Origin of the sequence: Novosphingobium sp. KA1 (genome assembly GCF_017309955.1) — a bacterium.
In the GTDB taxonomy this organism is placed as follows: Bacteria; Pseudomonadota; Alphaproteobacteria; order Sphingomonadales; family Sphingomonadaceae; genus Novosphingobium.
The window spans coordinates 807501-863925 of the sequence record NZ_CP021247.1 but is presented as its reverse complement, the minus strand read 5'-3'; the positions used below and the strand labels follow the sequence as shown (position 1 = coordinate 863925).

At 66.5% G+C, this 56425-nt stretch carries 54 protein-coding genes (2 of these 54 only partly in view); 29 read left to right on the top strand and 25 right to left on the bottom strand.

Annotated elements, in window-relative coordinates; genetic code table 11:
- Positions 1–180 carry the 5' portion of a hypothetical protein gene (locus CA833_RS04290; RefSeq protein WP_207079338.1) on the bottom strand. 534 nt of this gene lie to the left of the window's left edge, so the window shows 180 of its 714 coding nt (coding positions 1–180); it begins with the start codon at positions 178–180; its stop codon lies off the left edge, out of view.
- Between the two features lie 199 nt (positions 181–379).
- Positions 380–1153, bottom strand: coding sequence for a DUF4019 domain-containing protein (locus CA833_RS04285; RefSeq protein WP_207079943.1), 774 nt, complete (start codon positions 1151–1153; stop codon positions 380–382).
- A 136-nt stretch (positions 1154–1289) separates the two neighbouring features.
- Between CA833_RS04285 and CA833_RS04280 the strand changes: the two genes are divergently transcribed.
- Positions 1290–1793 (top strand): GNAT family N-acetyltransferase, encoded by a 504-nt coding sequence (locus tag CA833_RS04280; RefSeq protein WP_142632116.1) that lies wholly within the window; start codon positions 1290–1292, stop codon positions 1791–1793.
- A 126-nt stretch (positions 1794–1919) separates the two neighbouring features.
- On the opposite strand, the gene infC is transcribed toward CA833_RS04280, so the two are convergent.
- Both infC and pdeM read right to left on the bottom strand, forming a co-directional pair.
- The gene (gene infC, locus CA833_RS04275) at positions 1920–2441 is read right to left on the bottom strand and encodes a translation initiation factor IF-3 (protein WP_142632117.1); all 522 of its coding nucleotides are present in this window, start codon (positions 2439–2441) and stop codon (positions 1920–1922) included.
- 164 nt (positions 2442–2605) lie between these two features.
- Positions 2606–3310 carry a ligase-associated DNA damage response endonuclease PdeM gene (gene pdeM, locus CA833_RS04270; RefSeq protein WP_142632118.1) on the bottom strand — a complete coding sequence of 235 codons (705 nt, stop codon included), beginning with the start codon at positions 3308–3310 and terminating at the stop codon, positions 2606–2608.
- A 58-nt stretch (positions 3311–3368) separates the two neighbouring features.
- On the opposite strand from pdeM, the gene hemF reads away from it, so the two are divergent.
- A complete protein-coding gene (hemF, locus tag CA833_RS04265) occupies positions 3369–4235 on the top strand; it encodes an oxygen-dependent coproporphyrinogen oxidase (RefSeq protein ID WP_207079337.1) in 867 nt (288 codons plus the stop codon).
- A 112-nt stretch (positions 4236–4347) separates the two neighbouring features.
- Complete coding sequence (gene add, locus CA833_RS04260) at positions 4348–5481, top strand: adenosine deaminase (RefSeq protein ID WP_242526265.1); 1134 nt, start codon at positions 4348–4350, stop codon at positions 5479–5481.
- Positions 5482–5501: 20 nt separating this feature from the next.
- Here the strand turns inward: add and CA833_RS04255 are convergent, their stop codons facing one another.
- Positions 5502–5888 carry a VOC family protein gene (locus tag CA833_RS04255; RefSeq protein WP_207079336.1) on the bottom strand — a complete coding sequence of 129 codons (387 nt, stop codon included), beginning with the start codon at positions 5886–5888 and terminating at the stop codon, positions 5502–5504.
- Positions 5889–5990: 102 nt separating this feature from the next.
- On the opposite strand from CA833_RS04255, the gene soxR reads away from it, so the two are divergent.
- Positions 5991–6431, top strand: coding sequence for a redox-sensitive transcriptional activator SoxR (soxR, locus tag CA833_RS04250; protein ID WP_207079335.1), 441 nt, complete (start codon positions 5991–5993; stop codon positions 6429–6431).
- 1 nt (position 6432) lies between these two features.
- Here soxR and CA833_RS04245 read toward each other — a convergent pair whose 3' ends face one another.
- The 5 genes from CA833_RS04245 to CA833_RS04225 all read right to left on the bottom strand — a co-directional run bounded on the left by CA833_RS04245 (position 6433) and on the right by CA833_RS04225 (position 12658).
- A complete protein-coding gene (locus tag CA833_RS04245) occupies positions 6433–6975 on the bottom strand; it encodes a hypothetical protein (RefSeq protein WP_207079334.1) in 543 nt (180 codons plus the stop codon).
- A gap of 7 nt (positions 6976–6982) precedes the next feature.
- Complete coding sequence (smc, locus tag CA833_RS04240) at positions 6983–10420, bottom strand: chromosome segregation protein SMC (protein ID WP_207079333.1); 3438 nt, start codon at positions 10418–10420, stop codon at positions 6983–6985.
- A gap of 32 nt (positions 10421–10452) precedes the next feature.
- Complete coding sequence (locus tag CA833_RS04235; protein WP_207079332.1) at positions 10453–11223, bottom strand: thioredoxin domain-containing protein; 771 nt, start codon at positions 11221–11223, stop codon at positions 10453–10455.
- Between the two features lie 125 nt (positions 11224–11348).
- On the bottom strand, positions 11349–12101 hold the full coding sequence (locus CA833_RS04230; RefSeq protein WP_242526264.1) for a thioredoxin domain-containing protein: 753 nt from the start codon (positions 12099–12101) through the stop codon (positions 11349–11351).
- The gene (locus CA833_RS04225; protein ID WP_207079331.1) at positions 12098–12658 is read right to left on the bottom strand and encodes a DUF721 domain-containing protein; all 561 of its coding nucleotides are present in this window, start codon (positions 12656–12658) and stop codon (positions 12098–12100) included. The genes CA833_RS04230 and CA833_RS04225 overlap by 4 nt, the downstream gene beginning before the upstream one ends.
- A gap of 29 nt (positions 12659–12687) precedes the next feature.
- Between CA833_RS04225 and mutY the strand changes: the two genes are divergently transcribed.
- From mutY to nudC, 3 genes are read left to right on the top strand one after another with little or no spacing between them, the layout of a single operon-like run.
- On the top strand, positions 12688–13734 hold the full coding sequence (mutY, locus tag CA833_RS04220) for an A/G-specific adenine glycosylase (protein ID WP_207079330.1): 1047 nt from the start codon (positions 12688–12690) through the stop codon (positions 13732–13734).
- 26 nt (positions 13735–13760) lie between these two features.
- Entirely contained in the window at positions 13761–15029 is a 1269-nt protein-coding gene (locus CA833_RS04215; protein WP_207079940.1) for a serine hydrolase, read from the top strand.
- Positions 15029–15943, top strand: a complete 915-nt coding sequence (gene nudC, locus CA833_RS04210) for an NAD(+) diphosphatase (RefSeq protein ID WP_370584572.1) — start codon at positions 15029–15031, stop codon at positions 15941–15943. Before CA833_RS04215 ends, nudC begins: the two co-directional genes overlap by 1 nt.
- A 169-nt stretch (positions 15944–16112) precedes the next feature.
- Here nudC and CA833_RS04205 read toward each other — a convergent pair whose 3' ends face one another.
- From CA833_RS04205 to CA833_RS04180, 6 genes are all read right to left on the bottom strand, one after another.
- Positions 16113–16814 carry an HAD family phosphatase gene (locus CA833_RS04205; RefSeq protein ID WP_207079328.1) on the bottom strand — a complete coding sequence of 234 codons (702 nt, stop codon included), beginning with the start codon at positions 16812–16814 and terminating at the stop codon, positions 16113–16115.
- A 70-nt stretch (positions 16815–16884) separates the two neighbouring features.
- Entirely contained in the window at positions 16885–18165 is a 1281-nt protein-coding gene (locus CA833_RS04200) for an N-succinylarginine dihydrolase (protein WP_207079327.1), read from the bottom strand.
- Positions 18166–18171: 6 nt separating this feature from the next.
- Positions 18172–19194 (bottom strand): arginine N-succinyltransferase, encoded by a 1023-nt coding sequence (locus CA833_RS04195; protein WP_207079326.1) that lies wholly within the window; start codon positions 19192–19194, stop codon positions 18172–18174.
- On the bottom strand, positions 19191–20399 hold the full coding sequence (locus CA833_RS04190; RefSeq protein WP_207079325.1) for a hydrolase: 1209 nt from the start codon (positions 20397–20399) through the stop codon (positions 19191–19193). Before CA833_RS04190 ends, CA833_RS04195 begins: the two co-directional genes overlap by 4 nt.
- Positions 20396–21826 (bottom strand): succinylglutamate-semialdehyde dehydrogenase, encoded by a 1431-nt coding sequence (gene astD / locus CA833_RS04185; RefSeq protein WP_207079324.1) that lies wholly within the window; start codon positions 21824–21826, stop codon positions 20396–20398. The genes CA833_RS04190 and astD overlap by 4 nt, the downstream gene beginning before the upstream one ends.
- Positions 21823–22854, bottom strand: a complete 1032-nt coding sequence (locus CA833_RS04180) for a 2-oxoadipate dioxygenase/decarboxylase family protein (RefSeq protein ID WP_207079323.1) — start codon at positions 22852–22854, stop codon at positions 21823–21825. The genes astD and CA833_RS04180 overlap by 4 nt, the downstream gene beginning before the upstream one ends.
- Positions 22855–23199: 345 nt before the next feature.
- Here CA833_RS04180 and CA833_RS04175 point away from each other — a divergent pair, with 345 nt between their 5' ends.
- Positions 23200–25545: a glycosyltransferase family 4 protein gene (locus tag CA833_RS04175; RefSeq protein ID WP_207079322.1), complete on the top strand. Its 2346-nt coding sequence runs from the start codon at positions 23200–23202 to the stop codon at positions 25543–25545.
- Between the two features lie 31 nt (positions 25546–25576).
- Entirely contained in the window at positions 25577–26890 is a 1314-nt protein-coding gene (locus tag CA833_RS04170) for a glycoside hydrolase family 130 protein (RefSeq protein WP_207079321.1), read from the top strand.
- 13 nt (positions 26891–26903) lie between these two features.
- On the opposite strand, the gene CA833_RS04165 is transcribed toward CA833_RS04170, so the two are convergent.
- The gene (locus CA833_RS04165) at positions 26904–27902 is read right to left on the bottom strand and encodes a cell wall metabolism sensor histidine kinase WalK (RefSeq protein ID WP_207079320.1); all 999 of its coding nucleotides are present in this window, start codon (positions 27900–27902) and stop codon (positions 26904–26906) included.
- Positions 27903–28307: 405 nt separating this feature from the next.
- Between CA833_RS04165 and zwf the strand changes: the two genes are divergently transcribed.
- The 5 genes from zwf to CA833_RS04140 all read left to right on the top strand — a co-directional run bounded on the left by zwf (position 28308) and on the right by CA833_RS04140 (position 36222).
- Positions 28308–29765: a glucose-6-phosphate dehydrogenase gene (zwf, locus tag CA833_RS04160; RefSeq protein ID WP_207079319.1), complete on the top strand. Its 1458-nt coding sequence runs from the start codon at positions 28308–28310 to the stop codon at positions 29763–29765.
- 223 nt (positions 29766–29988) lie between these two features.
- Entirely contained in the window at positions 29989–31803 is a 1815-nt protein-coding gene (edd, locus tag CA833_RS04155) for a phosphogluconate dehydratase (protein ID WP_207079318.1), read from the top strand.
- An 8-nt stretch (positions 31804–31811) separates the two neighbouring features.
- Positions 31812–32804, top strand: a complete 993-nt coding sequence (locus CA833_RS04150; RefSeq protein WP_207079317.1) for a glucokinase — start codon at positions 31812–31814, stop codon at positions 32802–32804.
- Positions 32801–33427 carry a bifunctional 4-hydroxy-2-oxoglutarate aldolase/2-dehydro-3-deoxy-phosphogluconate aldolase gene (gene eda, locus CA833_RS04145; RefSeq protein WP_142632140.1) on the top strand — a complete coding sequence of 209 codons (627 nt, stop codon included), beginning with the start codon at positions 32801–32803 and terminating at the stop codon, positions 33425–33427. The genes CA833_RS04150 and eda overlap by 4 nt, the downstream gene beginning before the upstream one ends.
- Positions 33424–36222: a phosphoenolpyruvate carboxylase gene (locus CA833_RS04140; RefSeq protein ID WP_242526263.1), complete on the top strand. Its 2799-nt coding sequence runs from the start codon at positions 33424–33426 to the stop codon at positions 36220–36222. Before eda ends, CA833_RS04140 begins: the two co-directional genes overlap by 4 nt.
- Before the next feature lie 48 nt (positions 36223–36270).
- On the opposite strand, the gene CA833_RS04135 is transcribed toward CA833_RS04140, so the two are convergent.
- Positions 36271–37764 carry an OprO/OprP family phosphate-selective porin gene (locus tag CA833_RS04135; RefSeq protein WP_242526262.1) on the bottom strand — a complete coding sequence of 498 codons (1494 nt, stop codon included), beginning with the start codon at positions 37762–37764 and terminating at the stop codon, positions 36271–36273.
- A gap of 295 nt (positions 37765–38059) precedes the next feature.
- Positions 38060–38251, bottom strand: a complete 192-nt coding sequence (locus CA833_RS26865; RefSeq protein WP_242526261.1) for a hypothetical protein — start codon at positions 38249–38251, stop codon at positions 38060–38062.
- On the opposite strand from CA833_RS26865, the gene CA833_RS04130 reads away from it, so the two are divergent.
- From CA833_RS04130 to CA833_RS04090, 9 genes are all read left to right on the top strand, one after another.
- The gene (locus CA833_RS04130) at positions 38238–39554 is read left to right on the top strand and encodes an OprO/OprP family phosphate-selective porin (RefSeq protein ID WP_242526260.1); all 1317 of its coding nucleotides are present in this window, start codon (positions 38238–38240) and stop codon (positions 39552–39554) included. The two genes, CA833_RS26865 and CA833_RS04130, sit on opposite strands and share 14 nt — an antisense overlap.
- A 236-nt stretch (positions 39555–39790) precedes the next feature.
- Positions 39791–40834, top strand: a complete 1044-nt coding sequence (locus tag CA833_RS04125) for a substrate-binding domain-containing protein (RefSeq protein WP_142632143.1) — start codon at positions 39791–39793, stop codon at positions 40832–40834.
- Positions 40835–40868: 34 nt separating this feature from the next.
- A complete protein-coding gene (pstC, locus tag CA833_RS04120; RefSeq protein WP_207079315.1) occupies positions 40869–42242 on the top strand; it encodes a phosphate ABC transporter permease subunit PstC in 1374 nt (457 codons plus the stop codon).
- Positions 42235–43152 carry a phosphate ABC transporter permease PstA gene (gene pstA / locus CA833_RS04115; RefSeq protein ID WP_207079314.1) on the top strand — a complete coding sequence of 306 codons (918 nt, stop codon included), beginning with the start codon at positions 42235–42237 and terminating at the stop codon, positions 43150–43152. The genes pstC and pstA overlap by 8 nt, the downstream gene beginning before the upstream one ends.
- Positions 43153–43171: 19 nt before the next feature.
- Positions 43172–43933, top strand: a complete 762-nt coding sequence (pstB, locus tag CA833_RS04110; RefSeq protein WP_221889460.1) for a phosphate ABC transporter ATP-binding protein PstB — start codon at positions 43172–43174, stop codon at positions 43931–43933.
- A 31-nt stretch (positions 43934–43964) separates the two neighbouring features.
- The gene (gene phoU / locus CA833_RS04105) at positions 43965–44660 is read left to right on the top strand and encodes a phosphate signaling complex protein PhoU (protein ID WP_142632147.1); all 696 of its coding nucleotides are present in this window, start codon (positions 43965–43967) and stop codon (positions 44658–44660) included.
- Positions 44657–45343 carry a phosphate regulon transcriptional regulator PhoB gene (phoB, locus tag CA833_RS04100; protein WP_142632148.1) on the top strand — a complete coding sequence of 229 codons (687 nt, stop codon included), beginning with the start codon at positions 44657–44659 and terminating at the stop codon, positions 45341–45343. The genes phoU and phoB overlap by 4 nt, the downstream gene beginning before the upstream one ends.
- A gap of 339 nt (positions 45344–45682) precedes the next feature.
- Complete coding sequence (gene infA, locus CA833_RS04095; protein ID WP_142637328.1) at positions 45683–45949, top strand: translation initiation factor IF-1; 267 nt, start codon at positions 45683–45685, stop codon at positions 45947–45949.
- A gap of 35 nt (positions 45950–45984) precedes the next feature.
- Positions 45985–46137, top strand: coding sequence for a hypothetical protein (locus tag CA833_RS04090; RefSeq protein ID WP_207079313.1), 153 nt, complete (start codon positions 45985–45987; stop codon positions 46135–46137).
- A gap of 107 nt (positions 46138–46244) precedes the next feature.
- Here CA833_RS04090 and CA833_RS04085 read toward each other — a convergent pair whose 3' ends face one another.
- Both CA833_RS04085 and CA833_RS04080 read right to left on the bottom strand, forming a co-directional pair.
- Entirely contained in the window at positions 46245–46796 is a 552-nt protein-coding gene (locus CA833_RS04085) for a DUF177 domain-containing protein (RefSeq protein WP_142632149.1), read from the bottom strand.
- Positions 46793–47335: a ubiquinol-cytochrome C chaperone family protein gene (locus CA833_RS04080; RefSeq protein ID WP_207079312.1), complete on the bottom strand. Its 543-nt coding sequence runs from the start codon at positions 47333–47335 to the stop codon at positions 46793–46795. Before CA833_RS04080 ends, CA833_RS04085 begins: the two co-directional genes overlap by 4 nt.
- 223 nt (positions 47336–47558) lie before the next feature.
- Here CA833_RS04080 and CA833_RS04075 point away from each other — a divergent pair, with 223 nt between their 5' ends.
- From CA833_RS04075 to CA833_RS04050, 6 genes are all read left to right on the top strand, one after another.
- Positions 47559–48065 (top strand): outer membrane protein assembly factor BamE, encoded by a 507-nt coding sequence (locus CA833_RS04075; RefSeq protein WP_142632151.1) that lies wholly within the window; start codon positions 47559–47561, stop codon positions 48063–48065.
- Positions 48066–48191: 126 nt separating this feature from the next.
- Positions 48192–48749, top strand: a complete 558-nt coding sequence (gene hslV / locus CA833_RS04070) for an ATP-dependent protease subunit HslV (RefSeq protein ID WP_142632152.1) — start codon at positions 48192–48194, stop codon at positions 48747–48749.
- 14 nt (positions 48750–48763) lie between these two features.
- Positions 48764–50062 carry an ATP-dependent protease ATPase subunit HslU gene (gene hslU, locus CA833_RS04065; protein WP_207079311.1) on the top strand — a complete coding sequence of 433 codons (1299 nt, stop codon included), beginning with the start codon at positions 48764–48766 and terminating at the stop codon, positions 50060–50062.
- A 144-nt stretch (positions 50063–50206) separates the two neighbouring features.
- Positions 50207–50608 (top strand): GFA family protein, encoded by a 402-nt coding sequence (locus CA833_RS04060; protein ID WP_207079310.1) that lies wholly within the window; start codon positions 50207–50209, stop codon positions 50606–50608.
- On the top strand, positions 50601–51293 hold the full coding sequence (locus CA833_RS04055) for a phytanoyl-CoA dioxygenase (protein ID WP_242526259.1): 693 nt from the start codon (positions 50601–50603) through the stop codon (positions 51291–51293). The genes CA833_RS04060 and CA833_RS04055 overlap by 8 nt, the downstream gene beginning before the upstream one ends.
- A 26-nt stretch (positions 51294–51319) precedes the next feature.
- Entirely contained in the window at positions 51320–51520 is a 201-nt protein-coding gene (locus tag CA833_RS04050; RefSeq protein ID WP_021235064.1) for a DUF1737 domain-containing protein, read from the top strand.
- 4 nt (positions 51521–51524) lie between these two features.
- On the opposite strand, the gene CA833_RS04045 is transcribed toward CA833_RS04050, so the two are convergent.
- The 4 genes in view from CA833_RS04045 to CA833_RS04030 are tightly spaced (at most 55 nt apart) and all read right to left on the bottom strand, a layout consistent with a single transcriptional unit that may run on beyond the window.
- Positions 51525–53345, bottom strand: a complete 1821-nt coding sequence (locus CA833_RS04045; RefSeq protein ID WP_207079309.1) for an ABC transporter ATP-binding protein/permease — start codon at positions 53343–53345, stop codon at positions 51525–51527.
- 5 nt (positions 53346–53350) lie between these two features.
- A complete protein-coding gene (locus tag CA833_RS04040; protein ID WP_142632156.1) occupies positions 53351–54349 on the bottom strand; it encodes an aspartyl protease family protein in 999 nt (332 codons plus the stop codon).
- Positions 54350–54404: 55 nt separating this feature from the next.
- Entirely contained in the window at positions 54405–55964 is a 1560-nt protein-coding gene (locus CA833_RS04035; RefSeq protein WP_207079308.1) for an oligosaccharide flippase family protein, read from the bottom strand.
- Positions 55965–55970: 6 nt separating this feature from the next.
- Positions 55971–56425, bottom strand: the final stretch of a protein-coding gene (locus CA833_RS04030) for a glycosyltransferase (protein ID WP_207079307.1). 547 nt of this gene lie beyond the right edge of the window; 455 of the gene's 1002 nt are visible here — the last part of the coding sequence; the start codon falls outside the window, past its right edge; it ends in the stop codon at positions 55971–55973.

Here is a 56425-nt window from a genome sequence, read left to right as displayed (position 1 = left end):
CGGCGGCTTCACGGCTTCGGGCTGCGGAAGGCTGGACAGCACCGGCTCGCGCTGTTGGGGAGGCGGCGGGGCTTGCTCTTCGCGGGCTGCCCGCCTTGTAGCGAGCGGATCGGCGTGCATCAGCGATCCGGCGCAGCCGCTGGTGGCCAGTAGGGCGGCGAGCGGTGCGCTCCAGTGCAAGGATGCGAGGGGCGGGCGCAGGGAGCGGGGTAGGAAGGGTGTCATTGGAATGAGCAGCGCAGGGCCTCGGGGTGGGGTCCGGGCGGTGTGCCGGGACGTCCTTTTCTGGCGCTGTCATTCCAAGCGCATATTTCACACGGATTTCCAATCGGGCTCCCGGGCCGCCCGCTCCTTGCAACAATTGGTCTTTTTAGGGCGTCTATTCGATGATGACGCCCACCACCCGCCACTTGCCTTCTTCGCGTTCGAGCGAGACGGTCTCCACCGCGCCGGCCTTGTTGGCATAGCGGGTGCGGAACCTGACTACCTGGTAGCCGTTGGGCGGGGCGGGGAGTTCCTCCTGGCTGAGCAGCACGCGCGAGAGCACGGCGCCGAGCGGCACGCGCACTTTTTCGGAGGTTGCGGCCCAGACCTGAGCGGTGTTCAGTTTCCGGAAGGCCGAGCCGGTGTCCCGGTAGCTGTCGTCCCAGCGGCCCTGATCGACCAGCGTGAGCCACTGGCGGGCGGCGTCCACCACTTCGCTGTCGGCTGCGGTGGCCGTGGCGGTCGGCACACCTGGTGCGCTTGCATGGGTGAGGGCGGCAAGCACTGCAAGGCCGAGGGTCAATGTCATGAGCAGGACTCCGATGATGATCCAGAGCCGGCGACGCACCGGCCCGGCGCCGTCACGCGGCGCATCGTCATGATCGTTCGCGGGGCGATCCGGGTCCTCCCCCATTCGTCTGTCCCCTAACATTTCGGGGAGAGGGCCTGGCGTGTCGGTTTCCGCCGCCAGCAGCAGGCGCGCGGCTTCGCGGCTGCTCGACACCGCCATCTTGCGGCGGGCGTCGCGCAGCCGCTCGTTGATCGTGTGGATCGAGAGGTCGAGATCGCGCGCGATCGACTTGGCATCGTGGCCGCGCACGATCAGGCGAAGGGTCTGCTTCTCCTTCTCGGTCAACCCCCAGGTGGGATCGCTGGCGGGATCGGGCATCGGCATGTTCATGGTCCTGCGAATCTAGGGCTGGCGGGCGAGTCCTCGCTACCCCCAAAAATTTGTAGTCCGCCCCCTCCTGTTTGCCGCTTGGCGTGCGTACAGCGGGGGGAGTTGATGTCCGGAGAGTACTGCCATGCAAATTCGTGTCGCCACCGAGGCCGATCTTCCCGCGCTGCATCCGGTGATCGAGCGTGCCTATCGCGGCGACAGCGCAAGGGCGGGGTGGACGTTCGAGGCGGACCTGCTGAGCGATGACCGCACCGATCTCGGCGAATTGACGGCCATCGTGTGCAGTGCGTCCGATCGCCTGTTGGTGGCGATTTCCGAGGACGGTGTGCCGATCGGCTGCGTGCAGGTGACCTCCAAGGGGGCGGGACTGGCCTACCTGGGCCTGCTCTGCATCGATCCGGTGCTACAGGCGGGTGGTCTCGGCCGCCAGTTGATCGCGGCCGCCGAGGATCTTGCGCGAGACGTGTTCGGCGCGCACGCCATGGAAATGACGGTGATCGACCAGCGCGTTGAACTGATCGCCTATTACGAGCGGCGTGGTTATGGGCGGACGGGCGAGACGCGCCCCTTCCCGGTCCTGGTCGATCCGCCGCTGGCGATGGTCGTGCTGGAAAAGGCGTTGGCTTGAAAATTCGCCTTAGCGGGTTTTTGCAGCGCCGTCCCGCTGGCCCGCAAGAACCGACCGCGAACGACAAAGGGCGCGCCTTGCGGCGCGCCCTTTGCGTTAGGCCCGATTCGATGTGCCTTGCTCGCCTTACTTGGGCGAGAGCACCATCAGCATCTGGCGGCCTTCCATGCGCGGATAGGCTTCGATCTTGGCGATGTCAGCGACGTCTTCCTGCACGCGGCGCAGCAGGTTCATGCCCAGCTGCTGGTGCGAGAGTTCACGACCGCGGAAGCGCAGGGTGACCTTCACCTTGTCGCCATCACCGATGAAGCGGACCACGTTACGCATCTTGGTCTCGTAGTCATGGTCATCGATGTTCGGACGCATCTTGATCTCCTTGATCTCCTGCGTCTTCTGGGTCTTGCGCGCGGCATTGGCCTTTTTCTGGGCCTCATACCGGTACTTGCCGACATCGAGGAACTTGCACACCGGCGGATCGGCGTTCGGCGAGACTTCAACCAGGTCGAGACCGACATCGGCCGCCTGTTCGATGGCCGCACGCGTGTACATGACACCCAGGTTCTCGCCATCCTGGTCGATAACCCGGACCTTGTCCGACTGGATCATGTTATTGTAGCGCGGTCCACTCTTGACCGGTGGCGTCATCATGCGCCGGGGTGGGGGTGCTATATGCGTTCTCCTGAATCGCTTCTGTCAAATGGCTGCAAGTTCGGGCGTCATTAATGCGAATCGCCTCGACACGCAAAGGCCGATTTCAAGGAAATCTACAGGACGCCCCGACCGTATGAAACGGTCATGACGCATATAGGTGCTCAGGCGGCCGCTCGCCAGAGGGGATAGCGCAGAAGTTGGTCCTTCGCGGCGACCAGGGCGTCGATCTCGTTGGCGGGCTGGAGCGCCTCGACGATGACGGGATCGGCGGCGTCCATCCCGCCGGTAAGCGCGCCGAAAGCAGGCAAAATCAGCCGATTGCCGCCATGGACCACGCAGGGGCGAGCGATCCGGCGGCCTCGTGCATGGACGATCAGGCGGGGGTGATAGTGCCCGGAAAGTTCCGCTCCGGTGCAGCCCGGCTTCGCCTCATGGCGCAGGGTGATGCCCGAGACCGCGATTTCCTCCACCAGGGTGCCACCCGCCTCGTGGCCGAGATGGGGATCGTGATTTCCGGTGATCCACACCCAGTCGAGCACGCGGGTAAGCGCGCAGAGCATGCCCGCGGTATGCGGATCAAGCCGCTGTGTCCCGGCGCTGTCGTGAAAATTGTCTCCCAGAGCGAAGACCCGCCGTGCGCCGGTCTGCCGCACCGCGTGGGCGAGGCGCTCCAATGTCTCGCGGCTGTCGTAGGGGGGCAGCATCTGCCCGGTCTGCGCGAAGAAGCTGGCCTTTTCGAGATGCAGGTCCGCCACCAGCAGCGCCTGCTCGCGCGGCCAGTAGAGCGCGCTCCCGCGGGTCGCCGGGGCCGAGGCGGGCGGCGGCACCAGAAAGATCTCCTGTGCGCAGAACGAAAAGGGAACCATGGCTTTCCCTTGCCGTGACCGGCGCGATTTGGCAAGCGCGGCCGCAAGGGGAAAACGAATGACCGACTGGACTGCCCACACCGACCGCGCCCGTCACTGGTTCGAGACGTTGCGCAGCCGCATCTGCGCCGAGTTCGAGGCGATCGAGCGCGAGGCAGGCTCCTCCGCTTCCTTCGAGTATACCCCGTGGAAGCGGGCGGCGGTTGAAGGCGGCGAGGACGGCGAGACCGGAGGCGGCACCCGCGCGCTGATGAAGGGCGAGGTCTTCGAGAAGGTGGGCGTCAACGTTTCCACCGTTGTTGGCGCACTTTCGAAGGATTTCGCCGGCACGATCAATGGCGCCTCGGCCGAACAGAACGCCTTTTCCGCCACCGGCATCAGCCTCGTCGCACACATGCGCAACCCGCACGTGCCGGCCGTGCACATGAACACCCGTTTCCTCACCACCACCAAGGCCTGGTTCGGCGGCGGTGCCGATCTCAATCCGCCGCTGCCCTATGACGAGGATACCGCCGAGTTCCACGCTGAACTCAAGGCGACCTGCGACGCCCACGGCGAGCGCCATTACGAGCGTTACAAGGCCTGGGCGGACGAGTATTTCTACATTCCCCACCGCAAGGTTCACCGCGGTGTGGGCGGCATCTTCTACGATCACCTCGAATGCGCCGATGATGCCGCGTGGGAGGCCAATTTCGCCTTTACCCAGGCGGTGGGGGAGGCCTTCCTCGCGGTGTTCCCGCGCCTCGTGCGCCGTCGGATGGGGCTGGATTTCACGCCCGCCGACAAGGCCCGGCAGCTCGAATGGCGTGGGCGCTACGCCGAGTTCAATCTTGTCTACGACCGGGGCACGCTGTTCGGCCTCAAGACCGGCGGCAACATCGACGCCATTCTGATGAGCCTGCCGCCCGAGGCGACCTGGAGCTAAGTCGAAGGCAGTCCCCGCTTTTCTGGAATGGGGCGTGTCGTTTTCGTCGATGGACAGGCACCAGGGCATTCGCGGATAGAGGAACGGGGTTTCCTTCAGGTGCGAGTATCCGATGCTGCTTTCCCGACGGTCGTTCACGCAGGCCGCGCTTCTTGTGCCTGCGCTTCCTGCTCTTGGCGGCGTGCGCGCACTGGCGGCGCCTGCCGAGGGCACGGCGGGCGACATGGCCCGCTTCATCGCGGCAATGCCCAAGGCGGAATACCACGTCCATCTCGAAGGCACGCTGGAAGCCGAGATGAAGTTCGCGCTCGCCCAGCGTAACGGGGTAAAGCTGCCTTTTGCCGATGTCGCGGCGATGAAGCGCAGCTACGTCTACCACGACCTGCCGAGCTTCCTGGCGATCTACTACGACGGCATGAACGTGCTGCTCAAGCAGCAGGACTTCTACGACCTGGCCTATGCCTATCTGGCCAAGGCCCATGCGCAGAACGTGCTCTATGCCGAGATGTTCTTTGATCCCCAGCAGCATATCGACCGGGGCATCGCGGTCGAGGCGGTGATCGAGGGAATCACGCAGGCGCGTGCCGATGCCCAGGCGAAACTGGGTATCGAATCGCAGTTGATCCTCTGCTTCATGCGGGATCTTACCGCCGACAATGCCATGAAGGCGCTCGATGCCGCGCTGCCCTACAAGGACAGACTGGTCGGTGTCGGCCTCGATTCCGACGAGAAGGACAATCCGCCCGGCAAGTTTGTCGCCCACTTCGCCAAGGCACGCGCGGCCGGCCTGCACGTGACGGCGCACTGCGACGTCAACCAGAAGGATACGCTCGGCCATATTCGCGAGGCGCTGCTCGACATCGGGGTCGAGCGGATCGATCACGGCGGCAATATCCTGCAATCGCCGGAACTGATGGCTATCGCGCGCGAACGGGGCATCGCCTTCACCGTCTGCCCGACCTTCTCGGGGCAGATCCTCGTGAACGGCAAGCCGGTCGACGTCGTGCGCGGCATGCTCGACAATGGGCTCAAGGTCACGCTCAACTCGGACGATCCGGCCTATATGGGCAGCGAGTACATCAACGAGGTCATGGTGAAGGCGCAGATCCGCAGCAGCCTGACCAAGGCCGAACTGCTGCGGATCGAGCGTAACGCCTTCGATGCGGCCTGGATCGCGCCCGAGCGCAAGGCCGCGTTCCAGGCCCGGCTCGATGCCTTTGCCAAGGCGCAGGGCGTCACGGCCTGAGGGGGCTTTGCATTGCGGACTTACGCGTAGCTGACGAGTTCGAACTCGATGCCGTCCCAGTCGAAGAAATAGAAGCGGCGGCCCGGCTCATAGTCGGCATGGTTGAACGGCACGAGGCCTGCCGCGATCACCCGGCGTTCGGCTTCGTCGAGGTCGTCCACCACCAGGCCGACGTGGTTGAGCGGGGCGCCCTTGCCGAAGCGCCTTGTGCCGTCCTTCGCCTGCGTCTTGCGGTCGGTGTAGACCGCGATGTAGCTGAAGTCCCCGCCGACATGGATCGTCTCGCCGCCGTTGATGGCGGGCCCCCGCCAGCGTTCGTGCCAGCCGAGCAGGTCCTGCAGCAGCGCGGACGAACGGTCGATGTCGCTGACGGTGATGTTGGCATGTTCGAGGCGGCCCTGGGCCATCGGAATGTCTCCTGCATTTTCCGCCGGTCGAATCGCCGGCCTCGCCTTGATGCAATCTCAAGTTAACTTGAGGTCAAACGAAAAAGGCGGCACAAGACGCCGATGGTCGAGGATCGCTTCATCTCCATCGGGTATCTCGCCCGCCGCACCGGTGTCGCGGTTTCCGCCATCCGCTTCTACGAGGAGAAGGGGCTGCTCACTTCGCTGCGGTCGAGCGGCAACCAGCGGCGTTTCCTGCGCTCCGACATTCGCCGGGTGAGCTTTGTGCTGATCGCGCAGAAATTGGGCCTCGGCCTTGCCGAGATCGAGCGCGAACTCTCCAGTTTGCCGCAAGGGCGCACGCCGACGATGGAGGATTGGGAACGCATCAGTATCTCCATGCGCGAGGCGATCGATGCCAGGATCGCGCTGCTGGAACTGACCCGCCGCAAGCTGGATGAATGCATCGGCTGCGGCTGCCTCAGCCTTGCCAAATGCCGCCTCTACAACCGCGATGACGAGGCAGGAGCGCTAGGGCCAGGGCCGCGCTTCGTGCTGAAGTGAATCAGCCGCGTTCGGCGGTCCGGCGGATGGCGCCAAGGATACGCCGCCGGATCAGCCCGCTGACCGGACGGATGAGCAGCCAGTATGGCCGGAAACGCCGGAAGGATTCGCGATCCGGGCACGAGACGCGGGTCTGCGTCGTGAGACGGCAACCATCAGGCGTCTGCTGGACATCGAAGCCGAGCGCGAGTTTGGCGACGCCGCGCTTGTCGAAGGCCTTGAACGCGTGGCCGTCCGCCACCGGGCAAAGACCGTAATCGGCATGCCAGAACCGACCGACAAGGCCGTAGACCAACCCGTCCGGCGTGCGCTCCAGAAGGGTGAAGTTTGCCATGCCGAAGGGTTCCGGGCGCCGTTTTCCGGTGAGCCGGGCGGGCAGTTCGCGCAGGGCGATCATGCTGCGGAAGAACGGATCGTTTTCCGGGCGATAGGCAGCAACAGCCTCGAGGATGGTTCCGGTTGCGGCTTTTACCTTGGCCGAATGCGTCTCGGAAAACTGGAACTGCGGCAGGTAGCCGTCGATCAGGGGATTCGGCAGGGACATCTGACCGTCATTCCGCAGCGAGCAGTTGCTCTGCACCGACAAGGTCGACGCTGACGAGGCGCGAGACGCCCTTTTCGACCATCGTCACGCCGAACAGGCGGTGCATCCGGCTCATCGTCACCGCATTGTGGGTGACGACAAGATAGCGCGTGTCGGTTTCCTTGGTCATCGCTTCGAGGAGGTCGCAGAAGCGCTCGATATTGGCATCGTCCAGCGGCGCGTCGACTTCGTCGAGCACGCAGATCGGCGCCGGGTTGGTGAGGAATAGTCCAAAGATCAGCGCGACGGCAGTGAGCGCCTGCTCGCCGCCCGAAAGCAGCGTGAGCGACTGCAACCGCTTGCCCGGCGGCTGGGCGAAGATTTCGAGACCGGCTTCCAGCGGATCGTCCGAATCGACCAGCGCGAGGTGCGCCTGGCCGCCCTGGAACAGCCGCGTGAACAGGCGGCGGAAGTGGCCGTCGACCGCCTCGAAGGCGGCGCGCAGGCGCTCACGGCCCTCGCGGTTGAGATTGCCAATCGAGCCGCGCAGCCGCGCGACCGCTTCGGCCAGCTCTGCTTTTTCGGTGGCGCTGACGCCAAGCCGTGCCTCGGCCTCGGCCAGTTCGTCGGCGGCGAGCAGGTTGACCGGGCCGATCCGCTCGCGCTCGGCGACAAGGCGGTCCATGCCCGAACCTTCGTTGTCGGCATGGCCGACGTCGCCGGGCACGAAGCCGAAGCGTTCGGCCAGGACCGGCGGCGGGCACTGGAAACGTTCGCCCGAAACCCGGGTGGTCTCGATCCGGCGGGCATCCTCGTTCTCAGCGCGGGCAGCGGTTCCGGCGCGGTATTCGCGGGCCGAGGCGAGCATTTCCTGCGCGGCGGCAAGCGCCGCATCAGCCTTGCGCGCGGTTTCTGCGAGGGTGCCGACGGCTGCGTCGGCCTTGGCCAGCTCCTCGGCCAGACGCTCCCGGACCGCTTCGCCTTGTTCGATCTGCTCGAGCAGCGAGGCGGGCTTGGCAGCGATGACTGCACGCTCGTTCTCGATCTCCTCCAGCCGGCCGCCCATTTGCGCAAGGCGGTTGGCGGCATCCCCGGCGCGGGCCTGCCAGCCGCGAATGTCGCCGGCCTGGGAGGTCGTGCGTTCGCGGGCGACGGCCAGCCCCTGATCGTGCGCCGCAAGTGCCGCGGTCGCCGCCTGCAGTGCGGTCCGGGAGGTATCGTTCTGCTGCCTGGCTTCGTCGAGCGCGGCGCGGCCGGTTTCGGGATCGGGCAGGGCCGCGCGCTTCGCCTCGGCGGCCGCGACATCCTGCTCGGCCGCCTGGCGCTGCTCGGTGAGTTCCGCTTCGGCGCGGGCGAGCTCGGCACGGCGGGCGGTGTGACGCTGGCGGGCGTCCTCTGCCTGATCGACGCCGCGCAAGGTGGTGCGTTCCGCCGTGGCGGCATCGGCAATCGCCCGTTCGGCGGAGACCACGGCGGTGGAGAGCGCAGCCAGCTGTTGCTGGACCTCGCCCTGGCGGGCCTCGGCAACGGAAACCGCTTCGCGCAAGGGCGGCAATTGCGCGTCGAGCTGGGCAAAGCGGTTTTCCGCTTCCAGCCGCGCCGCTTCGGCAGCGCCTTCGCCGCGCGCGATGAAACCGTCCCAGCGCCGCAGCACACCACCGCGCGTGACCAGCCATTCGCCGGGGGCGAGCGGGCGTGCATCGTCCTCATCGGTAACATGGACCAGCGCCAGGCGAGCGGCGAGTTCCGGTGGGCACCGGGTGACATGGGCGGCAAGGCTGTCCGGGACGGCAGCGGGCGCCTTGGCGCCGGTCCAGAACCGGCCGTCTGCCTTGGCGACCTCCCCCAAGGGGGCGCGGGCGTCGCGGCCCAGCACGGCGGCCAGCGCGCGTTCGTAACCGGGCGAAACTTTCACCGCGTCGATGGCGACGGGCAGGCCATGCGCCGCCTTGGCGCCTTTGGCGCGGGCTTCGCGGTCCTTCAGCAGCGCGGCATGTTCGCGCTCGATGCCGGTCAGATCGGCCCGGGCGGCGGCGAGCGTGGAGGCGGCGTTGTCGCGCTCGGCCTGAAGTTCGCCCTTGCGGGCCTGCTGCGCCTCCAGCCCGGTGCGGGCGGCGGCAAGCGCGGCACTGGCCGCTGCGGCACGCGCCTGCGCTTCGGCGAAGGCCGCATCGAGATCTTCTGCCTGCGGCAGAGCCCCGACTTGCGCGGCAAGGCGCGTCATTTCGCCGGAGAGCCGGTCAAGCCGGGCGTGGGCCTGCGCCCGTTCGGCTTCGGCGATCCGCCACTCCGCCTCGACCCCGGCCTGCGCGGCGGTGGCCTGCGCCAGATCGAGCTCGGCCGCGCGCGAGGCGCGTTCGGCGCCTTCGAGGGCATTGGCCAGCCGCGGACGCGTCGCTTCGTCGAGTTCGAGCTGGCGGCGTCCTTCGGCCAGTTCCTTCTCCAGCCGGGTGAGCGCTTCGGCCGCGTCGCGGGTCAGCCTGTCGGCATCGCCGCGATCTTCCTCCAGCCTCTGTTTCTGGCGGTCAAGGTCCTTGAGACGCTGCTCGGCGGCTTCGAACTGGCTGGTCAGCGTCGCCATGCGGTGGCCTTGCGCGCTGGCATCGTCCCGCCGGTCGGCAAGTTCGTCCCGCGCGAGGATCAGCGCCTTGGCAGCTTCGGCCTGCTGCTTCTGCGCTTCGGCGGTGAGGTCCTGCGCGGCGTTGACCCGCAGTTCGGCGGCCTGCGCTTCCTTGCGCGCGACTTCGGCAGCGGCTGCGGCATCGCGCCAGCGGGCGAACACCACGCGGGCTTCGGCGAGGCGGATCTGGTCGGTCAGCGCCTTGTAGCGTTCCGCCGCCTTGGCCTGACGGCGCAGTGCGAGGACCTGCTTGTCCAGCCCCGCCATGAGGTCTTCGAGGCGGGCGAGGTTGGCTTCGGTCGCGCGCAGCTTGGTTTCGGCGTCCTTGCGGCGGACGTGGAGGCCGGCGATGCCCGCGGCCTCTTCCAGCATGGCGCGGCGTTCGGCGGGCTTGGCGGCGATGACGGCGGCGATACGGCCCTGCGAGACCAGTGCGGGGCTATGCGCGCCGGTGGCGGCGTCGGCGAAGATCAGCGCCACGTCCTTGGCGCGCACGTCGCGGCCATTGACGCGGTAGGCGCTGCCCGCGCCGCGCTCGATCCGGCGGATAACTTCAAGTTCTTCGCGCACGCCGTCGGAATTGAGCGCGGTTTCGCCGTGCAGCACGACTTCGGCAAAGGCGCGGGGAGGGCGATTGGCCGTCCCCGCAAAGATCACGTCTTCCATCCCGCCGCCGCGCATCGACTTGGCCGAGCTTTCGCCCATGACCCAGCGGATCGCTTCGAGGAGGTTGGACTTGCCGCAGCCGTTGGGGCCGACGACACCCGTCAGCCCGGGTTCGATGCGCAGTTCTGCAGGCTCAACGAAGCTCTTGAATCCACTGAGCTTGAGCCGCTTGATGCGCATCGATCGAGGTCAGGCCTGGGGCTGGCGGAGCATCAGCGCGCGCCGGCTTCCTGGAGCTTGGCTTCCAGTTCCTTGAACTCCATCGAACCGACGTTGCTGCCGTTGATCAGGAAGGTGGGCGTGCCGGTGATGTTGAGGTCCTTGGTGGCCTTTTCGGTCTGGTCGGCAAGCGCCTGCGCCTTGGCGGCATCGCCGAGGCACTGGTTTGCCTGATCGCGCGAGATCCCGCGTGAGGTGAAGAACTCGGTCATGCCGCTGACTTCGGAAAGCGCGGCCATCTGCTGGTTCTTGGGCAGGTTCTGGATGCCCTGAAGCCTGGCTTCACCGGCCGCCTGCAGCTTCTGGAACATGTTGGGCTGCCAGGCCCAGAACTGCTCGGCGAGCGGCAGTACTGCCTCGGTCGAACTGCAAGTGGCCTGCAGGGTGGCGGCGATATCGTAGATGTTGAGCATGAAGAAGCGCACTTCATAGCTCACCCGGCCGCTGTTGATGTACGTATCGCGCAGGGTGCCGAAGCCGTCGGTCGCGAACTTGGCGCAGTGCGAGCACGAAAGCGCGCCGTATTCGACCAGCTTGATCGGGGCTTCGGGGTTGCCCATGCGGTAGCCGCCATCGGCGGTCTTCGCGACGACATCCGACCAGGTCTTGCCGGCGGGTGCGGCGACCTTTGCCAGCGCCTCGCTGGAAATGGGAGCCGAAGTGCCGCCGTCAGCCGGGTCTTTCTTGCCGCAAGCGGCAAGGCCGAGCGCGAGCGGGGCCAGGGCGACGCCGAGAACGATCTTGCGGAAAACGGGACGGGTCATCGATGCGAATCCTCGATTGGAAGTGCGAAAGCTAGCCTATGGGCTTTCGCGTTCAAAGCTGGGGGGATGCCCGGAAAGCCTGCTTTCCCACAGGATTTCCGGGGCTTTCGGGAGGTCGGGCGAGGTTAGATGCTGCCCTTGCGTTGGGCGGCCTGCTTGGCGGACAGAGCCTGCGAGAGGCCAGCCCAGTCATGCGCATCGAGCAGCTTGCCGTCGAGCACGAAGCTGGGCGTGGAGTTGGCGCCAACCGCCTGCACGGTCTTCTGCTGCTGCTCCAGCTTGGCGAAGGCAGCCTTGTCGTTGATGCACTGGTCGGCCTTGGCATGGGTGACGCCCCAGGGCGCGACCATCGAATAGAAGTCGAAGTCGGCCGCGATGGTGCGCATACGGGTCTGGATGTCGCCCTGATACCACAGCTTCTGGCGGTCCTCGCCGATGGTGTTCAGCTTGGCCATCCAGATGTCCTGGGTAGCGAGGAAGGCATTGTGGCGCACGACAAACCGCTTGGGATCGCCGCAGGTCGTCAGCATGGCGATGGTGAGGTCGATCGGGTTGCGCAGCAGGTTGGTGATGGTCAGCGCGACCTGGCCTTTCGCCACCATGCCCTGGCGCAGCGGGGCGTCCGATTCCTTGGTGAAGTGGGCGCAGTGCGGGCAGGTGTAGCTGACGAATTCGGTGACCCGGGTCGCCGCCCTGGGGTTGCCCAGCAGGTGACTGCCGTCGGCAGTGATCGTCACCGTCGCGGCCCAGTTGGCGGTGGTGGGAGCGGGTTTGGCGGCGGCAGCCGGTTTGCCGGCCGGCGCGGCGCCGGTCGCGAGAAGGGCGGCTGCGGCAAGCGCGCCGAGCTTTGCAGCGCGCGACTTCGAGATGGTCATCATGTACCCCGTTCGTCCTTTAATGTCTCGTCCTTGGCGGCCAGACTGCGTGCCAGCGATTCCAGCACCGCGCGAAGTTCCGGATCACCGACGTCGCGCAGCGATTCGCCCAGTTCGAAGGGCACCGGCTTCACGCTTGGCGGCGCGGTCCGCGGCCTTGCAGCAGGTGGCGGCTTAACCTCGCCTTGCCGGATTTTTGCTTTGGCCACGGCCTTGTAGCCGAAGAAGCGGTTCACCCGCTCGATGATCTCGGGCACGACATGCTGGATCATCGGCGCATGGGCGGGGGCGACCACCAGTTGCAAGATGCCGTCGCACTTCTCGCCGGGCGGAAAGCGGATCGATTCGGGCGAGCAGACGCGCGCGTGGCGGGCGCCGACGATCTCCGGCCAGCGGGTCACCACGCTTGATTGCACGAAGCCGAAGCGGCGGAAGGCGGTTCGGCCCACTTCGGGCATGAGGTCGGCAATCGCACGCGCCTGTCCGCCGCGCGGGCGTTCGAAACGCTTCGGCGTCTTTGCGGCGTTCTTGCCGGTGTTCTTGGGGCGATCCCGTTCCATTGTCGGCGCTCCAATGCCATAGGGCTGGCATGGACGCCAGCCGCGATACGATCCCCGACCTGCTTCTCGGCTGGTACGACCGCAATGCCCGCACGCTGCCCTGGCGGGCACCGCCGGGAACGCCGGCGCCGGAGCCCTACCGGGTGTGGCTGTCCGAAGTGATGCTGCAGCAGACCACGGTGGCGGCGGTGAAGGACTACTTCGCCAGGTTCACCGCGCGCTGGCCGCACGTGACCGATCTTGCCGCGGCGGCTGACGAGGAGGTCATGGCGGCATGGGCGGGGCTTGGTTACTACGCCCGCGCCCGCAACCTGCTGGCCTGCGCCCGCGCGGTGGCGGAGCGGGGGGGCGCGTTCCCCGAAACCGAGGAGGAACTGCGCGCGCTGCCGGGGCTGGGCGCCTATACCGCCGCTGCCGTGGCGGCGATTGCCTTCGGGCGGCGCGCGGTGGTGGTGGATGCGAACGTCGAGCGGGTGGTTTCGCGGCTGTTCGCGCTGGAAGAGCCGCTGCCGGGATCACGGCCGACGATCCGCGCGCTGGCTGATACGATCACGCCGGACTCTCGCGCGGGTGACTTCGCGCAGGCCATGATGGACCTTGGCGCCACCGTCTGTACGTCACGCGCGCCGCGCTGCCTGCTTTGCCCGCTGGCCGATCCCTGCAAGGCGCGCGTCGCAGGCGAGCCGGAGCGGCTGCCGGTCAAGGCGGCGAAGAAGGCCAAGCCGACGCGGCTGGGGCGGGCGTTCTGGATCGAGCGGGATGACCATGTCTGGCTGGTCCGCCGTCCCGAAAAGGGGATGCTGGGCGGGATGCGCGCGCTGCCGGATGACGGCTGGATCGCGCGCAGCGACGGCAGCGGCAAGGGGCCGATCGACGGGCCTTGGGAAAATGCGGGCAGGGTCGGCCACGTCTTCACCCATTTCGCGTTGGAACTCTCGCTTCAGGTGCATATCGGCGCATTGGCGGGCGATCCGCCGGGCGAGGGCGAATGGTGGCCGCTTGAGCGCATTGACGAGGCCGGGCTGCCGACCCTGTTCGCCAAGGCCGCCCGCCTCGCACTGGCGGAGACCGTGTGAGTCTTCCGGCGCTGATCGACCGGCGCATGGCCTTGAGGCTGGGCGCGGCGGCAGGACTCGGGGCGGCCTTGATGCCGCGTCTGGCATGGGCGGTGGAGCAGCCTGCGGCGCTGCCCAAAGTTTCGGCCCTGGTCGAGCGCTGGGTCGGCATCGGCAAGTTTCCCGGCATGGTCGCCTCGGTCGGCACGGCGGGACGTGAGGCCCGTTTCGTCGCGCGCGGTGCGCAGGGTTTCGACGACGGCATGCCGATGGGGCCGGACAGCCTGTTCCGCATCTATTCGATGACCAAGCCGGTCACCGGCCTGATGGCGATGCAACTGGTGGAGGAAGGGCGCCTGTCGCTAGACCAGCCGCTGGCCGACATCTTGCCCGCGTGGCGCACGATGCAGGTGCAGGATCGTTACGACGGCCCGCTCGACCGCCTGCATCCCGCACCGCGCCCGATCACGATGCGCCATCTGGTCACGCATACTTCGGGCATCGGTTATTCCATCGTCCAGACCGGGCCGATCCACGACGCTTATGTGCGGCAGGGGCTGGTGCCCGGCCGGATCAGCCGGATCGAGGTGCCGGGGCTGACGTATGGGCCGACCGTTCGCGGCCTCGATCACTTTGCCGACCGGCTGGCGGCGCTGCCGCTGGTGGCCGATCCGGGGACGCGCTGGTCCTATTCGATGGGGCTGGACGTGATGGGCCGGGTGATCGAGGTCGTGACCGGCAAGAGTTTCGACGCCTATCTCGCCGAAGCGCTGTTCGGCCCGGCGGGCATGGCGAGCACCACGTTTACCGTGCCGCGCGCGCAGGCGCGGCGGCTGACGACCAATTACGGGGCGCTGGGCGGCGTGCTGGTGCCGATCGATCCGCCGGAAAGCTCGGTCTATCTCGACCCTCCGGCCTTTCCCTTTGGCGGTTCCGGCCTGGTCAGCACGCCGCGCGACTACGACCGCTTTCTGCGCCTGCTGGCGCAGGGCGGTGTGATCGACGGGCGGCGCGTTTTGTCGCAGCGCGCGGTGGCGATGGGGACTTCGAATCTGCTGCCCGATGGGGCTGACCGCTCGCACATGATCGGCGGCCCGGCCGCGTTCGGGGCGGGGGGGCGTATCGGCCTTGGCGCGGAGACGGGCATGTTCGGCTGGTCCGGCGCGGCGGGGACGGTGGGCATGGTCGACATGAACCACGCGATCCGCTCGCAACTGTTCGTCCAGTTCATGCCGAGCGATGCGATGCCGCTCCTGCCCGAGTTCCAGACTGCATTGAAGGTCGATGTCATGGCCCTGTTGGAGAAGTCCGCTTGATCCTGCCCCCCCCGCTTCTGCCCATTGCCTTTTCAGGCGCCCACCTCGACCGCGCCGATCATGTGCGTGGCGATCCCGAAGCGCTCGCCGCCTTGCAGGGGCCGAATGCGCGGCTTCTGCGGCTGGACGGGCTCGACGCGGTGCTGGCGGGGAGCGGGGCGCTGTTGTGGGACGGGCTCGACCATGCCGCGCCGGACAGCGAACTGATCTTCCTTGGCCTCGACGGGGAGGCGGGCTGCTTTGCCGAAGTCCCCGCCGTCACGCCGCCGGGCGGGCCGCACGCCACGCCGGTCAACTGGCTGACGATGGCGGTGCTGCTGCCTTACGAACTGGCGGCCTATGGCACCGCGCGCAGTCTGGTCAGCTGGCATTGCCGCCACCGGTTCTGCTCCACCTGCGGGTCGGGCACGGTGCTGGCCAAGGGCGGCTGGCAGCGGACCTGCACCAACCCGGATTGCGGTACCGAGCATTTCCCGCGCGTCGATCCGGTGACGATCATGCTGGTCGAGCACGAGGGCCGCGCGCTGCTGGGCCGACAGCCGCGTTTTCCCGAGGGGCGCTATTCGACGCTGGCCGGCTTCGTGGAGCCGGGCGAGACGGTGGAAGAAGCCGTCGCCCGCGAGATCTTCGAGGAAGCCGGCGTCAGGGTGCGTGATGTGCGCTATGTCGCCAGCCAGCCCTGGCCGTTCCCGTCGTCGCTGATGATCGGCTGTTACGCCGTGGCCGAAAGTGACGGGATCACCATCGACACCACCGAGCTTGAGGATGCCCGCTGGTTCACCCGCGCGGAGGTGGCGGATGCGCTGGAAGCTATCGGCCGGAACGAGAACGGCAAGGCCTTCGGCGCACCGCCCGCCCATGCGATCGCGCATGTGTTGATGCGGTGGTGGCTGGATCAGCAAGCGCGTGATTAGACGGGTCCTTGGAACAGCCCGTCGCAGTTCAGACCTTACACATCAAACCTCGTCGTCCCCGCGCAGGCGGGGACCCCGCTTTTCTTGGTGAGCGGCTAAAGGCAAGCGGGGCCCCCGCCTGGGCGGGGGCGACGAAGAGATTGGTTGAAAGGCCGATCTTGGACTGACGTCAACCCGCCTCGGCAGGCGCCAGCAGCAGGTCGCGCAGGGCATGGAGGCTGGGCAACACCTTGGCGCTGGCGAGCACCATTTCCTTGGTCGGCGGCAGCAGGTCCGGCACCAGCACGGTGGCGATCCCCGCCGCGGACGAGGCGGCGACGCCCGCCGGGCTGTCCTCCACCGCCACGCAATGCGCCGGATCGACGCCGAGGCGGCTGGCGGCCAGCAGGTAGGGCTCCGGGTGCGGCTTGGCATGGGTGACGTCGCTGCGGGTCACGACGACGTCGAAGTAGGAGAGCAGTCCCGCCTTCTCCAGCCGCTGCGCCGCGTAAGGCGCTTCGGTCGAGGTGGCGATGGCGAGCGGAACGCCGGCCCTGGTGAAATGGTCGAGGATCACCGCGGCGCCGGGGCGCAGCGCGATGCCCGCCTCGACCATGGCCTCGAACACCACGTCGCTTTCATCGAAGAAATGATCGAGCGGGAAATCGGCGCCCATGCGCTCCGCCACGAGGCGGCGGCTGCCGCCGCGATGCACACCGACCATCGAATGGAGCAGATCGTCCGGCAGCGGCAGTCCGAAGGCGTGGCCGGTCTCGACAAAGGCGCGGCGATGCGCGGCCTCGGTGTCGAGCAGCGTTCCGTCCATGTCGAAGATGGCTGCCCGGATCGGATCGGGCAGCACACGCGGCGGTGTCAGTATCGATGTAGCCATGACCTCAATATGAAGCCGGATCGCGTCGGAACCATTGCAAAACGGGAAACCGCATTTGCAAAAACCGCTTTCAGTAGCTTGCCTGTTCGAGTTCGGGCAGTTCCAGTTCCCGGCACAACGCCGCGCGGGCGGCAAGGCATTGCGTCCAGATCGCAGGTTCGGACAAGTCGTCGACCGACAGTTGCTCGGGCCAGAGTCGGGCGATCAGCGCCTCGATACGGTCCAGCCTGGCGGTCGTTGCGATGAAGCGCGGGTCGATCGCGGCAGGATCGGCCACGACGCGCAGGCGCAGGCAGGCAGGACCGCCGCCATTGGCCATCGATTGGCGCAGATCGTGGACAAAGCGCTGGCGGATCGGACCATTGCCGGCGACCAGTCGCTCCAGCCACGGCCAGACGCTGGGGGATTCGCGGGCCTCGGTCGGCAGGATCAGCGCCATTTCCCCCGAGGGCTGCGTGATCAGTTGGGCGTTGAACAGGTAGGACTGGATTGCATCGAACAGGCTGACCTCGCTGGCCGGGATCTCGATGATCTCGACTTCGGGAAACTTGGCCCGCAGTTCGGCGTAAAAGCCCTCGCGATTGGCGAAGGCGTTCTCATGGGCAAACAGTACCCGCTCGTTGGCGACGGCGACGACATCGTTGTGGAAGGCGCCCGAGGCAATGGCTTCTTCCGATTGGCGGACAAGGATCGTGCGTTCGGGATCAAGGCCGTGGCGGCGCGCGATTGCCGCGCTGGCCTCGCGGTGCTGACGGGCGGGGTAGGGGCCGGGATCAAGATCGCCGGCCCCGGTGTGGCCGTAGACGAAGATTTCCACGCCCGGTGCGTCGTGGCGGGTGCAGAGGCGCATGTGGTTGGCCGCGCCCTCGTCACCGAACGGGGCCGGGATCGGGGCATGGACCGCGAAGCGTTCGGTGTCGGCAAAGGCGAGGCGAAGCTGGAACAGTGTTTCGCGCCATTCATGGCTGCGATGCGGCATCGTCATGAGATTGGCGACGGTCAGGTGGCAGCGCCCGTCGGCGGTATCGGCTGCGGGCGAGACGGTGGCGGCATTGGCCGCCCACATTGCCGAAGCCGACATGGCATTGGCACGAAGGCGCGGCTCGGCCACCTCGACGGTGGTGCCCAGTTGCTGGAGCCAGCACGTGTCGGGCCGCCGATGCGGCAGGAAAAAGCCTTGAGCCACGCCGCGTTCGAGGTTGGCGCGGATCTTTGCCAGCCCCTGCAAAGCCGCCGCGCGTGGCTCCGATACCTTGCCGTAATTGCGGGTGGAGGCGAGATTACCGAGACTGAGGCCTGCGTAGTTGTGGCTGGGTCCGACGATGCCGTCGAAGTTGATCTCGGTGACCATGGGCGATCATGCACTCGCGTAAGTGATTTCGTCGCCCCCCTTCGTTACGTCTAGCAGAGCCGCCGCGGCAGCATCAAGGGTCACGCCGCCCTCGACAATGGTTACTTTCCCCAGGCATGCGCGGAATGCGGCCAGCCGTCCGGTAGAGACGATATGGCTGGGTTCGCTGCCGTCATCCTCGACAACGGCGACCACAGGGGCGGTGCGGGCTTCCTGCACGGTGCGGATCTGGTCGGTGCGCGCGAGCATGGTCGGGCCGCCGTCGAAGATGTCGACGTAGTTCTGGAACGAGAAGTTCTCGTTTTCCAGCATGCGCATCGCCGGACGTCCCGAATAGTGCGGCTGGCCCATCACCTGGCGCGCGGCTTCGGACAGGAGCGCGCAGTAGATCGGGTGCTTGGGCATGAGGTCGGCGATGAACTGGTTGCCGTGGGTGGCGTTGAACTCGTCGGCATCGCGGAAGCTCATGTCGAAGAAGCGCCCGGCCAGCCCGTCCCAGAACGGCGAGTTGCCGGCGTCGTCGATGGCGCCGCGCAGTTCGGCCAGGGTGGTGTCGCCGAAGCGCGAGCGGTGCGTCTTGATGAAGAGGTAGCGGCTGCGCGCCAGCAGCTTGCCGACACCCGCCGAACGCTCGGTGGCGTCTAGGTAGAGCCCGCCCACTTCGCTCGCCCCGTCGAGGTCGGTGCACAGCGTCAGCATCTCGGCGCGGAAGGTGCGGTCCAGTTCCTTGGAATGCTGGGTGATCCGGCCGATACGGTAGGAATAGAACGGATACTCGGTACCGACTTGCGAAAACGCCTGGCAGGTGCCGCGCACTTTGCCGGTGGCGGTGTCCTCGAGAATGAAGGCAAAGAGGTCGTTGGCGATCTCGTCGCTTTCGCGCGCGAAGCTTTTGGCGGTGCGTTCCAGCTTGGCTTTCAGCGTCGGCTTGTCGGGCGGCAGGTTGGTGAAGCCGCCGCCGGTACCCTTGGCCATGCGGTAGAGGGCTTCCAGGTCCTTTTCCTGTGCGGTGCGCAGGAGGAATGTCATGTGGGCAGAACTCCGTGGCGGTCCAGTCTATGCAGGACAAGAGCAGTAAGGCGGGCGCGGGCATCCAGCGAATCCGCCAGCAGATATTCGTCCGGTGAATGGATCGAGCCGCCCAGCACGCCCATGGTATCAAGCACCGGCACCCCGCAGGCGGCGATGTTGTTGCCGTCGCAGACGCCGCCGGTGTCCTTCCAGCTCATCGGCTGGCCAAGGTCGGCAGCGGCCTTGCTGACAAGGCCGTAGAGCGCCTCGGTCTTGGCCGTTATCGCCTTGGGCGGGCGCGAGACGTGGCCGTGGACATGCATGTGCACTTCGTGCGCGGCCGAGACCTGGGCGACGGCGGCCGTGATATAGGCCTGGGCTTCGGCGGCGTGTTCGGGGGTGGCAGGGCGCATGTTGAAGTGCAGCACGGCAAGGTCCGGCACGGTGTTGTTGGGAGCGCCGCCCTCGATCTTCGCCGGGTTCACCGAAAGGCCGGGGCGGCGCATCGCGGCAAGCCGCAGGGCAAGGTCGCTGGCGGCGAGCAAGGCGTTGCGGCCGTCCTCGGGGTTGCGCCCGGCATGGGCGGAGCGGCCATGGACAACCACCGCGTAATTGCCCGAGCCGGGCCGAGCGCGCGCCATCTGGCCGCCGGGCAGGGCGGGTTCGTACGTTAGCGCCGCCAGCTTGCCGCGGGCCAGATCGGCGATCAGCGGGGCGGAGGAGAGCGAGCCGGTTTCCTCGTCGCTGTTGACGAGCACATCGTAGCCGAGCGTCGGATCGCCGCGCTCGTAAGCCGCAAGGCCCGCCAGCATCACCGCAAGCCCCCCCTTCATGTCCGCCGTGCCGGGGCCGTGGAGAGTGTTCGTGTCCAGCCAGTCGCAGGCCTGGAAGGGGTGGTCGAGGGGGTAGACGGTGTCCATGTGCCCGGTCAGGATCACCCGTCGCTCTGCCTCGGGACGCACCGAAAGCACGAGGTGGCGTCCGTGGACAACCTCGCGGGTTCGGCCCTGGCTGTCCACTTTCTCGACCGGGGCGGGATCGACCAGCCGCACTTCTCCGGGCAGCGCCGCAAAGGCGTCGGCCAGCCGCGTGGCCATGGCCGCCAGCCCGTCGAGGTTGGCGGTGCCGCTGTTGATCGCCGCCCAGTCCAGCGTGTGGGTCAGGATCGGTGCGCGTTCGACCGGGGCGAGCAGGCCCTGTTCCTCGAAGCTCAGTCCGCTCATGCCGAGAGCTTCCCTGCGAGCGCACCGCTGTTGCCGGTGACGCTGGCCGCCTCGAAACTGGCGACCGGGTAGGCGCAGTAATCGGCGGCGTAATAAGCGCTCGGGCGGTGGTTGCCGCTGTCGCCAAGGCCGCCGAAGGGCATCGATCCGGCCGCGCCGGTGGTCGGGCGGTTGCGGTTGACCACGCCCGCGCGGCTTTCCAGCACGAAGCGATCCCACAAGGCGTCATCCGCGCTGACGAGGCCTGCCGAAAGACCAAAGCGGGTGGCATTGGCGGCGGCGATGGCGGCATCGAAATCGGGCACGCGGGTCACTTGCACGAGGGGGGCGAAAATTTCCTCGTCGGGCACGTCCACGCCGGTGACGTCGAGAATGCCGGGGGTGACAAAGGCATCGCTGCGGCCTTCAACGCCTTCGAAGGTGCGGATCACCGCGGCGCCGCGCTCGACAAGCCGGGCAAAGCGCGCCTTGGCGGCCGCAGCGGCATCAGCCGAGATCAGCGGGCCGAACCACGGCTCGGGCGTCTCGTGCCATTCGCCGATGATGACGCGGTCGGCCAGCGCGGCGACGGCATCGACCAGCGCGGTGCCGAACTGGTTGTCCGGCACGATCAGGCGGCGCGCGCAGGAGCAGCGCTGCCCGGTGGTGATGAAGCTCGACTGCACGACGAGCGAGGCGGCCTCGTCCAGGTCGCCGTCCCAGACCACCAGCGGGTTGTTGCCGCCAAGTTCCAGCGCGAGGATCACGTCGGGCCGGTCGGCGAAAATGCGCCGGAAATGCGCGCCCGCGCCCGCCGAACCGGTGAACAGCAATCCGTCGATATGGCCCGCTACCAGTGCCTCGCCGGTGGCGCGCGCGCCTTGGACGATCTGGAATACGCCTTCAGGAAGGTCTGCCTCCGCCCCAGCCTCAATCCACGCATCGGCCATGGCCTGCCCGGTCGCGGGGGTCATTTCGGAGGGTTTGAACACCACCGTGTTGCCTGCCAGCAGGGCGGGGACGATATGGCCGTTGGGCAAGTGGCCGGGGAAGTTGAACGGCCCCAGCACCGCCATCACCCCGTGCGGGCGGTGGCGCAGCACGGCGGCGCCGAAGGGCATGTCCTGCCGCTTCTCGCCCGCACGCTCGGCCTGTGCGGTGATCGAGAGGCCGACCTTGCCGATCATCGAGGCGAGTTCGGCGCGCGTTTCCCAGAGCGGCTTGCCGGTCTCGCGCGAAATCACTTCGGCGATCGTGTCCTTGCGGGCCTCCAGCACGGCCTTGTAGCGCAAGACCGCCTCGACCCGCGCGGCGATCGGAAGCGCGGCCCATGCCGGAAACGCCGCGTGGGCGCGCGCCAGCGCGGCATCGACCGCCGCGGCGTTTGCCGCCTCGCCCTCCCAGACCAGTGCGCCGCTGGCCGGGTCGAACGATTGGAGCAGGCTCATGCGCTTCTCGTCACCGCGAAGATGCCGGTGGCATTGCCCGAATCGAAAGTGAGGTCGAGCTTGCCGGTTTCCGGGTCTATGTCGCGGGTGATGAATTCGTAGAACGAGCCGGGCACGTCCAGTTCGACCGCACTGCCGTCCGCTTCGAGGAACGGGCGGGCCACCTTGTCGGCAATGATCGCGGTCTGGCGGACACGGCCGTTCTTGGACACTTCGACCGCGGCCTTCATCGGATAGCCCTCTGCCTTGAGACGGTCGGACAGGGCCATGACGTCGGCGGTGCGTGTGGTCGCGTGGTTGAAGGCATTGCCCTCGGTGGCGATCCAGGCGCCTTCCCCGGTTTCGGGCAGCAGCACTTCGTAGTCGGCCAGTGCGGGCGGCTGATGCTGGCGTTCGAAACAGGCGATCACGCCCTTCAATGCCGTCAGGGCGGTGGCGAAGTCCACCGTGCCGTCGCTGGCCAGCGTGTCGAGTGCGGCCCATTCGGCTTCGCCCAGCGGGTCGCGGGACGTGCCGAAGACGTTTGCACAGGCACCCTGCGCGGCCTCGGCCAGCTGGTCGACATGGAGTTCGGAGACAAAGAACTGCGGGATCGTTTCGGGCAGGTCGCGCTGGGCATAGGCGCGGCCGGTCATCTTCAGCTTGGGCAGCGGATAGAGGCCTACGACTTCATAACCGAGCGGGGCCAGGAAGCGGCCGAAGGCCATGTGGCCGCGGGGCAGCTCGCCGGTCTCGCCATCGATGGTGCGCAGCGCGCCGTGGTCGAACACGATGGTCTCGCCCGCGCCGCGCACGGCATCGATATAGCGCTGCGCGGTCGGCACGCGGTCCAGCAGGTCGGCAAACAGCGCGGCGTTGAGTGCCATCGCCAGTTGCGCGCGGCTGACCATGTCGCCGCTGCCTGCCAGCGCGGGGTCGATGGTCAGCGTGGTGAGGGCCAGGTTCGCCTTGCTTTCGCCGATGGCGGCGGCAAGCAGGCGCGGCAGCGTCTGGTCGGGGTTCGCGAGAGTCTGGGGGGAGGAGGGCATCGTTTTCCCGTCGTTCCTGTTGTTGCGCGTGGCGTCAGACATAGAAAAGCGTGGCAGCCAAGTCCATGGCATGGACGGGGAGGGTTCGCGTTTTTGTCTAGACTATTTTAGTCGTTCATTTTGTGGACATTTCTGCACGCTTCGAATCGTTCGAGTCGGTCTCCTGCTGCGGCGACATGCCGCTGGAGAGAAGCACGGCGCCGCGATCTGTTCGAAATGCACGGTAGGGCGTTCCTGCGGAACACTTTGGCGCGCGACCACGTTTTTTGCGCAAGCGGGCGGGAAACCCATGGCATGATCCGGGTTTGAGAGAGCGAAATCCCTCCTGTCCCCCAAGGAGCGTGCATGAACTTGTTGTCTCACGACCAGGAACCCGGTTGGCAATCGGGTTCGGAAAAGGTGCGTTCGATCTTTTCCGGTGCCAATACGCCGGAAGAACCGTCGGTGCTCAGGCCTGCACATATTGCCCTGATCGGAAATTTTGCTCCGCGAAAGTGCGGTATCGCCACGTTCACGAGCGAGATATTCGAAAAGCTGCGTGAACATCATCCTGAAATCACGGTCGACGTGCATGTTCTGGACGATCGCGCGGCGCCGCTTGGCTATGGTCCGGTCGCCGGCACCATCGCCCATGACGATCCGCAGGACTACGCCCGCGCTGCCCGGCAGATCAACGAGAGCGGCGTGGATGCGGTCTGGCTCCAGCACGAATACGGGATCTTCGGCGGCGAGGATGGGGCGATGGTCTGTTCTTTCGTCGACCGGCTGGCGCCGCCGCTGATCCTCACGCTGCACACCGTGCTGTCCGAGCCTTCGCCGCGCCAGCGGGCGATTCTCGACCATCTCGTGACGCGCGCGTCACGCATCATGGTCATGTCCCGCCATTCCCGGGACTTGCTCGAATGCGAATACGCGGTGCCCGCCGCCATCATCGAGGTGATCGAGCATGGCGCCCCCGACCGGCCATTCGGCCGCCAGCAGGAATTCAAGGCGCGGCTCGGTCTTGCCGGGCGCAAGGTGCTGATGACGTTTGGCCTGCTCGGCCCGGGCAAGGGGCTTGAGCATGCCATCGCCGCACTGCCGGCGATCGCCGCGCGCCATCCCGACGTGCTCTACCGGGTGGTCGGTGCCAGCCATCCCAACCTCGTCGCGCGCGAGGGCGAGGCCTACCGCGAGAAGCTGGAGCGGCTCGCCGCCGATCTCGGCGTGGCGGCGCATCTGGCCTGGGACAATCGTTTCCTCGAAACCGACGAATTGCTGGACCAACTCGAGGCCTGCGACATCTACCTGACGCCGTATCCCGGCCTCCAGCAATCGACGTCGGGCACGCTGAGTTATGCGGTGGCGCTGGGCAAGGCGCTTGTATCCACGCCCTACGTGCATGCCCGCGAATTGCTTGGGGATGGAGCGGGTGTCCTGATCGAGCCGGGATCGAGCGAGGCCATCGCCGCTGCCGTCAATGCCCTGCTGGACGACCCCGGCGAACGGCTGGCCATGCAGCGCCGGGCCTGGGCGCGAGGGCGCGAGACGGTCTGGCCGCGCTTTGCCGAAAGCGCGGCGCGGCTCATCGACCATGCCCGTGCGCCTGACTGGCGTTGGGGCCTGCCCGCGCCGCCCATCACCGCCACGCCAGGCCTCTCCGCGGTTTTCGCGATGAGCGATGCCACCGGCATGCTCCAGCATGCCATCGGCGTCGTGCCTGACCGGCGCCACGGCTATTGCCTCGACGACAACGCCCGCGCGCTCATGCTGATGAATCTTGCTGGCGGGCTGCCTGCCGCCGAGCGCATGAAGTGGAGCTTCGCCTACGCCGGTTTTATCCAGTACGCCTGGAATGGCGAGGCCGGACGGTTCCGCAATTTCATGAACTACGACCGCACCTGGTGCGAGGACGAGGGGTCGGAGGATTCGAACGGCCGCGCGCTGTGGGCGCTGGGGCAGACCTATGAGTCAGGCAGCGACCCGCTCCTTGCTGCCTGGGCTCTGCAACTTTTCGAGCAGGTCCTGCCCTCGCTCGCCGAGATGGGGTCGCCGCGCGCCACCGCCTTTGCCATGCTGGGTGCCTGCGCGGTGCTGCGCAGTGCGCCGGATCACGCGGCGGCCCGCGCGCAAGTGGAAGGCGGCGGCGCGTTCCTGATGCGGTTGCTCGGCCATGGCCGCAGGCCCGACTGGGGCTGGTTCGAGGCCGTGCTCGGCTATGACAACCCGCGCCTGCCGCAGGCGCTGATCGAGGCGGGCGTGGCGCTGGGGCGGGAGGACTGGATCGGTGACGGGCTCGCCACGCTGGAATGGATCTGCCACCAGCAGGTCTCGGCCCGAGGCGCGTTCCGTCCGATCGGTTCGGAAAGCTTCCACAAGCCTTACAGCTATCTGCCGTTCGACCAGCAGCCCCTGGAGGCTCAGGCGGCCATCGAGGCGGCGCGCTCAGCCTGGCGCGTCACCGGCGGGGCATTCTGGCGCGAGCATGCCCTGGCCGCTTGGCGCTGGTTCTTTGGCGGCAACGATCGCGGCGTGGTGCTGGCCGACATGGCTTCGGGACGCTGTCATGACGGGGTGACGCCGCGCGGGGTCAACGGCAATTGCGGGGCGGAATCCATTCTCGCTTTCCAGCTTTCGCATTATGCCCTGTCCGAGCTTGCCCGATCGGGGCCGCTCGTTTCGTCCGGCCCGCTCGCATCGGCGGGGGGCTGATGTTCGTTCGGGGGCGGCCAAGGAGGTTTGCGTGAACCGGCCCGAAACAGCCTGGACTGAGCCGCTGCACATTTTCGAGACCCGCCTGCACGCCGATCCGGCACGGGTGGTCCTGCGACCCTTCCACCTCGGCTGGCAGGCGAAAAACGCCCCCGGCGGCCGGGCGATGCAACTGGTGGAGGACATCGCCGCGCTCACCGAGGAGCGTGCCGATGCCGAATACGAGCGGGTGCTGCGCGACTTCAAGGAACGCCACTGGCAGACCGAGAACATCTTTGCCGAACGCTTTGCCGAAGTGGCGGCCAATCTCGATCTTGATCCGGCGCGGTTTTCCGAGGCGCGCAAACGCCTGATCGGCTCGTACTTCTGTCATGAATACACGTTTGCCGCCGCCGCGCTGATGAACCCCTCGATCGTGCCCGCGCCCGACCAGTCGGGCATGCAGGATGGATCGGTGCGTTTCATCATGAGCCTGCGCGCGGTGGGCGAGGGGCACATCAGCTCGATCGCCTTTCGCGAGGGCATTGCCGAGGAGGACGGCACGTTCAGCCTCTGGCCGCAGGCAGCGTTCGCGACGTCGGTGGAACTCGATGACGAGGAGCAGATCGATGCCGAGGACTGCAACGTCTTTGTCCATCGCCAGCCCGATTCGAGCCTGTCGAACACGGTGATCTTCCCGATTACCGAGCAGCAACGCGGCGGACTGGAGGATTTGCGCCTTGTCCGCTTCGACCACGGCGGCGGCGACTACGAATGGGTGGGGACTTATACCGCCTATTCGGGCAGCTCGATCCGCTCCGAACTGCTGCGCACCCGTGATTTCCGGGCTTTCGAACTGGAGCCGATCCGGGGCCGGGCCGGGCGCAACAAGGGCATGGCGCTGTTTCCCGAGAAGATCGGCGAGCAGTTCTGCATGGTCGGGCGACAGGATGGCAAGAACCTTTTCCTGCTGAAATCCGACGACCTGGCGGTATGGGATGATGAAGGGGTGATGCTGATGGGGCCCAAGTACCCCTGGGAGTTCATCCAGATCGGCAATTGCGGCAGCCCGATCCCGACCGAGCATGGCTGGCTGTTGTTCACCCACGGCGTCGGCGCGATGCGCAAGTACGCGCTGGGCTGCGCGTTGCTCGACCTCAAGGACCCGTCGAAAGTGCTGGCCCGCACCGTGGAGCCGGTGCTGACCGCCGAAAACGCCGACCGCTCGGGCTACGTGCCCAACGTGGTCTATACCTGCGGGGCGCTCAAGGTGGGGGAACGGCTGCTGATCCCTTACGGCATTTCCGATAGCACCGTGGGTTTCGCGACGTGCGAGATCACGGCGCTGTTGGGCCTGATGGCGTAGCGGCTGCGAGCGGTTACCCCAGGGCCTCTTCCTTGCGCAGCGGGAGCATGATCGAAGCGGTGGTGCCGCTGCCGGGGCGGCTGTCGATGTCGAAGCGGCCGCGGTGGCGCTCGACGATGTGCTTGACGATAGAGAGGCCGAGCCCGGTGCCGCCCACCGCGCGGCTGCGGCTGGTGTCGGCGCGGTAGAAGCGCTCGGTCACGCGGGGCAGGTGTTCGGGGGCGATGCCCTCGCCCTCGTCGCGTACGGTGACGAGGACCCAGCCGGTCGCCGTCGCCTCCAGCGAGACGTCCACGTTGCCGCCCTGCTTGCCGTACTTGATCGAGTTGTCGATCAGGTTGCGCAGCACTTGTGCCAGTTGCCCACGGTCGCCAGTCACCACTGCGGCATCGCAGTTGGTTTGGACCGTGACGTTGGAGCCCGGCTTCGATTCGCCTGCCATCGTTTGCGCCAGCGCCACCATCTCGACCTGATCGGAGGGCACTTCGTGCTTCACCGCCTCGATCCGCGAGAGGCTCATGAGGTCGAGGATCAGCGCCTGCATGCGCTGCGCCTCGTGGCGGATGGTGTCCAGGAAGCGGTTGCGCACGCCTTCGTCGCCGCCCGCCTTGGGGTTCATCAGCGTTTCGACATAGCCCATGACATTGGCCAGCGGGGTGCGCAGTTCGTGGCTGGCATTGGCCACGAAGTCGGCGTGCGACTTTGCCACGCTGACCCGTTCCGACAAGTCGTAGAGGCTGACCAGGCGGTCTGTCGGCGAGAGCACGCGGCAATCGACTTCCCACACGCTGCCTCCGGTCGAGAGACCGGAGACACGGGCGATGCCGCCTTCCTCGCTGAGGATCGCGGCCACCGCGCGCGGTTCGCGAATGGCGATGCGCACGTCCTGCCCGACGATATGGGCGCCCAGCAGCGCCTTGGCGGCGCCATTGGCGAAGCGCACCTGTCCGCGCGAGACCACCATCGCCGGGGTCTGGAGATGTTCGAGGAGGTGGACGCCGTCTGCGGCCATGTGGCTTTGCTTTCTAAGGTTCTAAACGTCTGACCTGTTTCCATGCATGCACTGGACGACAGGACAAAGACGCTGGGGCAAGGAACTTGCGGAAAATCGCCTCGATAATGGCGGTCCTATACGTATGCGCACATTGTATGAGTTCAAATGGTGCAAACGTGGTTGAGGTTTGCCGCGCTCTCGCCTAGCACTGCCCACGCAGTCCATGCTATGCTGCAACCGCGAAGACCAGACGTCCTGCCTGACACCGTTTCATCCTGTTCGCTTCTTCAGGATCGACGAAATCCCATGGCCGACCCTTTCTTTACCGGTGCGTATGGCTGGAATGCTGGAGGAGGAAACCCGCCGGTCCCCGGCGGACATGACGAAGAAGGTGAATAACCCCCAGAAGGTGGACAGCGCCCTGTGACCAATTCTACTAAGGCCCAATTCACGTCCGACCGCTTGTTGCTGTTCGGCGCCACGGGCGATCTTTCGCGCCGCATGCTCCTCCCATCGCTTTGCGCGCTCGATGCCGAAGGCTTGCTCGATCCCAAGATCGAGATCATCGGAACCGCGCGTTCCGAGCATGACGATGCCGAGTTCCGCAACTTCGCACGCGCCTCGCTCGAACAGTTCCTGCCCGCCGAACGGCGCGGCGGCATGGCCCGTTTCCTCAACCGCCTGTCGTACCAGACGCTCGACGCCAACCAGATGGAAGGCTTCAACGCATTGGCGGCCAAGGTGGGTGAGCCCAAGGACGGGCTGTCGATCTTCCTCTCCACCGCGCCCAGCCTGTTCGAGCCGACCATTCGCGGCCTTCAGGCGAGCGGGCTGGCCGGTGAGAACGTGCGCATCGGCCTCGAAAAGCCGCTGGGCATCGATCTTGCCTCCAGCAAGGTGATCAACGACGCCGTCGCCCGCGCTTTCCCGGAAGACCGTATCTTCCGCATCGACCACTATCTGGGCAAGGAAACCGTCCAGAACCTGCTGGCGCTGCGCTTCGCCAACCTGATGTTCGAACCGCTGTGGAACGCGGCGCATATCGACCATGTGCAGATCACCGTGGCCGAAACCGTAGGCCTCGAATCGCGCGTTGCCTATTACGACGATTCGGGCGCGCTGCGGGACATGGTGCAGAACCACATGCTCCAGCTGCTCGCGCTTGTCGCGATGGAGCCGCCGGTCAGCTACGACGCCACCAGCGTGCGCGACGAGAAGGTGAAGATCCTGCGCTCCTTGCGCAAGGTTGCCGCCAACGAGACGGTGACCGGCCAGTACCGCGCCGGCGCCATCGGCGGCCAGGCCGTTCCGGGCTACGACGACGAACTCGGCAAGGATTCGAACACCGAGACTTTCGTCGCGATCAAGGCGCATATCGACAACTGGCGCTGGCAGGGCGTGCCCTTCTACCTGCGCACCGGCAAGCGCCTGCCGCGCCGCACGACCGAGATCGTCGTGCAGTTCCGCGACGTGCCGCACTCGATCTTCCACGGCCGCGGCGCCAAGACGGTGCCCAACCGTCTCGTTATCGGCATCCAGCCGAGTGAGAACATCACGCTCTCCCTCATGGCCAAGGTGCCGGGGTTGGACCGCAACGGCTTCGGCCTGCGCTCGATCCCGCTCGCCATCACCATGCCCGACGCCTTCGCCGGACCGCAGCGCCGCATCGCCTATGAGCGCCTGCTGCTGGACCTGATCGAGGGCGAGCAGACGCTGTTCGTCCGCCGCGACGAGGTGGAAGCGCAGTGGGACTGGATCGACGCGATCCGGACCGAGTGGGAGGAACAGGCGCAAGAGCCCAAGACCTACACCGCCGGAAGCTGGGGCCCCTCCGCCGCCATCGCCCTCGCCGAGCGCGATGGCGTAACGTGGCACGAGTAAGCAGGCCAGAACGGGCATGATCGCGCAGCGCACCCTATATCGTGGGGTGCGCGCGCATCCCCGTGCCCATGCCCCCGCGAACCGGTGGAAGATAGCTATTGACACCGGTTACCTAAACGCCTTCAAGCCTCGCCCGGGAGATCCCGAGGGCGCGGCTTCGGGAGGCTGAGACAAGACAGACGCCACGACAGCAGTGGCAGACGGACAGAGCAGGAGTAACCCCATGAGCAACCTCAGCCCGGTGGTCGCCCGCGTGACCGATCGCATCATCGAGCGATCGAAGCCCACCCGCGAACGTTATCTCGCCATGGTCGAGCGTGAAGCCGGCCGCCATTCGGACCGTTCGTTCCTTTCGTGCTCCAACCTCGCACACGGCTTTGCCGCGAGCGGCGAGGACAAGCCCGCCATTGCCACCGGCAAGGCGATCAACGTCGGCATCGTCACCGCCTATAACGACATGCTTTCGGCGCATCAGCCCTATGGTCGCTATCCCGAGCAGATGAAGCTCTATGCCCGCGAAGTGGGCGCGACGGCGCAGGTCGCTGGCGGCGTGCCCGCCATGTGCGACGGCGTGACGCAGGGCTTCGACGGCATGGAACTCTCGCTGTTCAGCCGCGACACCATCGCCCTTTCCACCGCCGTCTCGCTGAGCCACGCGATGTATGACGGCATGACCCTGCTCGGCATCTGCGACAAGATCGTGCCCGGCCTCGTCATGGGCGCGCTGCGCTTCGGCCATCTGCCTGCCGTGTTCATCCCCTCGGGCCCGATGCCCAGCGGCATCTCCAACAAGGAGAAGCAGAAGGTCCGCCAGCTCTATGCCGAGGGCAAGGTCGGCCGTGAGGAACTGCTCGCCAGCGAAAGCGCCAGCTATCACTCGGCCGGCACCTGCACCTTCTATGGCACCGCCAACTCCAACCAGATGATGATGGAGATGATGGGCCTGCACATCCCCGGCGCCGCTTTCGTGCCCCCGAACACGCCGCTGCGTCAGGCCGTGACCCGCGCCGCCGTCCACCGCGTGACCGAGATGACCCGCAAGGGCGACGACTTCCGTCCGATGGCGCATGTCGTGGACGAAAAGGCGATCGTGAACGCCATCGTCGGCCTGCTGGCCACCGGCGGATCGACCAACCACGCGATCCACCTGCCCGCCATGGCCCGCTGCGCCGGTATCCTGATCGACTGGCAGGACTTCGACGAACTGTCCAGCGTGGTGCCGCTGATCACCCGCGTCTATCCCAACGGTTCGGGTGACGTGAACCACTTCCACGCCGCTGGCGGCATGGCATGGATCGTGCGCGAACTGCTGGATGCGGGCCTTGCGCATGAGGACATCCTCACCGTCTCCAAGGGCGGCATGCGCGACTATGCCACCGAGCCGACGCTCGATGAAGGCGAACTCAAGTGGAAGCCCGCCCCGGCGGTCAGCGGCGACGAGGCCATGCTGAGCACGGTGGCGAAGCCTTTCCTGCCCGACGGCGGCATGCGCCTCGTCTCCGGCAACCTGGGCCGCGCCACTTTCAAGACCAGCGCGGTCGACAAGGAACGCTGGACCATCGAGGCCCCGTGCCGCGTGTTCGAGACGCAGGAAGCGGTCATCAATGCCTTCAAGGCGGGCGAACTGGATCGCGACGTCGTTGTAGTCATGCGCCATCAGGGCCCCCGCGCCAATGGCATGCCCGAACTCCACAAGCTGACCCCGCCGCTGGGCGTGCTGCAGGATCGCGGCTTCAAGGTGGCGCTGGTCACCGACGGCCGCATGTCGGGCGCGTCGGGCAAGGTCCCCGCTGCCATCCACGTGACGCCCGAAGCGCTGGCCGGTGGCCCGCTCGCCTACCTGCAGGACGGGGACATCGTGCGTCTCTCGGCGGAAGACGGCACGCTGTCGACCACGGCGGACCTCTCCGGTCGCTCGCCCGTCCCGGCCCCCGCCCCGGCCGAAGGCATGGGCCGCGAACTCTTCGCCATGTTCCGCATGAATGCGGGCGGCGCCGAACAGGGCGGTTCCTCGATGCTGGAGGTCGCCGGTCTGTGAGCGCTTTCGTGAGTACCGAACTCGTTGCCGTCGATATCGGCGGTACCCATGCCCGCTTCGCGCTGGCCTCGGTCGGCGCTGACGGGCAGATCACGCTCGGCGAACCCGTCACCCTCCACACCAGCGACCACGGCAGCTTCCAGCTTGCCTGGCAGGCCTTCCGCGAGCGCATGGGCGGAACCTTGCCCGATGCCATCTCGATCGCCATCGCCGGCCCGGTCGGCGGCGAGGTGATCCGCTTCACCAACAACCCGTGGATCATTCGCCCGGCGATGATCCCCGAGAAGATGGGGGTGTCGCGCTACACCGTGGTCAACGACTTCGCGGCGGTCGCCTATGCCGTCGCGCTGGCGCCGGACGAGGCGTTCCTGCACCTTGCCGGGCCTGACGTGCCGCTGCCCCGGTCCGGCACACTGAGCGTGCTCGGGCCGGGCACCGGCCTTGGCGTCGCGCACTTGTGGCGCAACGGGTTGCCGCACGGGCAGGGCGGCTTCTACCACGTGCAGGCGACCGAGGGGGGGCATACCGACTATGCCCCGCTCGACCTCATCGAGGACGCGATCCTCGCCCGGCTGCGCAAGCGCCACAACCGCGTCTCCACCGAGCGTGTGGTCTCGGGCCCGGCCATCGTCGACATCTACCAGACGCTGGCCGCCATGGAGAACCGCGCGGTCCACGACATGACCGACGTCGATATCTGGACCGCGGGCACCAATCTCTCCGATCCACTGGCCGCCGCCGCCGTCGACCGTTTCTGCCTCGCGCTCGGCAGCGCGGCGGGGGATTGCGCGCTGTCCCATGGCGCCAGCGGCGTCGTGATCGCCGGCGGGCTCGGCTACCGTATCCGCGAGACCATTCTGTCCTCGGGCTTTGCCGAGCGTTTCTGCGCCAAGGGCCGCTTTGCCGGCATGATGGCGCAGATGCCGGTCAAGCTTATCACCCATCCGCAGCCCGGCCTGTTCGGCGCGGCTGCCGCCTATGTCAGGGAGCACCATCAATGAGCAGCCCGTCCGAAGCCGTCGAAAAGGTCATGCGTCTGGCCCCGGTGATCCCGGTGCTGGTGATCGAGGATATCGAACACGCCCTGCCGATCGCCGAAGCGCTGGTCGCAGGCGGCCTGCCCGCCCTCGAAGTGACGCTGCGCACCGAATGCGCGATCGAGGCGATCAAGGTGATGAAGCAGGTTCCCGGCGCCGTGGTCGGCGCGGGCACCGTGCTTTCGCCCGATGACCTGAAGCGCTCGATCGATGCAGGCGCCGAATTCATCGTCTCGCCCGGCCTCACCCCGATGCTGGCCGAAGCCGCCTACAAGACGAAGATCCCGTTCCTGCCCGGCACCGCCAATGCCAGCGACGTGATGTTTGCGCTGGAATGCGGGTTCGACCGCCTGAAGTTCTTCCCGGCCATGGCGGCGGGCGGACCTCCGGCGCTGAAGGCGATCTCGGCACCGCTCTACAAGGCGAAGTTCTGCCCGACCGGCGGCGTCACGCCGGAGAACGCGCCCGAATGGCTGGCGCTGGACGCGGTGCTCTGCGTCGGCGGCAGCTGGATGGTGCCCAAGGGCAAGCCGGACGTCGCCAGGATCGAGGCGGCGGCCCGCGCTGCGGCAGGGCTCGCACGTTGAGCCCGGCGGCGCTGACCACGGTCGACGATCTCGACCGCCGCCTTCAGGAACTCCATGTCCTGACCGCCCAGACGCCGCTCTACAATCCGGTTTTCCAGCTGGGGCTCGAACTGTCGCGCCAGCTGGAAAACGGCGAAATGGGCCTCGACCAGATCGAGGCCCTCGTCGCCGAGATGGAGTGCGAGGGGCTGCGCACCCGCGCCGCGCGGCTGGACCGCATGCTGGCGCCGATCGCGCCCGCCGAAAATGCGGCCCGTCTCGATGCGGCGGCGAGCGCCACGGGAACGGGGGATGATTTCACCGCCTTCGCCGTGCGCTGGCAGCGCCCCGCCGCCCATGTGGTGTTCACCGGGCACCCGACTTTCCTGCTCTCCACCGCCCAGACCGAAGCCGTCGCCCGCGCCGCCTCCACCGGCGACCATAGCGAAGCCGCCGTCTGCGTCGCCTCGCCCGATCGCGACACGATCACGCTCGATTACGAGCATGGCAAGGCGATGGATGCCATCGCGCGCGGCCAGAAGGCCCGCGACCGCATCAACGAGCGCCTGTTCGACATCGCCGCCGCCCGCTGGCCCAAGCGCTGGAAGGGCCTGAACCCGATGCCGGTGCGCTTCGCATCGTGGGTCGGCTACGACATGGACGGCCGCACCGACATCGGCTGGTCCACCTCGATCCGCTACCGTCTGGAGGAAAAGGCCCAGCGGCTTGCGAGCTATGCCGAAACGCTGGCCCAGGCCGCGCCGGACATCTCGGCCAGGCTGGCCCGCGCTGCCGCGCATGCCGCCGATATGGCCGCGCGCTTTGCCGCCGACCTTTCCGCGCCCGAGGCGCTCTCCGCTGCCGCCAATGCGCTGACCGCTGACCATGCCGACAAGCTGGTCAGCCTCGATGCGATCATCAGCGACCTCGAATCCGAGGCGCGCCACGCCGATCAGGACCAGGCGCGCACGCTCCTCGTGGCCGCGGCCGCCATGCGTGCGGACGGCCTTGGCATGGGCTGGATCCACTTCCGCGTGAATGCCTCGCAGCTCCAGAACGCGATCCGCCTGCGCATCGACCCCGAAGGCCGGCTGAACCTCGCCAGCCAGGCCGCGCTGGTGCGCATGCGCGAGCTGCTGGCCGAAGTCACGCCGCTGAAGTCCAACTTCGCCGCGCTGGCCATCGAGAACTCGACCGCCGTGCGCCAGTTCCTGGCAATGGCGCAGATCCTCGGCCATATCGACGCCGATGCGCCGATCCGCATGCTGGTGGCCGAGTGCGAGGAGCCGACCACGATCCTCGCGGCGCTCTATTTTGCGCGGATGTTCGGGATCGACGACAAGGTCGACGTCTCGCCGCTGTTCGAGACCGAGTCGGCGCTTGAGCATGGTGGACGCTTCCTCGATGCGGTCCTGGCCGAGCCTGCCTACCGTGACTATGCCCACAAGCGCGGCCGCGTCTCGATCCAGACCGGCTTTTCGGATGCGGGGCGTTTTGTCGGGCAGGTTCCCGCCGCACTCGCCATCGAGCGTCTGCAAGGCCGCCTCTCCGAAGCGATGGTCGCCAATGGCCTGACCGACGTTTCGGCGCTGATCTTCAACACCCACGGCGAATCGATGGGGCGCGGTGCGCATCCGTCCAGCATCGAGGATCGCTTCCAGTGGCCGATGAGCCCCTGGGCGCGCCGCCGCTTCCTGCGCGCGGGCATCCGGCTGGAGCCGGAAGTCTCGTTCCAGGGCGGTGACGGCTACCTCTGGTTCGGATCGGACGAACTGGCGCTCGCCACGCTTACCCGCATGGCCGAAATGCCGCTTTGGGGCGCCGACGCCGATGCCCCGACCGACTTGTTCTATCGCCGCACCGACCTCAGCCTCGATTTCTACCGCGCGATCCGCGGCGTGCAGCACGAGCATCTGGAATCGGCCACCTACAGCCGCGCGATCACCGCATTCGGCCTCGGCCTGCTCAACGACACCGGCAGTCGCAAGTCGCGCCGTCAGTCGGACCTTGCCTCCGACCGCTCGATGAGCCTCAGGCAGATCCGCGCGATCCCGCACAACGCGATCCTCCAGCAGCTAGGCTATCCGGTGAACGTGATCGCCGGGATCGGCACCGCGTCGGACGGCAACCGCGAGGAAGTGGCCGCCTTGCTGCGCGAGAGCGAGCGCGGGCAGCAGCTCATGCGCCTTGCCCGCAGCGCCAATGCCCTGGCCTCGATCAAGACGGTGGCGGCTTATGGCGAGCTGTTCAACTCGGCCTACTGGGCCAGCCGCCCCTATCGCGGCGATGAAAAGCACATTGCCGGGGCCTGTCTCAAGCTGGCGGAATACCTGACCAAGGACGACCGCACCGGGGTCTATCGCCGCCTCGCCTCGCGCCTGCGGGTCGATGCGATGAAGCTGCACTTCCTGCTCGACCTCTTGCCGGACGAAACCCCGCTGCCGGACCGCGAGCATACCCGTCGCAGCCTCGGCGTGCTGCAGTCGCTGCGTATCGCCTTGTTCAAGCACATGTTCCTGCGCGCCGTCATGGTCCCGCAGTTCAGCCGCGCGAACGACATCAGCCGCGACGACGTGCTGGAGATGTTCTTCACCTTGCGTGTCGAGGACGGCCTCGCCCAGTTGCGCCGCGCCTTCCCGACGAGCTTCCCCTCGATCGACGACTTCACCGTGGACAAGCCCAGCGACTACCCGGATTCGAGTGCGACCGGCTATGCGCAGATCCACCGTGAATTCATCGATCCGATTGCGCGGTGCTATGCGCTGTCCTTGCGCATCACCACGGCGCTGGCGAACGAGTTCGGCGCCCACGGGTGATCTGTCTGAAGGGAGGCCGCGGTTATCCGCGGCCTCCCTTCGCAAATCCTAGAAGTCGAGCTCGAAGCGCGTGCCGATGACGTTCGCGCCGTAGTCGGTCCGGCCGGAGGGCAGGGCCTTCGCGCCCTTGTAGGCGAGCCGCGCGTAGTTGAGATTGAAGCGCAAGTATTCCACCGGGGTCCAGACCAGCGCGGCAATATAGGCCTGCTGGCTGCCGCCGCGAATGTCGCGGTCGTCGAGGTCGAGCCAGTCGTAGCGCGCGGTGAGCTGGAGCGAGCCGAAACCGCCACTGCCGAGCGGACGCGCCGGGGCCTTGTTGGTGAAGATGCCTTCCTTGTAGCCCCGGCTGTCGCCCGGCGTCAGGAACACGCCCAGTTCGCCGTACGCGCCCTGGAAGCGGACCGAGGGCGCGTCCAGGCGATCGGCGGTGAGGGTGTTGTATTCGGCGGCGGCATGCCAGCGGCCCCGGATCACGGCCGTTTCCAAGCCCCAGTTGAACTCGCTCGCGACCTGCATCGCCGGGGTGCCGATCAGGCGCGTGTTGGTCGAGTGGACGAACGGGCGCTGGCGATAGCGGGTATCCCCTTGCGACAGCCGCCCCAGATCGCGCCAGTGGACGGAGCCGCCCAGGTGCAGCTGGGTCTTGCCCAGCCTGGGCGCATAGACCAGCCGCGCATCGACGCCGTGGCTGTTGTTCTCGTCGCCCCCGGTCTCCCCGTCCGCATCGTTGGCGAGCGCGCCGATGTCGTCGCTGAACAGGCCTGCCTGCGCGAGCAGGGCGCCGCGCTGGTATTGCACCGAGGCGCCGAGGCGGCGTTCGAAATTGAAGGCGTCGGTGAAGGCGGCGCGCTCCATCACGCTGCCGCTGGTGTCGCCGGTCAGCTCGTCGAGCGATTGGAACGGGTTCTGGTTGCCCAGTTTCACGTTCCACGGCCCGTGTTTGTAGCTGACATAAGTATCGACAAGATCGACGGCATTGTCGGAGAGTTCGAGTTCCAGCTTGTACCCGAAGCCGCCGCCGATCGCGCCTTCGGCGCCCAGCCGGATACGGCGCATCTCGTTCGAGAAGCCAAGGCCTTCGTCACCCAGCGAGCCGGGCGCACGGACGTAGTTGGCATCGGCCTGGATGCGGCCCTTGACCTTGAAGGCGCGGTCACCCTCGGTGATCTGCGGGCTGCCTTTCCAGCCGATCGCGGCGCCGGGGCGGGGATCGGCCGGGGCGGCTGCGGGTGTGGTGGCGGCAACGGCGGGGTGCGTGGCGGCGGGGGACGCGTCACGCGCGGGCGCGCTGCTGGCGGGAGCGACGCCGGCAGGGGCGACGCCAGAGGGGGGGGCGCCAGTGGGGGCAAGGCCGGCGGCGGCGAGGCGGGCCTCCATCGATTCGACTTGCGCCTTGAGCGCGGCGACTTGCGCCTGCAGACTGGCGGCTTCCGCGGGGGAGATCGCCTGTGCCTGTGCCTGGATGGGCGCGAGTGCGGACATCACGGTGAGCGGCGGGGCAAGCAGGGTCGCCAGCGCGGGTGCAAAAGACGGGTGGGGCATGTTCGCCATTCTAGAGGGCATCGGGCGTCGGCTTCCGGGTCGCTGGGCGGATTATCGCAAAAATGGGCCCGTGAGTGGGCGCCGACCGGCCGACTATGGCTCTAGAATGACGGTTGAGTGACAATTGTGACCGCCGGGTGCGTCGACATGCTTTGTCACGGAGTAGTCGTAAACGGGCCATAAACTTTCATAGCAAAATCCGCAGGAAACCGCGCTTTCCGGCGCCCGCGCTATAAATTGTCATGGAATTGAAACACGCCAGTCATACTGGCGTCGTGTCGATGCCATCAAAGTTTCATGAAAGGTCGAGCAAGGTGAGGAAACCAAAGGCAATTTTAACGCTGGCGCTGTCCGTGCCGGCACTTGCCATTGCTGCGGGCTGGGCGAATCCGGCTGAGGCGGCATCGTCTTCGTCATCGGATTCGGCTGCGATTCGCCAGGAACTGGAAGCGATGCGCGCGCAGATGAAGGCGATGGCCAGCCGCATCGATTCGCTCGAAGGCCAGTTGGCGAACGCCAATGCCCGCGCCGATGCCGCGACTTCCGCCGCCGCCAGCGCCGCCGCCAGCGCCGCCCAGAGCGCCGCGCAATCGGCCAGCGTTGCCGCTGCCGCCAAGGAAACCGTCACCCAGCAGGCCGCCAAGGCGCCGCCGGTACAGGTCGCCTGGAAGGGCGCGCCGGAATTCAAGGGCGACAACGGCTGGAGTTTCAAGCCGCGGGGCCGTCTCCAGATCGATGCGGGCGGTGTCGACGGGCCCTCGGGCCTCAACGAGAGCTCGAGCAATCACCTCGGCGTCAGCACCGAACTGCGCCGTGCCTACCTCGGTTTCGACGGCACCATGCCGGGCGGGTTCGGTTATCGTTTCGAGGTCGACCTTGCCAATTCGAGTGTCGCCATCAATGACATGTACCTGACCTACCGGGTCAATCCGAAGATTACCCTGGCGCTGGGCAACCAGAAGCCGAACACCGGCCTCGAGGACCAGACCTCGGACCTGTTCACCAGCTTCATGGAGCGTGCCGCCTTCACCAGCGCCTTCGGCTTCGAGCGCCGCGTCGGCCTCAATGCCCAGTACCTGGGCAAGGACGTGGTGCTGCAGGGCGGTGTGTTCAGCGACGATCCCAATTCGCTCAACAGCGACTACGACAAGTCGTGGAGCGTGGACGGCCGCGCCGTCTACATGCCCAGGCTGGCGGGCGGCACGCTGCACCTGGGCGGATCGGTCCACTGGCGCACGCTCAACGATTCGATCACCACGGTGACCTACCAGAGCCGTCCCTTCGTCCACACCACCGACTTGCGGCTGCTCAGCGGGGGCGTCACCGGGGCGACCAACGAACTCGGGCTCGGGCTCGAGGCAGCGTGGATCAAGGGGCGTTTCCATGCCTCGGGCGAAAGCTACTGGCAGAAGGTGCGGCGCACCGGCTTTGCCGACCCTACCTTCAACGGCGGTTATGCCGAAGTTGGCTATATGCTCACCCATGACGAGACCGCCTACAAGAATGGCGTGTTCGAACGTATCCGTCCGCATGACGGCTTCGACAAGGGCGGCCTCGGCGCGGTCCAGCTCAATGTCCGCTATGACTGGCTGAACCTCAACGACGCCGGGATCGTCGGTGGACGTGAGCAGACCGCTGGCATTTCCGCGATCTGGATGCCGACCGACTATGTGCGTTTCATCCTCAACTACGGCCATGTCTGGGTGAAGGATTCGCCGGTGCTGGTCAATGGCACCGACGGCACTTACGGCGTCGATTCGATGGGCATGCGCGCCCAGTTCGACTTCTGACGAGATGACCCGCGAAGGGGGCGGGCCGCAAGGTCCGCTTCCTCTTGCGTACTTGCCTGAATTCCACCCGGCGCAGCCTGCTCTGCGCCGGGCCCGAAAACGCGCGTCTTGATGCGCCTAATCCTCCGAAAAACCAGCAATTGCGCCGATTGGCGAACAATGTCACTTCTTTGTCATGGAAGTGTCATTGTAGGCCAATAGGGGCAACTCACACTTGAAGCCCAAGGGGTGACATCATGCGTTCCACCAAGACCTTCCTTATCGTCGCTGCCTCCAGCGTGGCACTTGCCGGTTGCGGCGGCTCGGGCGGCTCCTCAGCCGGTTCGCGCGACTTCGTGCGCGCCGTCGGTTCCTCGACCGTCTATCCCTTCGCCACCGCCGTGGCCGAGGAAGTCGCCAAGGCCGGCGGCAAGTCGCCGGTGATCGAATCGACCGGCACGGGCGCGGGCATGAAGCTGTTCTGCGCCGGTGTCGGCGCCCAGCACCCGGATATCGAAGACGCCTCGCGCCGGATGAAGAAGTCCGAGTACGAGGAATGCCAGAAGAACGGCGTGACCGAGATCGTCGAGATCCAGGTCGGCATCGACGGCATCGCCTTCGCCGAAGCCCAGAACGGCCCCGGCATGAAGCTGACGCCCACCGACATCTACAAGGCGCTGGCCGCCAACCCGTTCGGCAAGCCCAACACCGCCAAGACCTGGAAGGACGTCAACCCGTCGCTCCCGGCCGAGCCGATCCTTGTCTACGGCCCGCCGTCGACCTCGGGCACGCGTGACGCGCTGAAGGAACTGATCCTCGAGGCCGGCTGCAAGACCGACGCCGCGACCAAGGCGCTCAAGGACACCGACAAGGACAAGTACGAGGCGATCTGCCACGACATCCGCGAGGACGGTCCTTACGTCGACGCTGGCGAGAACGACAACCTGATCGTCCAGAAGATCTCGCAGAACCCCAAGGCCATCGGCATCTTCGGCTTCTCGTTCCTCGAAGAGAACGCCAAGACCATCAAGGGCATCCCGATGTCCGACGTGGTGCCGACCTATGCCTCGATCTCGGACTTCTCGTACCCCGGTGCGCGCCCGCTCTACATCTACGTGAAGAAGCAGCACCTCGCGCCGATCAAGGGCCTGCAGGCCTACGTGAACGAGTGGGCCAAGTCGTGGGGGCCGGATGGCTACCTCAAGGCCAAGGGCATGGTGATCTCGCCCGACGCGGTGCGTGCCAAGAGCGCGGACATCATCGCCAAGATGACCCCGCTCAACCCCGCCGACCTCAAGTAATCTCGTCTAGACCGAAAGGCGCCGGAACGGCCTCATGATACTCACGGGAGTTCTCCTGGCCGTTCTCGGCCTCGGCCTCGTCGGCTGGTTTGCCGCACGGGGCCGGGCCCGGCTGCTCCACACGGGGCGCGGCTCGCTTCACTCGATGCCGGGCTACCATGGCTGGCATGTGGTGCTGTGGATCGTGATCCCGGCACTGCTCGCCTGGGGCGCATGGTCCGCGATCATGCCTGGCCTCGTCGATGGCGCGGTCATGGCCGATCCGGCCGCCGCGCAGCTTCCGGCCGACGAGATGAGCCGCGCAGCGGTGCTCTCGGAAGCCAAGGCCATCGCCCAGAACCCGGACCAGGCTGCGTTCAATCCCCTGGCGCAGTCCCTGGCCGAGCCGGTGCGCGCCGCGCACGAGCGCTTCGGCCTGATCGGCGCGCTGCTGGTGGTGATCGTGGCGCTGGCCGGCGGCGGCTGGGCCTTCACCAAGGTGCGCGCCAACTATCCGGCCCGCACCCGCGTCGAACGGGCGGTGATGGGGGTGCTGCTGCTCGCCTCGCTGATGGCGATCCTGACCACCTTCGGCATCGTTGCCTCGCTGGTGTTCGAGGCGGGCATGTTCTTCAAGGACGTCTCGCCGATCGACTTCCTGCTCGGCACTCACTGGTCACCGGGCTCGGCGCGCGGTGACAACCTCGGCGAGAGCTTCGGCGCGGTGCCGCTGTTCTGGGGCACGATTTACATCGGTGCGATCATCGCCATGGTCGTGGCGATCCCGCTCGGCCTGATGAGCGCGGTCTACCTGACGCAGTACGCCACGCCGACCATCCGCAAGTGGCTGAAGCCGGTGCTGGAAATCCTCGCAGGGATTCCCACCGTGGTCTACGGCTACTTCGCCGCGCTGACCGTGGCGCCGATCTTCCGCGATTTTGCCGCCTCGCTCGGCATGGCCAATCCCTCCACCGAAAGCGCGCTTGCGGCCGGTGTGGTGATGGGCGTGATGATCATTCCCTTCGTCTCGTCGATGGCCGACGACGCGCTGGCCGCCGTGCCCCGTGCGATGAGCGACGGTTCGCTGGCGCTGGGCGCCACCAAGTCGGAGACGATCAAGAAAGTGCTGCTGCCCGCCGCGCTGCCCGGCATCGTCGCGGGCGTGATGCTGGCGATCAGCCGCGCCATCGGCGAGACCATGATCGTGGTCATGGCCGCGGGCGCTGCCGCCAACCTTTCGGCGAACCCCTTCGCCTCGATGACCACGGTCACCTACCAGATCGTCCAGATGCTGACCGGCGACCAGGAGTTCAACAGCCCCAAGACGCTCTCCGCCTTTGCGCTGGGCCTGGTGCTGTTCATCGTCACCCTCGTTCTCAACATCATCGCGCTCCGTGTGGTGAAGCGTTTCCGGGAAGCTTATGAGTAACGCACGTCTCAGTGGCGCCGCCCAGGGCAATGCGCGCTGGCAAACGCCGGAAGCCGCGCGGCGCATCGCGCGCCGCAACGCCGCCGAGCGCCGCTTCAAGCTGATCGGGTTCGGCGCGATCGTCCTCAGCCTCGCCTTCCTGGCGCTGCTGCTGGTGATCATGCTCAAGAACGGTCTTTCGGGGCTCGACTGGTCGTTCCTGACCGGCTCGGACTCGACCGATCCCGACGTCGCCGGCGTCTGGGGGGCGACCAAGGGCTCGCTGCTGACGATGCTCGTCACCCTGCTGCTCTCGTTCCCGATGGGCGTGCTGGCGGCGATCTACCTGGAGGAGTTCGCTCCCAAGGCGCGCTGGATCGAATGGGTCGAAGTCTCGATCAACAACCTGGCCGCGGTGCCCTCGATCATCTTCGGCCTGCTGGGCCTTGCGGTGTTCATCAACACGCTGGGCATGCCGCGTTCGTCGCCGCTGGTCGGCGGGTTGACGCTGGCGCTGATGACGATGCCGGTCATCGTCATCTCCGGCCGCAACGCGATCAAGGCGGTGCCGCCCTCGATCCGCGACGCGGCGCTGGCGATCGGCGCCAGCAAGATGCAGACGGTGTTCCACCACGTCCTGCCGCTCGCGCTGCCGGGCATCCTCACCGGCACCATCATCGGCATGGCCCGCGCGCTGGGTGAAACCGCGCCGCTGCTGATGATCGGCATGCGTGCCTTTGTCGTCACCCCGCCGGGCGGGATCACCGATCCTTCCAGCGTGCTGCCGATGCAGATCTTCCTGTGGTCCGACGAAATCGACAGCGGTTTCGTGCAGAACACGTCGGCCGCCATCATTGTCCTGCTGGTCTTCCTGCTGGCGATGAACGGCCTCGCCATCTACCTTCGCAACAAATTCGAGGTCCGCTGGTAAGGACATGAAAGTCGAGACAATGCAGCAGACCAAGCTCACCGCACGCAACGTCGACGTCTACTACGGCGCGAAGAAGGCCATCAACAACGTGTCGATCGACATCGACAACGGGGTCGTGACGGCTTTCATCGGTCCGTCGGGCTGCGGCAAGTCGACCTTCCTGCGGTCGCTCAACCGCATGAACGACACGATTGCCGACGCCCGCGTCACCGGCGAGATCCTGCTCGACGGCGAGAACATCTACGCGCCCGACATGGACCCGGTGGCCCTGCGCGCCCGCGTCGGCATGGTGTTCCAGAAGCCGAACCCGTTCCCCAAGTCGATCTACGAGAACATCGCCTATGGTCCGCGTATCCACGGCCTGGCGCCGTCGAAGGCGGACATGGACGGGATCATCGAGAGCGCGCTGACCAAGGCGGGCCTGTGGGATGAAGTGAAGGACCGCCTGAACGAGCCCGGCACCGCGCTGTCGGGCGGCCAGCAGCAGCGCCTGTGCATCGCCCGCGCCATTGCCGTCAGCCCCGAGGTCATCCTGATGGACGAGCCGTGCTCCGCGCTCGACCCGATCGCCACGGCGCGCATCGAGGAACTGATCGACGAGTTGAAGGACACCTACGCCATCGTCATCGTCACCCACTCGATGCAGCAGGCCGCGCGCGTGTCGCAGCGCACGGCATTCTTCCACCTCGGCAATCTCGTGGAATATGGCGATACCAGCCAGATCTTCACGACCCCGCGCGAGGAGAAGACCAAGGACTACATCACCGGTCGCTACGGCTGACGGCGAAGACAGGGAAAACAGGACAAGAGCCATGGTTGATCACACCGTAAAGGCCTTCGACAGCGAGATCGGCCAGCTGCGCGGCCTCGTCGCCGAGATGGGCGGCCTCGCCGAAGTCGCGATCCGCGACGCCATCATCGCGCTGACCCAGCATGACGAGGATCTCGCCGCACAGGTCGTTGCCGCCGACGCCCGCCTCGATGCGCTGGAAGCCGAAGTGGACCGCCTGGCGGTTCGCACCATCGCGCTGCGTGCGCCGATGGCCGACGACCTGCGCGACGTCATCGCCGCGCTCAAGATCTCCGGCGTGATCGAGCGTATCGGCGACTATGCCAAGAACATCGCCAAGCGTGTCAACGCGATGGAGAACCGGGGCAAGATCGAGCCGCTCGAACTCGTGCCGATGATGGCCGAGATCGCCGAGGGCATGGTCCGCGACGTGCTCAACGCCTATGGTTCGCGCGATGCCGCGCTGGCGCAGGAAGTGATCCGCCGCGACGAGAAGCTGGACCAGTTCTACAACACGCTGTTCCGTTCGTTGCTGACCCACATGATGGAGAACCCGGCAACGATCACCAGCGCCGCGCAGTTGCTCTTCATCGCCCGCAACCTCGAACGCATCGGCGATCATGCCACCAACGTGGCCGAGATGGTCTACTACGCCGCCACCGGCGACTATCACGCCGAGCGTGACAGCATGACCAACGACACGAGGAACCTGCCGTGAATCCGTCGGTCCTGGTCGTCGAGGACGACCGTGCGCTCTGTGAACTGCTGACCTGGAACCTCAGCGCCGAAGGCTATCAGGTGCGCAGCACCGGCGACGGCGAAGAGGCGCTGCTGATGGTGCAGGAACAGGTGCCGGATGCCATCATCCTCGACTGGATGATCGAGCATGTGCCCGGCATCGAGGTCTGCCGCCAGCTGCGCAAGGACAAGGAAACCGCGCAGATCCCGATTCTCATGCTCACCGCCCGCGGCGAGGAGGAGGACATGATCCGCGGCTTCAAGACCGGTGCGGACGACTATGTCACCAAGCCGTTCAGCCCGCGCGAACTGATGGTCCGGGTCGAGGCGCTGCTGCGCCGGGCGCGTCCGTCACTGGCCGGCAATGTTCTCCAGTGGGGCGACATCGAGCTGGACGTCACCAGCCACCGCGTGCGCCGCGGCGGCGAGGCGCTGCATCTCGGCCCCACCGAGTTTCGCCTGCTGCGCTATTTCATGGAGCGTCCGAACCGCGTCGTTTCGCGCCAGCAGATCCTCGACGGGGTCTGGGGCATGGATTCGGACATCGACGAGCGCACCGTCGACGTCCATATCCGCCGTCTGCGCAAGGCGATCAACCGCGACGGCGATGTCGACCCGATCCGCACCGTCCGTGCGGCCGGTTACGCGATGGACGTGACCTGATTTTCGGGCGACGTGCGCTCCGCCTGCAGGCTTTTCCTGCGACCGCATTGAACTGGCGGTCGCAGGAGGCACATTCGCTGGTGCTGAAATGACATTTCACGCATGATGTGTGTTGAATGGGCCGCCAGGACGGGGCGGCCTTGAAATTTGCGTTTCATTCCTCTATATCGGCAAAGCTACGTCGCTTAATGGCGAGATGATTTTCAGCATCGGTGCTTTTGAACCTACGTGTTCCTGACCCGGCTGCAAGCTCGATATCCTCTTCAGCTTCCTGGCAATCGTTTCCGGACACGCGTTCGTGTGTCCGGTGTCTGGCAATGCATTTGAGGGTTGAGCGCCGTGGCGAAAGAAGAACTGCTGACGATGGAAGGCTTCATTGAGGAAGTGCTTCCGGACGGACGGTTTGCCGTCCTGCTCGATAACGAGCATCGCATCATTGCCTATACGGCAGGAAAGATGCGCAAGTTCCGGATCCGCACGGTCGCGGGCGACCGCGTCCACGTCGAAATGACGCCGTATGACCTCAGCAAGGGGCGGATCGTCTTCCGCGAACGCTCCCCGGGGCAGGCGGCGCCAAGCAAGCAGCGCAGCAATTTCAGAAGATAGAAAGATGCGGCCAGGAGCCGCGATAACAGGACTACATGATCAAGAATATTACGGGCGCGTTTGAACGCCCCTTCCACAAGAACGACAACCGCCAGCAGCCGCATGCGAGCCGGCAGGGGATCGGCGCCGCCAATGGTTTGCTGCCCCTTCGCGAGCTTCGGCTTCTGGTTGCCGGCATGGTTGACTGACCTCGTTCCGGGCCCTTGCGGGTCCGGTCTATGGCAGGAACCTGCATCGTTGCAGCGCCCGGAGACAGGTCCCTGTCTCCGGGCGCTGTGCGTTTGAGCGGGTCAGGCTACTTGCCGAGCTTCAGGTCCTTGAGGGCGGCGAAGGCGCCGTTGTCCTCGGGTGTGCCGATCCCGGCGGCCAGCCTGGCGGCGTCGGCATTGGGTCCGGTGAGGAACGGGTCGATGGCGAGCGCGAGGCTCTGCGCCACGGCTTCGCCGATGTCGATGTGAGTACCGGTGTACTCGATCTCGTCGAGGTCGTCGGCGGTCAGTTCGACTTCCTCGTCGGGGGTGTGGTCGTCGGTTTCGGGCACGAAGCGGAAGAACACCGGTTCCTCCACGCTGACCGGCAGGTCCTCCGCCGAAATCGCGCAGGACTGGATGAAGGCGGCCTTCAGCGTGCCGCGTGCCTCGACCTGGCGGTCGCTGCGGGTGAGGGCGAGATCGGCCGAGAGGCTGTCTATCCGGACAAGGCCGAAGCGCGTGGCCAGTGCGGCGCGTTCAGAAGCATTGGCCTCGAAGTGGCCCGGCTTGCTCTCGACCTGCCGGATGTCGAGGCGGCGCGAGAACTCGGGGGCCGCATCGGGGGCGGAATCGGGAGAGGGGGGCAGTTCGCTCATCGGTCTATCCTTGCGGCCAGAAGGGCCTCGTTCGAAGTGGTTTCGAGGGCGGCGGCGAGTGCCTTGACCGGCGTGACCAGCATGGCTGCCTCGGCGCCTTCCCTCAGTGTCATGTTGCGTTCCAGCGCGGCGGCCAGTGGGGCGTCGACCTGCGCGGCCTCGATCTGCGCAAATGCGTCCCTGAGCGCGCCGATGCGGCCGCCGAGCGCGCTTACCAGCTTGCCCATGTGCTTGCCGACGACAAGGTCGCCGATGCCGGACTGGCGCAACTGGCCGTCCATGTCGGTGACGAACAGCTCGGTCAGCCGCGCGGCGGGGTCGATCAGGTCCTTGCTACGTTCCATGCGCAGCACCACCAGGGCCATTACCAGCGTGATCGTGTCGAATCGCCCGGCGACGGTATCGGCTATGCCGTGTTCGGCATACCACGGTTTCTCGCGGGCGATCTCGACCACGCGGCGCCATAGTGGGCGCACGGCCTCGCGGCGGGCCTGGGTGCTGTCCGGGTTTCTGCCGATCAGGCGGCTGAGCAGGTTCACGTGGTTTCGGGCCTTTCCTCTCGCCGCGCGCCGACGGTACTCTTGGCGGAACGTGTGGCGGGGCTTCTTGTTCAGGGGCAATTCAAGCAACCTGCCCCAACGCCCATTGCGCGACAAGCCGCTGGGCCCTAAGGCTCGGTACCGTTGTTTCGGGTCGATATATGGCTCTCGCGCCGGCAGGCAATGCCCGGAGCGGACCAGCCCCGTGAATTGGAGTGGGAAAATGCGCGGTTCTGGTCACGGCTCTGGTCTCAGGGTGAAGACCGCTGGCGTCGTTCTGGCGCTGGCTGCACTGACGGGGGGCTGCACCTCGATCCGCGATCATCGCGGTTACCTGGTCGACCAGACGCTGGTCGATTCGGTCTCGCCCGGTGTCGACAATCGCCAGTCGGTGGAAAAGACCCTCGGCCGTCCGACTTTCGTCAGCCAGTTTGGCGAGAAGGACTACTACTACGTGTCGCAGACCGTGAAGACGCCGCCGTTCGGTCGTCCGCGCACCGCGGAACAGACGATCCTGCGCGTGCGCTTCGATCCGGCGGGCAATGTCGTTGCGGTGGACAAGAAGGGCATCGACGATGTCGCGCGCATCCGCCCCGAAGGCGATACGACGCCGACGCTGGGCCGTCATCGCGGTCTGCTCGAGGATCTGTTCGGCAACATCGGCCAGGTCGGCGCTGCCGGCATGGGGACCGGCACGCAACCGACCGGCCCCGGTCCGAACGGCAGCTGATCCAGGCGATCACGCTTTCGAAATGCCCGCGCAAGCCTCCTGGTCTGCGCGGGCATTTTCGTTTCGTGCAATCACTTCGCGGCGGCCAGCGCTTGAACCCGCCGTCTGCCGCCATATATCCGCAGCATGGACAATAGCGGGGCGAGCCACGGCCTGATCCAGTGGCACGGAACCACCATCATCGGTGTCAAGAAGGGCGGCAAGACCGTCATCGCCGGCGACGGCCAGGTTTCCATGGGCAATACCGTCATGAAGCCCAACGCGCGCAAGGTGCGCCGGATCGGTGACGGCAAGGTGATCGCGGGCTTCGCCGGCGCCACCGCCGATGCCTTCACCTTGTTCGAACGCCTCGAGCGCAAGCTTGAGCAGCACCGCGGCCAACTGATGCGCGCAGCGGTCGAACTCGCCAAGGACTGGCGGACCGACAAGTACCTGCGCAATCTGGAAGCGCTGATGATCGTCGCCGATGCCGAGACGCTGCTGGTGCTCACCGGCAATGGCGACGTGCTGGAACCCGAAGGTGGCATCACCGCGATCGGTTCGGGCGGCAACTATGCGCTGGCCGCCGGCCGCGCGCTTGACGAGTACGAGGAGGATGCCGAGCGGATCGCCCGGCGCGCCATGGCCGTCGCCGCCGACATCTGCGTCTTCACCAACGACCGCGTCACGGTCGAGACCATCTGAATTTGCAGGACATCATGAAAGACACCCTGACCCCCAAGGCCATCGTCCGCGCGCTCGACGAGCATATCATCGGGCAGACCGAAGCCAAGAAGGCCGTCGCCGTTGCCCTGCGCAACCGCTGGCGCCGTCAGAAGCTTTCGCTCGACTTGCGTGACGAGGTGACGCCGAAGAACATCCTGATGATCGGGCCCACGGGCTGCGGCAAGACCGAGATCAGCCGCCGCCTCGCCAAGCTGGCCGATGCGCCTTTCGTGAAGGTGGAAGCCACCAAGTTCACCGAAGTCGGCTACGTCGGCCGCGACGTCGAACAGATCGCGCGCGACCTGGTGGAAGAGGCGATCCGTCTCGAAAAGGACCGTCGCCGCGAATCGGTGCGCGAGGCAGCCAGCAAGGCGGCGATGGAGCGTCTGCTCAACGCGCTGGTCGGCGACGGGGCTTCGGAGGCAACCCGCGCCTCGTTCCACCAGCGCATCACCGAAAACGCCATGAACGAGACCGAAGTCGAGATCGAGGTCGAGGATACCCCCTCGGCGCCGATGGAGATCCCCGGCATGGGCGGTTCGGTCGGCATGATCAACCTCTCGGACATCATGGGCAAGTTCGGCGGACCGAAGCTGACGCGCCGCAAGATGAAAGTGCCCGACGCCTGGGACAAGCTGGTCGACGAGGAGTCGGAAAAGCGCATGGATCAGGACGACGTCGCCCGCACCGCGCTGGCCAATGCCGAAACCAACGGCATCGTCTTCCTGGACGAGATCGACAAGATCGCGGTTTCGGACGTGCGTGGCGGTTCGGTCAGCCGCGAAGGCGTGCAGCGGGACCTGCTGCCGCTGATCGAGGGTACCACGGTTGCCACCAAGTACGGCCCGATGAAGACTGACCATGTGCTCTTCATCGCCAGCGGCGCGTTCCACGTGGCCAAGCCTTCGGACATGCTGCCCGAACTGCAGGGCCGCCTGCCGATCCGCGTCGAACTCAAGGCGCTGACCGAGGAAGACTTCGTGCGCATCCTCTCCGAGACGCGCGCCAATCTGGTGGCGCAGTACAAGGCGCTGCTGGCGACCGAGGAAGTCACGGTGGACGTCACCGCCGAGGCCGTGACCGAGATCGCCAAGATCGCCGCGCAAGTGAACGAAAGCGTCGAGAACATCGGCGCCCGCCGCTTGCAGACGGTGATGGAAAAGTTGCTGGAGGAACTCAGCTTCGAAGCCGAGGACCGCAAGGGCGAGACGGTGACGATCGATCAGTCTTATGTCAGCGAAAAGCTGGCGGGGCTGGCGGGCAACGCCGACCTGTCGAAGTACATTCTCTGATTTCCAGCCCTCGGGCAGGATTGAAAAGGGGCGCGGGACTTCGGTCTCGCGCCCCTTTTTGTTCCTTGAATGTTCTTTTTATTCGGCTAGATTCGGGCGGCCAGATTCGAGCGGCCAGATTCGGGGGCGAAAAGGAGAATCGTCATGAAGCTAGAAGGTGGTTGCCAGTGCGGCGACGTGCGCTACCGCGTCGAGGGTGAGCCGCTCCACGCCGCGTTCTGCCATTGCACGGATTGCCGCAAGTCGGCGGGGGCACCGGTGGTGGCCTGGGGCGCGTTCAGCCATGCCGAGTTCGAAGTGATTCAGGGCGATGCGGCGGTGTTCAATTCCAGCGGCACAGCCATGCGTCACTTCTGCCCGCGCTGCGGGACCGGGCTGTGGTACACCAATGCCGAATATCTGCCTGGCATCGTCGATATCCAGATCGCCACGCTTGACGATCCCGAGGCGCTGCCGCCGGGCGCCCACATCCAGGTGGCCGAGCGGGTCTCGTGGATGAAGGACACGACGCAGGTTCCGGAATTCGAGCGTTATCCGGGTGGGTGATCCGGCTGCGCTGGATATTGGCCGCGACGGGGCCTGCCTTCATCGGGGTCTGGCGACAGCACTGCTGAACGACCTTGCGGCAGTCCTCGCGAAATGGCCGGACGGCCATGCGGGTGTGCGTATTTCCGGCGATGCCGATCTGGCGCGCCTGCTGGATACGGACGGCCCCATTGGCGCGATGGCGGCCAAGGTGCGGGGCTGCGATGTGCGCCCGGTTCGCGCGGTGCTGTTCGACAAGAACGAGCGAACCGACTGGGCGCTCGGCTGGCATCAGGACCGCACGATCGCCGTGCGTGAACAGGCCGAGGTTACCGGTTTCGGCCCTTGGTCGGTCAAGCAGGGCATTCGCCATGTCGAACCGCCCTTTTCGGTGATCGAGGGCATGGTGACGGTGCGCATTCATCTCGATCCGGTGGACGAGAACAATGCGCCCTTGCTGGTGGCGCTGGGCTCGCACCTGCTGGGGCGCATTCCCGTGAGCGAAGTGGATGCGGTGGTGGCTGGCTTGCCGGTCCGCACCTGTCTTGCCGAGGTCGGCGATGTCTGGTTCTACCGCACGCCGATCCTCCACGCCTCGAATGCGGTCGTGGTCAAAGCGGGGGCCGGGCACCGCAGACGGCGCGTGCTTCAGGTTGATTATGCCGCCGGGGGCTTGCCAGCCCCGCTGGAGTGGCTAGGCATCTGAACCTTCGAAAACCGAGAGAGATGCCGATGTACCAGACCCCCGAAGACCGCCCGATCTACCGCCTGCTCACTGGAGCGGACGACCGCGCCTTCTGCGAGCGCGTGTCCGAGGCGCTGGCGCAGGGCTGGCGGCTCTACGGCTCGCCCTCGCTGTCGTGGGATACGGCGGAAAACTGCATGAAGGCGGCGCAGGCCGTGGTCTGGCACGAGGCCGATGTCGTGAAGTGACGGCCTATTCCGCCGCCTCGATCATGGCTTCGGCCTCGGCGGCCTGACGGGCCCACATTTCGGCATAGAGGCCGTCGATCCGCAGCAGTTCGCCATGCGTGCCGCTTTCGGCAAGACGGCCTTCGTTCAGCACCAGAATCCGGTCGGCGTCGGCAATCGTCGAGAGGCGGTGGGCGATCGAAAGGCTGGTGCGGTTTTCCGACACGCGGTGGAGCGTCGCCAGAATGTCCTGCTCGGTGCGGGTGTCGAGCGCGGAAGTCGCCTCGTCCAGCAGCAGGATCGGCGGGTTCTTCACCAGCGTGCGGGCAATCGCCACGCGCTGCTTCTCGCCGCCCGAAAGCTTCAGGCCGCGCTCGCCCACTTCGGTATCGTAGCCTTGCGGCAGCCGGTCGATCAGCCCCAGCAGTGCAGCACCGCGCGCGGCGGCTTCCACTTCGTCCTGCCCCGCGTCCTGACGGCCATAGGCGATGTTGTAGCCGATGGTGTCGTTGAACAGCACCGAATCCTGCGGCACGATGCCGATGGCGGCGCGCAAGGACGCCTGCGTCACTTCGGCGATGTCCTGCCCGTCGATCAGGATGCGGCCCTGCTGGGGATCGTAGAATCGGAACAGCAGCCGCGCGATCGTGGACTTGCCCGCGCCCGAAGGCCCGACGATGGCGAAGTTCTGCCCGGCGGGCACTTCGAACGAGAGGCCCTTCAGAATGCCGCGATCCGGCTCGTAGCCGAACACCACGTTGTCGAACACGACCGAGGGCTGTCGAACCACCAGCGCGGGGGCGCCGGGCTTGTCCGAGACTTCCTGTGGTTCGTCGAGCAGGCGGAACATCTCCGCCATGTCGATCAGGCCCTGCCGGATGGTGCGATAGACCATGCCCAGCATGTCGAGCGGGCGGAACAGCTGGGTCAGGTAGGTCTGCACGAAGACCAGCTGGCCTGCCGTATACTGCCCCTTGTACCACCCCCACACGGTGTAGCCGAGTGCGCCCGCCATCAGCAGGTTCACCACTACGCCCTGTGCGATGTTGAGCAGGCCGAGCGAGTTCTCGCTCTTCACCGCCGCATCGGCATAGGCGCGGGTCGCCTGGGCATAACGCGCCTTCTCGCGATGCTCGGCGGAGAAGTACTTCACCGTCTCGTAGTTGAGCAGCGAATCCACCGCGCGGGCCAGGGCCTGCCCGTCGAGCCGGTTCATCTGCTCGCGCAGCTTGGTGCGCCATTCGGTGATCGTGCGGGTCACCCAGATATAGGCAGCGATGGCCAGGGCGGTAGCGACGACGAGGCCGGGGCCGAAGTTGACGTAGAAGATCACCGCCACGACCAGCAATTGCAGCACGGTCGGCGCGATGTTGAACAGCATGAAGTAAAGCATCGTGTCGATGCTCTTGGTGCCGCGCTCGATCGTCTTGGTCACTTCGCCGGTCCGGCGGGCGAGGTGGAAGCGCAGCGAGAGGTTGTGGAGCTGGCCGAAGACGCTTTCCGCCAGTTCGCGGGTCGCGTCCTGGCCGACGCGTTCGAACACGATATTGCGTATGTTGTCGAATGCGGTCTGGATAAGTCGCCCGGCCGCGTAGCCAAGCACCGTGAGCATCGCCAGTTGCACCAGCCTGGGACCCGTCGCCCCCATGAGGTCTACCGCCCACTTCATCATGTAGGGCAGGGCAAGCTGGGTTGCGGTGGACAGCAGGATGAACAGGCAGGCCCATACGATCCGCCAGCGCAGCGCCGGATTCTCGCGCGGCCACAGGTAGGGCATGAAGCGCAGCAGCGTGCGCCAGCCATCGTGGCGGGCAGCGGGAGAGTTTACGGCAGTGTCTGGCGGCATCCGCGCTATTTAGGGTGCGCGTCGCTGGAGGCAATCCTCTTGACGAGATCGTTCGGATCGCCGCGCCGTTTCTCGCCTGCGTCCTCGACCGTCACAGGCAGGTCGAACAGCACCTTGTGGGTCGAGAAATCGATCGCGATCCGCTTGAAGACCTTGAGTTCGCGCATGCCGAGGAACAGGGCCGGGCGCCTGTGCAGGCCCAGTTCGTGAAAGGCAGGGGAATCTGCAAAGGCGATGGCGACATTGGTGAGGATCAGCTTCTCCACTTGCAGCTTGTGGGCGATCACCAGTTCGGCCGGAATGTCGTCGCCGGTCACGCCCGCCAGATGCACCAGTCCGGCCACTTGCTTGCGCATGGCCTGTTGCAGCGCCAGATTGCCAACCGCGCTGCTTGCCCCGGTATCGATCACTACGTCGACATGGATGCCGTCGACTTTGGCATCGGCCATGATGAGGCGGCCGAGCCGCTTGCGGGCATGGACAACGATCTCGTAGCCGCCCGCCCGCGCGGAGGGCCTGGTCGGCGCGATGGCGATCGTCTCGTTCTCGAAATCGAGGGTGACGCGCTGGCCTTGCAGACTGTCGGTGCCGATGATGCCGTCCGCGCCGATGTGCCGGGCTTCGAGCAGGGGCACGGTCAGGTCGTTGAACGCGCGTTCGCCGATGGCGATGCTGTCGACCCGAGCGGTCGCGACATCGCTGGCGCCGGCCATGCCCAGCACCGTGACCTTGGGACCAAGCGCGAGGCCAAGCATGCCGGCCAGGTCGTTCGAGACGACGGTCTGCTGCGATCCGGTATCGATCAGGAAGTGATAGGGGCCTTTGCCCTGAACCGCCACGCTCACGGTCATGCGCTCGTCGCGATCGGTAGCGGTCTTGAGCGTCTGCTCGCGCTCGCCGGTGGTCTGGCCGGTCTCGCCAGCCGGTGTCGCAGGTAAGGGCGCTGCGCCCGCAGCCGCTGTGTCAGCGAGCAGGAGCGTCAGCGCAAGCGCGCCGCCAATCATGTCATCCTCCCCGCGAAGCTTGAGCTTCGTCGGATATTGTCAGGTCAGGAGAGTATCACGAGTCGGCGGATTTCGCCACGTTTTGCCAGCGTCGCAGGGCAGGAATGCGGGACAGCAGCGGCACGGCAAGATGTCTTGCCATTCCAGCAAGATCGCTGCGGGCGGGGTGGCGCAGGACGGTGATCGCCAGCACCCATGCCAGGCCGCCCAGCGCCGCACTGGCGACGAGGCCGTCAAGGCCAAGGGTGTCCGGTCGCCGCCAGAACGTGACGGCCCAGAATGCCGGCAACGCGCTTGCCAGCGCCACGCCGGCGCTGGAGGCATAAGTGCGCAGCAGCGCTGGCCAGCGGAAACCGACAAGTCGGTGCATCCATCCGGCATAGATGCAGATCCAGCCCAGCCCGTAAACGATGCGCGAGGCTGCGGCTGCATCCACGCCGATGGCGGCGCCGGCGATCAGGGTGCCGACCGAAAGCGCGGTGTCGGCCAGGTTGAACCAGAACAGCCGGCGCAAGTGGCCCAGCAGGATCGGCAGGTCCATGTGCAGCGGCAGCGCGACGAAACAGCATTCAGCAATCGCGACATAGGCCAGCAGCGGCGCCGCGCCCGCCCAGCCGGGACCGTAGAGCAGCAGGATCACTGGTTCCGACAGCACCGCCAGCAGCGCCATGGCGGGCCAGACGATGGCGCCGTGGGCGGCAACGACACGCTCGTAATAGGGCCCCAGGTCCTTGCCTTCGTCGCGCAGACGGGCGAACGTCGGATAATAGATCGAGCCGACCGCTCCGGCGACCAGGTAGTGCAACTGCGATGCCAGGGCGACGCCGCGGCTGAACAGACCGGTTGCCGTCATGCCCTGAAGACGCCCGACGATAAGGTCCGGCGTGCGCATGCCGATGCCGCCCGAGAGGTAGAGCAGTGCGCTGCCCGAACCGAACGAGATGATTTCCTGAAGCTGCGCGCGCTTGAGGCCGAGGCCGGGCCGGGCGGGACGTAGTGCTTGCGCGACAACCGCGCGCACCGCGGACTGTGCGATCATCGCCCAGGCCAGCGATTCGGCTGAATAGCCGAGTGCGGCCAGACTCAGCGCGCAGATGCTGCTGCTTGCCGCGCCCGAGGCATTGACGAGGAAAGTGCCCCGGAAATCGAGCCGCCGCGAGAGCATCGCGACCGGGACCACACTCCAGGGATTGAGCAGGTAGGAGGCGGCGATCAGGCCGAGGATCGCAAACAGCCGGGGCTCGCCGTAAAAGCGCGCGACCGGCCAGGCGCAGGCCAGGATCAGCGCGGCGAGCAGTACCGAAAAAGTGATCGCGATCACCGTGCAGTGGCGCACGGTTTCCTCGTCGGCGGTAGGATGGCGGCCAAGATAGCGGGTCAGGCCGAAATCCTGGATGACCGAGAGGATCATGGCCGTTGCCAGCGCGACCGAGAACAGCCCGATCTCCTCGGGCTTGAGGAAGAAGCGCGAGACCAGCACCGACGTCACGAACTGCAGCGCGAACTGGGAATACTGACTGGCTGCAGCCCAAAGCGCGGCAGTCTTCACGTTGCCGCTGCCGCGCCCACTTTCCGTTGGCGGCGCTTCCGACGGGCTGGGCGGCGTGTCGTTCATCCGCGGTCAGGCCAGCGCGGTCATGGAAAGCGTCGCGGCCAGGCGCAGCGCACGCAGCGGTTCCCCGAAGCGGACGAGGCGCATGACCGTGCGCCACATCCCGTCACGTCGGCCGCCATCGCGCAAGTGGCTGACCAGCAGGTCAAACCCCTCGTTACGCAAGGCGTCTTCCGAATAGCGCAGCGCCAGCGCCACTTGCGCCCGCACTTCGCGGGACGTGCCGGGACGGTGGAACAGGGCATCCAGATCGTCGATCGGAGGCAATTGCTCCAGTGTTGCGGTCGGATCGACGCGTCCTGCCCTGCGCTCGTGCCAGGCAAGCCGTGCCACGGCAGTGCCGATCTGCAGTTCGGTGGCGTGGCGCGAGGAGACTTGTCCGGGGTAGCGCCGATAGCGCACCAGTCGTTCGGGCACGTTTCCCATCCGGGTCACGCTGGACAGGCGCAGCCACAAGTCGAGAT

Excerpts from the sequence above, each read along its gene's own strand:
- CA833_RS04285 (WP_207079943.1), bottom strand. The coding sequence starts at position 1,153 with ATGCCCGATCCCGCCAGCGATCCCACCTGGGGGTTGACCGAGAAGGAG.
- CA833_RS04280 (WP_142632116.1), top strand. The coding sequence starts at position 1,290 with ATGCAAATTCGTGTCGCCACCGAGGCCGATCTTCCCGCGCTGCATCCG.
- infC (WP_142632117.1), bottom strand. The coding sequence starts at position 2,441 with ATGATGACGCCACCGGTCAAGAGTGGACCGCGCTACAATAACATGATC.
- pdeM (WP_142632118.1), bottom strand. The coding sequence starts at position 3,310 with ATGGTTCCCTTTTCGTTCTGCGCACAGGAGATCTTTCTGGTGCCGCCG.
- hemF (WP_207079337.1), top strand. The coding sequence starts at position 3,369 with ATGACCGACTGGACTGCCCACACCGACCGCGCCCGTCACTGGTTCGAG.
- add (WP_242526265.1), top strand. The coding sequence starts at position 4,348 with ATGCTGCTTTCCCGACGGTCGTTCACGCAGGCCGCGCTTCTTGTGCCT.
- CA833_RS04255 (WP_207079336.1), bottom strand. The coding sequence starts at position 5,888 with ATGGCCCAGGGCCGCCTCGAACATGCCAACATCACCGTCAGCGACATC.
- soxR (WP_207079335.1), top strand. The coding sequence starts at position 5,991 with ATGGTCGAGGATCGCTTCATCTCCATCGGGTATCTCGCCCGCCGCACC.
- CA833_RS04245 (WP_207079334.1), bottom strand. The coding sequence starts at position 6,975 with ATGTCCCTGCCGAATCCCCTGATCGACGGCTACCTGCCGCAGTTCCAG.
- smc (WP_207079333.1), bottom strand. The coding sequence starts at position 10,420 with ATGCGCATCAAGCGGCTCAAGCTCAGTGGATTCAAGAGCTTCGTTGAG.
- CA833_RS04235 (WP_207079332.1), bottom strand. The coding sequence starts at position 11,223 with ATGACCCGTCCCGTTTTCCGCAAGATCGTTCTCGGCGTCGCCCTGGCC.
- CA833_RS04230 (WP_242526264.1), bottom strand. The coding sequence starts at position 12,101 with ATGATGACCATCTCGAAGTCGCGCGCTGCAAAGCTCGGCGCGCTTGCC.
- CA833_RS04225 (WP_207079331.1), bottom strand. The coding sequence starts at position 12,658 with ATGGAACGGGATCGCCCCAAGAACACCGGCAAGAACGCCGCAAAGACG.
- mutY (WP_207079330.1), top strand. The coding sequence starts at position 12,688 with ATGGACGCCAGCCGCGATACGATCCCCGACCTGCTTCTCGGCTGGTAC.
- CA833_RS04215 (WP_207079940.1), top strand. The coding sequence starts at position 13,761 with ATGGCCTTGAGGCTGGGCGCGGCGGCAGGACTCGGGGCGGCCTTGATG.
- CA833_RS04205 (WP_207079328.1), bottom strand. The coding sequence starts at position 16,814 with ATGGCTACATCGATACTGACACCGCCGCGTGTGCTGCCCGATCCGATC.
- CA833_RS04200 (WP_207079327.1), bottom strand. The coding sequence starts at position 18,165 with ATGGTCACCGAGATCAACTTCGACGGCATCGTCGGACCCAGCCACAAC.
- CA833_RS04195 (WP_207079326.1), bottom strand. The coding sequence starts at position 19,194 with ATGACATTCCTCCTGCGCACCGCACAGGAAAAGGACCTGGAAGCCCTC.
- CA833_RS04190 (WP_207079325.1), bottom strand. The coding sequence starts at position 20,399 with ATGAGCGGACTGAGCTTCGAGGAACAGGGCCTGCTCGCCCCGGTCGAA.
- astD (WP_207079324.1), bottom strand. The coding sequence starts at position 21,826 with ATGAGCCTGCTCCAATCGTTCGACCCGGCCAGCGGCGCACTGGTCTGG.
- CA833_RS04180 (WP_207079323.1), bottom strand. The coding sequence starts at position 22,854 with ATGCCCTCCTCCCCCCAGACTCTCGCGAACCCCGACCAGACGCTGCCG.
- CA833_RS04175 (WP_207079322.1), top strand. The coding sequence starts at position 23,200 with ATGAACTTGTTGTCTCACGACCAGGAACCCGGTTGGCAATCGGGTTCG.
- CA833_RS04165 (WP_207079320.1), bottom strand. The coding sequence starts at position 27,902 with ATGGCCGCAGACGGCGTCCACCTCCTCGAACATCTCCAGACCCCGGCG.
- edd (WP_207079318.1), top strand. The coding sequence starts at position 29,989 with ATGAGCAACCTCAGCCCGGTGGTCGCCCGCGTGACCGATCGCATCATC.
- eda (WP_142632140.1), top strand. The coding sequence starts at position 32,801 with ATGAGCAGCCCGTCCGAAGCCGTCGAAAAGGTCATGCGTCTGGCCCCG.
- CA833_RS04135 (WP_242526262.1), bottom strand. The coding sequence starts at position 37,764 with ATGCCCCACCCGTCTTTTGCACCCGCGCTGGCGACCCTGCTTGCCCCG.
- CA833_RS04130 (WP_242526260.1), top strand. The coding sequence starts at position 38,238 with ATGGCCAGCCGCATCGATTCGCTCGAAGGCCAGTTGGCGAACGCCAAT.
- CA833_RS26865 (WP_242526261.1), bottom strand. The coding sequence starts at position 38,251 with ATGCGGCTGGCCATCGCCTTCATCTGCGCGCGCATCGCTTCCAGTTCC.
- CA833_RS04125 (WP_142632143.1), top strand. The coding sequence starts at position 39,791 with ATGCGTTCCACCAAGACCTTCCTTATCGTCGCTGCCTCCAGCGTGGCA.
- pstC (WP_207079315.1), top strand. The coding sequence starts at position 40,869 with ATGATACTCACGGGAGTTCTCCTGGCCGTTCTCGGCCTCGGCCTCGTC.
- pstA (WP_207079314.1), top strand. The coding sequence starts at position 42,235 with ATGAGTAACGCACGTCTCAGTGGCGCCGCCCAGGGCAATGCGCGCTGG.
- pstB (WP_221889460.1), top strand. The coding sequence starts at position 43,172 with ATGCAGCAGACCAAGCTCACCGCACGCAACGTCGACGTCTACTACGGC.
- phoU (WP_142632147.1), top strand. The coding sequence starts at position 43,965 with ATGGTTGATCACACCGTAAAGGCCTTCGACAGCGAGATCGGCCAGCTG.
- CA833_RS04090 (WP_207079313.1), top strand. The coding sequence starts at position 45,985 with ATGATCAAGAATATTACGGGCGCGTTTGAACGCCCCTTCCACAAGAAC.
- CA833_RS04085 (WP_142632149.1), bottom strand. The coding sequence starts at position 46,796 with ATGAGCGAACTGCCCCCCTCTCCCGATTCCGCCCCCGATGCGGCCCCC.
- CA833_RS04075 (WP_142632151.1), top strand. The coding sequence starts at position 47,559 with ATGCGCGGTTCTGGTCACGGCTCTGGTCTCAGGGTGAAGACCGCTGGC.
- hslV (WP_142632152.1), top strand. The coding sequence starts at position 48,192 with ATGGACAATAGCGGGGCGAGCCACGGCCTGATCCAGTGGCACGGAACC.
- hslU (WP_207079311.1), top strand. The coding sequence starts at position 48,764 with ATGAAAGACACCCTGACCCCCAAGGCCATCGTCCGCGCGCTCGACGAG.
- CA833_RS04060 (WP_207079310.1), top strand. The coding sequence starts at position 50,207 with ATGAAGCTAGAAGGTGGTTGCCAGTGCGGCGACGTGCGCTACCGCGTC.
- CA833_RS04050 (WP_021235064.1), top strand. The coding sequence starts at position 51,320 with ATGTACCAGACCCCCGAAGACCGCCCGATCTACCGCCTGCTCACTGGA.
- CA833_RS04045 (WP_207079309.1), bottom strand. The coding sequence starts at position 53,345 with ATGCCGCCAGACACTGCCGTAAACTCTCCCGCTGCCCGCCACGATGGC.
- CA833_RS04040 (WP_142632156.1), bottom strand. The coding sequence starts at position 54,349 with ATGATTGGCGGCGCGCTTGCGCTGACGCTCCTGCTCGCTGACACAGCG.
- CA833_RS04035 (WP_207079308.1), bottom strand. The coding sequence starts at position 55,964 with ATGAACGACACGCCGCCCAGCCCGTCGGAAGCGCCGCCAACGGAAAGT.